A 56,435-nucleotide genomic window follows, 5' to 3' on the forward strand; every position below is an offset into this window, starting at 1 on the left:
CCGCGGAATTACGCCCTCAACGCCCCCCTTATCCACGCATTGCTTTACGGCGACTCTCTCTACAGTCTCGTTGCGCGGCACTGCATTGACCGCGCAATTCGTCTGGAGAAGTTCTTTGAAGATTCTGATCACGCTCGCGACTGTCGTACTCGGCGGCGCGCTCTGTGCCGGCCCTGTCGCGGCACAAGAAGTCTATCTACAAGGCGGCACGCAAGGTGGCGGCGCCGGCCTCGCAGTCGGCGTCACCCACTGGCTCGGCCTGCATGCCGACGTCAACGGCTTCGCCTTCAGTCACTCGTTCAACGCAGGCGGCAACGAGTTCGACGGGCATCTGCGCATCCTGCATGGCGGCGGCTATCTGGATCTGTTCCCGTTTGCGAGCAGTTCGTTCCGCCTGACCGGTGGCTTGCTTCTGGATGCCGACCGGCTCCAGGGCAACGCAGTGCCGACCAACGGCACGTTCTCGTTCAACGGCAAGACCTACCCGGCGCTGCCCGGCGCCTACGCGAACACGACAGTGAAGTACCCGGTCGCGATGCCATACCTGGGCATCGGCTTCGGTCACAAGCCGACCGCCAAGGGCTTCGGGCTCGTGGCGGATGTGGGCGTCGCTTACGGACGGCCGCGCGTCGACTTCAGCGTCTCGCCCGACCTGCAGGCGCTCGCGGACGGCGACATCCAGCGGGAAGAGCAAAAGATTCGCGATTCGGTGCAGCGCTACCGCTTCTATCCGATCGTCCAGATCGGCGCGAGCTACCGCTTCTGAGATCGTTGTTTTCTGGCCGCCAGCAGACCCCGCGGCCCCCTTCCTGCCGACACATTCCAGGCGACCCTTGGTTCAAGGGCCGCCTGGCTGCGCTGCTATAATCCGCGCCTGCGAAACCAACGAACACGGCGCCACCGATATGGCGCGACAGTGTGGAATCGCGCAGAGATGGGTGACGAAGTACCGGCGCGCCTCGATGCGATCGGCGAGCGGGCTGATGGAAATCGGGCAACCGCTGCAAAAGCGGGCGATTTGCCATGTGGCATGAACCGCAGCAACGCGACGCATCCCGCAACTGCGATTCGGCGTACGCCTTGCGCGCTTTCCAGCCAGGCGACCTGCTGCGATCCGCTGCGTCAACTACGGTGGCGGCATCGCGCTTCGGTGCATCGCTAAACACGCCGCCTTTCGTCGTTGCTCCGTCCGCCGGTCTTTCGCTATCGCGCCCCACGGGCTCCCGCGGCCGAACGCGACGCCAGAACCCTGCCTCATACGCTCACCTCAGTCCCAGACACGCAGTCTCACACGATGATCCACGACCAGAACGACGCCGAACTGCCCGGCAACACGCCTGACGCAAACCTGTCCGCTGAAGCTCCGCAGCCTGATCCGTCCGCGGACGATGCAACCGACGATGTGCTTCACCGCCGTCGCATCCGCAGCTTCGTGACGCGGGCTGGCCGTGTTTCGACGGGCCAGCGCCGCGCACTCGACGAACTGGGCCCGCGCTTTGTCGTGCCGTATGCGGCCGAGCATCCGGACTGGGACGTCGTCTTCGGACGCAAGGCGCCGCGCGTGCTGGAGATCGGTTTTGGGATGGGCAACAGCACAGCCGAAATCGCAGCGCATCGTCCCGGCGACGACTTCCTCGGCGTCGAGGTGCACGAGCCTGGCGTAGGCGCGCTGCTGAAGCTCATAGGCGAACACGAGCTGACGAACATCCGCATCGTGCAGCACGACGCGGTCGAAGTGCTGGAACACATGATCGCGCCCGGCAGCCTCGACGGCGTGCACATCTTTTTCCCCGATCCATGGCACAAGGCGCGCCATCACAAGCGCCGGCTGATTCAGCCGCCTTTCGTCGCGCTGCTCGCCTCACGCATGAAGCCGGGCGCCTACCTGCATTGCGCAACGGACTGGCAGAACTACGCCGAACAAATGCTGGAGGTGCTGAGCGCCGAGCCCACGCTCGAAAACACCGCGCCGGACTACGCGCCGCGCCCCGACTATCGGCCGGTGACGAAGTTCGAACGCCGCGGACTGCGGCTGGGTCATGGTGTGTGGGATCTGATTTTCAGGCGTCGCGCGGACTGACGGAACACACTGGCCGCGCACCCGTGGGGGCCACGCGACGTCCGCGTCATTCGCCCAGATCGAGGCCGCCGCTATAGCCGATCAGCAGGATCACGAGCCCGAAGCCGATGCGATACCACGCGAAAGCCGTGAAGTCATGCGCGGCGACATAGCGCAACAACCACCGCACGCAGGCAAACGCGCTGACGAACGCAGCGGCGAAGCCGAGGGCAAACAGGCCGAGCGAATCCGCTGACAGCGCGTGCCAGCCTTTGTACAGCTCGTAGACCGTGGCGCCGAAGATGACCGGAATGGCGAGGAAAAACGAAAACTCCGTGGCAACGCGCCGGTCAAGTCCAAACAGCATGCCGCCGATAATCGTGGCGCCCGAACGGGACATGCCCGGAATCAGTGCAGCGCATTGCGCGCAGCCTACCTTGAGTGCGTCTGTGGCCGTGAGTTCGTCCATAGACTGCACACGCGCCTCCGATTGAGCGATGACGCCGGCCGCAGCGCTGCCACCTGGCGCCGCGCCTGCAGCGGCCGCTACGGCCCGGCGTTCCCGCTGACGCGATTCCGCCCAGAGAATAATCACGCCGCCCGAAACGAGCGCAAAGGCCACCGATACGGGAGAAAAAAGCACGGCCTTGATGGCGTTCCCGAACAGCAGCCCCAGCACGATGGCCGGCAACGTGGCGATGACGACGTTCGCCGTGAAGCGCCGCGCATCCGGCTTCGACGCCAGTCCGGCGACCACATCCGCGATCTTGCGGCGGAACTCCCAGCACACCGCGAGGATGGCGCCCAGCTGGATCACCACGTCGAAGGTCTTGCCGTCGTCGTTATTGAAACCGAGCAGGCTACCCACGACGATGAGGTGCCCCGTGCTCGAAACGGGCAAGAACTCGGTCAAGCCTTCCACCAAACCCAAAATCAGTGCCTTGCAGGTCAGAATCCAATCCATCGGGCTCTCTCTCCAGAGTATTCGTGCCGGAGCCACGACGGTTGCGTGCGGCCCGCTTTCGGCCGCACGCGCGTCATTTCTCGACGATCTGCACGCGTATGCCGTTTGTAAGGATAGTGATTGTACCGGGTTCGTAGCTCACCCCGGCAAACTGAAGCTGCTCCGGCTTGAAGGTGTAGACCGGATAGTTGGTCAGTAGCTGGGTAGCCAGCACGCCAGCGGCCGCGTTGATCTGCTGCGTGTAAGCCGCGGCGTCGCCGTTCACCGCGACGTTGTCGACGCTCGGCTCATGCAGCACCACCGAACGGCTGGCCTCATCCCACGCGAGCTGGCTGGACAGCGTGAAGACGCCGTCAACCGGCTGCCGCAGAAACGGGCTCGCCAGATGCGCGTCGAGCCGCACGGAAACGCGGTTGGCGTCGGGCAGCAGCCCCACCACCGGATGACTGAGCGCCACGTCGAAGACCTGCGACACCGAATGCTCGTACGGGAACTTGCGCTGCACCGCATCCTGCACCTGCTGCTGGGAGAACGTGTAGTGGTCGGGGATAAATGGAAAGATGCCCGTTGCACACGCCGTCACCGACAAGGTGGCGCCGGCGGCCACGCACATCCCGAGCAGAAAGGTGCGGCGGGAAATCGGTGGCCGACCAAGCGGTGGCCGGCAAACCGGTGCAGCGGTTCGATTCATATGAAATCTCCTGTTTCCTGATGCTGGCGGCAGGCCATGCCCGCGCGCCGCGAGTTTGACGTTAGGGTCGAGTCTGCGCCTCGAGGTTAGCAAGCCACGTCAGGGCCGAGCCGCGCGATTCGCCGCACATTTCCACCTGAGGATTGAGGCCGGAGCAGCAGGCAGGCCGGTCCGGCGAGCCGAAGATCCGGCAGCGCATATCGTCCGAAAGCTGAATACACCGAACGCCCGCGGGCTTGCCGTGCGGCATGCCCGGAATGGGGGTCGTAATGGACGGCGCGATACAGCACGCGCCGCAGCCCGGGCGACACGCATGGCCGGGCACATTGAAGGGGGAATCGGTACTCACCAACGGCTTTCCGGTTTGGAGAAAGTTGCAATACATCAAAATCCAGCCCGCTTTGCGGAAGTACATTGTGCCATCGACCACCCGTGCGACCGTTTGCACAGTGCGGTGGATCGCCACTCCCGTAGATCGACCAGACCCGAAGCCCGATGCGCAACCGCTCCGCCAACCACGACGATTCCATGCCGCTGCTGCCAGTTCATCCTGGCCCGCTGCACGCGTTCGTGCCCCGGAATGAGATGCAGGAGCGCCAAAGCGCTCTATCGTGCAAGGCATCAGCCGGAAAGCTCCCATGACCGCAGCCGACACCCTCTTTCACCCCGAACTGCTTGCGAAGTACAGCGCGAACGGTCCGCGGTATACGTCCTATCCGACGGCGCTCCAGTTCCGCGACGACTTCGACATCGCCGACTACACCCGCGCGGCGGCTGATCCCGGCGCCAGCGACACGGATCTCTCGCTCTACTTCCACATTCCGTTCTGCGACACGGTGTGCTTCTACTGCGGCTGCAACAAGGTCATCACGAAGAACCGCGCGAGAGCCAGGCCGTATCTGGAGCGCGTCAAGCGCGAGATGGCGCTGCAGGCCGCGCTCTTCGATACCTCGCGTCCGGTGTCGCAACTGCATTGGGGCGGCGGCACGCCCACCTTCCTTTCGCATGACGAAATGGCCGAACTGATGGCCGCGACGCGCGAGCACTTCACGTTGCGCCCCGACGCCGAGGGCGAGTACTCGATCGAGATCGACCCGCGCGAAGCCAACGCGAAAACCATCGTGCAGCTACGCACGCTCGGCTTCAACCGGATCAGCCTTGGCGTACAGGACTTCGATCCGCTGGTGCAGCAAGCGGTCAACCGCATCCAGCCGCTCGAACTCACGACGAACGTCATCCGTGCGGCACGGGCCACGGGTTTCCACTCGATCAGCGTCGACTTGATCTACGGGTTGCCTCACCAGACGGTCGACAGCTTTAGCCGCACACTGGACACAATGCTCTCCCTCGCGCCGGATCGCCTCTCGGTGTTCGGTTACGCGCACATGCCTCATCTTTTCAAGATGCAGCGCCAGATCGACGCGTCTGCACTGCCGTCGCCCCAGGAACGGCTTGCGCTGCTGCGACTCGTGGTCGAACGGCTGACCGCGGCGGGCTACGTCTACATTGGCATGGACCATTTCGCGCTGCCCACCGACGAGCTCGCACTCGCCCAGGCGCAGCGCACGTTGCATCGCAATTTCCAGGGCTATAGCACGCGAGCGGACTGTGATCTGATCGCCTTCGGCGCCTCGGCAATCGGCAAAGTGGGCGATGTGTACGCGCAGAACGCAAAGGACTTGCCGGCCTACTCGGCGGCCATCGATGCAGGGCACCTCGCGATCACACGCGGCATCCGCCTCACTACGGACGACCGGCTGCGCCGCGACATCATCACGCAGCTCATGTGCAACCTCGAATTGCGCTTCGACGAGTTCGAGGCGGCGTACGGCATTCGCTTCGGCAACGCATTTGCGCAGGAACTCGAGCGCCTGCGCGAATTCGAGCGCGATGGCCTCGTTTCAATTGGCGGCAACCGCCTGGACGTGCTGCCCGCCGGCCGTATGCTGGTGCGCAACGTCGCCATGGTGTTCGACCGCTATCTCGGCACGCAGCGTATGGAGCGGTTCTCGCGGACAGTCTGAGCCTGTGGGCATCATCTTGCCCGGCAAACAGATTTGCGACATAATCCACGTTTCGCCACGCGCGGTTGCCGTGCGTGCGCCTCCACACAAGCCCAGGTGGTGAAACAGGTAGACGCAGGGGACTCAAAATCCCCCGCCGCAAGGCGTGCCGGTTCGAGTCCGGCCCTGGGCACCAAAAAATGTTGTTCGGCTCTCCGGCCCAGTCGGGCAAAAGCGCGTTTAATGGCGGCTCCGCGCCGCAGCACATAGATCAAGCGCTGACGGAAAGCTCAAACCCCTGCCACTACTTGCAGCCCAATGCTTTTTGTCATCGGGGATCGTGAGGGCTGATCCCAAATGCATCTTTCGAGACAATACCCCTGGCTGTACACCGTACGCAGGCGAAATCCGGATTCGCGTCCGATACGCAGTTTCCTTCTCACGCGATAGACATACGTATCCAATCCTCGCGAGAAAAAGTTCATATCGCTTCCCCAGAGCAATCTGATCAGCGTATGACGCGGCATGATTCGATCGATATTGCGAAATAGCAGCGAGGCGAGTTCGAATTCCTTCGGTGAGGTATCAATGAGCTCGCCATGGACTGCGATGGTGCCGTTACGCAAATCGAACGAATAACATCCAAATTCGATGCGTGAACTGTGCGACTGTGCCGCGTGTGAATCGACCCTGCGCATCAACGCCTCCACACGCGCCACCAGTTCCTCTCGCCTAAGCGGTTTGATCATGTATTCGTCGGCGCCCGCCTCGAACGCGGCAACCACTTCCTCCTCCGCTGTACGATTGGTCGCGAACAGCACGGGCATCCACACCCCCATGCGCGCGCGAACCCAGCCCAACACCTCGATGCCAGCGAACGGCCCGCTCGACCAGTCCAATATCAGCAGATCCGCGGTCGAATTTTCCAGGTATCGGATGAGTTGCCTGCCGTCGTTAAAGTGATGGACATCGTAGCCGCGCGATATCAGTGCGTCCTGGATGAGCGCGGCATCCAGAAAATTTCTCTCAAGAACAAGAATTTTCATTCCGCGAATATCTCCAAGAATTGGCCGAATGGCCATTAACAATTCAGTATGAGAATGAAATTCTCGTCACCGCTTAATCTGACTTTAATGGCCGCATCATCAATGGTGAAAATCTTTGAACTTTTCTGTACAGGAAGATGGCCTCGCCTGACCCGAGGCAATCGCACGTGTATCGAGAAATTACTCGAAATGGGCACAAAAAAGGCCCACCTCGAAGGTGAGCCATGGACGGTACTTCCGCGGTAATCGCCCTCGAACCAGGAATACGCTGGCCGGTATGGCATTTCGTTTTACCTGGAGCTAACTCGCAAGCGTTACTCGCGCTATTTCATCGCTCGTCCGCCGCAAAAACGATGCGGCGGTTCGCAAATCGCCCGCCGGGCGTCAGATTGCTCGCGACGGGTTGCGCGCGGCCGTAGCCCGTCGCTGTCAGTTGATCAGCAGGCGCACCGGCACTCACGAGAAAATCACGCACGGCCTGGGCTCTCTTCTGTGAAAGCTGGAGGTTCGCGTCGGCATTTCCGGCGTTGTCCGAAAACGCCGATATGGTTAATCGAACGGGATGGCCGCCATCCGCGCAAGCCTTCATGAACTGCGCGGCCTCGGTCAGCGATTCCTTTGCCGACGCTGGCACATGCCCGCTCGAACTCGCGAATCCGATCACCTGCAGGTTGAGAACGCCGGCCATGTCTGGCGCGGCGCAGCGGCGGTCGGTCTCGACGATGTGGGCCATGGCGCGCAGGTAAGCATCGGTGGCCGAGGTGGTGGCCTCGTCCGCGTTGAAGACCGCAATGTTGTAGATGGGACCAAGTTGTCGCTGCAAACGCGAGCGCCAGTCCGATGCGTTCGCAGCGAGAGCGCCGGCGAGCTCGATCCGTGTTCCCTCGATCCGCAATGCGGCCCCCGGAACAGTCATGGGCGCCAGCAGATCGTCGAGGTGGCCAAGCCAGCCCGCGGACGCCACATGCGCGTCGAGCCTCACGTCGACATGGACGCGCCCCGCGGCGGCGTTGCGGCCCAGCGCGTCGAGAAGCTTCTCCTTCTCCGTTTCGTCCTTCAGAACGGCCTCAAGCATCGGAACGCCAGCGCGACTCGCGCCGAATGCGAGTTGCGCCTTGGGCACAGTATCGTGCTCGAGCGGGTGCGGCTCACCGGAACGCAGCGCAGACACAAGGGGGATGCTCCCCGCTACCGCGGAAGCGCCAACGGGCGCACTTGCCGTTGCAGGCACGACCGACACGGATGCGGCCGCAGTGGATGCAGCCGCCGAGCCGCCCGCGACGGCCTGGCTGGCGACCGCCGGGCCAGCGACCGCTACCGGCCTGCTGGCGGCGACCGTACTCGCTGCCGTAACCGCGCCCACAGAAGTCGTTCCGCCCAACCCGGTCGCGGCAACAGATTGGGAACTGGCCGCAGCAGCGGCCGGCTTCGCCTCGTCCGCCCCGCCTGCGGGGTGCAGACGGCTCCACGTGAAAACCCCACCCAGTACGATGGCAAGCATGGCGAAAAGAAGCCATGCCCATCTGCCCGCCTTCCCGGCTTCGATCGGCGCAATGTCAGATGAAGAGCGCGCTGCGGTAGCCCTTGGCGAAACGGCTACCGGCTGCCTCGGCGCAGCAACTTCCGGCGCTGCGGTCACGGCACGGGTTGCGGCACCCAGCCGGGAAGCAATCGAACGCTGGAACTCGCTGGCATCGGCAAAGCCCATGGCCTGCGCGACGGTATCGGAGATACGACCTGAGACGGCCGACAACTGTGCGCGAAGCATCGCGGGCAACGCTGACTCGTGGGCCTGTTCGAGCAGCAGATGGTGCTTGAGCACGCCGAACAACACGGCGGCCACCATGCCGGTCAACACGTGCGTGGCCTGGGAGGGAAGCCCGGTCTGCGCCGCCACCTGATCGCCCAGCACGGCAACGCGCCGGCCGGTAGCGTGGGTGAGCAGCGCGTCGCCGGCTGTCTCAAGGTCTTTGATGCCAGCGGTCGCGGCCGTGAGCTGCACCAGCTCTTCGGCGATATGTGGATTCGCTTCCTTCGATCGGGCTGCCTCGAAAATCGCGGCGTTACCTTCGGCCGAGATCGCCGCCGCCATCAACGAGGCCACGAGGGCAGGCGCGGCACAGCCCACCATGTGTTCGAGAATCTCAGGCGACAGACCGATCTGCGTGGATAGCTGCTTCCTGACCGGCTCGGAAAACGTGTGATTGGTCGACTGTACTAGATCGATCTGCTTCAATGCGAACCCCTGCTCAGGAACAAGCGGACGGCCCGATCTGCCGTTTTCCCGACGGCAGACAGGCTGACAAACCGCTTGCACCTTAGCAGTGGAACGATGGCCAGACTGTCAAGGTTTGTTACGGTACGCCGGTGCGATAGACCCAACGCAAGGACGATGGATGCGCACACGGCGGAGTGCCGGACGGCTCCTGCAAGGAAGCCGTGACGAGAACGCGTCTACGGCCGGATCGGAAGATAGAGGGAAAGGGAAAGCACCGCGCGGAGGTGCTCAGGGACTCAGGCGGACTTGCGGCGCGGACGCGCTCCGAGCGTGCTGCGCGTGCGATACGTCACACCGTGCTGCTCGAGGTAGTCGCGGATCAACTGGCGCACGACCTGCGACGGCGTAAGGTCCTGCGCCGCGCACAGCTTTTCGAACGCCTCCTTTTTCACGGGATCGATCAGAACAGTCAGTCGGGCGCTTTTTGTTTCCATGGCAGACGGAGGAAGAATTTGACGTATGTTAATCAAATTATAATACACGCCGCTCGCCGGGCAACGTCGGCTGCGAAGGCAAGAGACAGCGAGACAGAGCAGCACGCCCCGTTCATCGTCCGTCCGCGCGTCAACACGTTTGTCGATACACGTCGGCCGCGGCGCGCTGCGGGCCAAGTACTTCGCAAACAGCCTGGACTGCCGCCGCCTCGTCTGGGCCTGTCGCAACAATGCGGACTTCTGTGCCGGGCCTCACCCGCAGCGACATGACTGACATCGCGTCTTTGCCGTTGACGAAACGGCCATTCGCAAAGCAGACAATCTCGCTCACGAAGCCAGAGGCAATGCAGGCCACCGTCGTCGGCTCATATCCTGGCCGCCCCCAACGACGATCCACCTCAACCCACCCTTCCATCACCACCATTCCTCATAGATAAGTCAGCGCAAACCGATTCCTTGCGCCCGTGCGAGGCACTTGCGAAGTCGCCGCGGCAACAGGCCGCCACACCTCAGCCTCAAACCGCTCCATTGCCACTGGCACCGGCAAAAAAGGCGAGCAGTTGCGCATCCCAGCTGTCGTCGGTCAGCGTCACGTGCGCCGCCCTGGTCTGTTGCAGCTCGCGATCCAACTGCACGACATGCAGCGATCTCGGCTCCACGGGCTCCAGGAAGAACTTGCCGCTTGCGTCCAGAAACAGGACGGGCTTCGCCCGATAGCGCGCCGCACGAACAGACGTTGCATCGAAAACGTGCCGCGCCGATTCTTTGGGATAAACGAACGCGACATTGACGCCTTGCGCCTCAAGTCCGCCGCACGCGCCGGCAAAGCGGTAGAGCATCTGGAAGCCCCGTTCGGCGGCACGGCCCATGCCCACGACGATGAGCCCATGCTCGCCCGTCAGATCACGGACGAACCTCGGTGTGTAGTCGAGCGAGATAAGCGGCGCGGACGCCTCGATTGCCTTGCCGCCGATAAGCGCCTGCGGATTGGCGGCATCCGGCTCGTCCGGCATGCAGTGAGGTTCAGGAAAGCCAGGACCGGCTTGTGACTGCGACATAACTGCTCCTCACCGTAACGCGACACATCGAATGTGCATGAAATTAGCATAGCGCGAGGCCGTGCACCATGAATCGCGCAACGGACATAACGTCGCAGGTCAACCTGGCCGTTCGGCCTCACGGCCGGCCTTGTGGAATCTCACCGGCAAAGCTGCTAGCATGCTAACAGCATTACCATGTTGTGATAACCACATGATTCTCCGTATTTCAGGCCAAAACGCGCAGCCTTGCGCGGCCGTCACCCGGCGCTCATAAGCTTTCTCAACGAGAACGACTCACGATGGCCCCGTCCTCCCTTCTTCATGGCGTGCTCCTCGTCATTGCAGGGTGGCTTGCGGTTGCAACGCTCGGTATCGCGAGCCTGCGCCGCACGGGCATCGTTGCTCATATGCTGTTTCCCGCCGGTGCCGCCATCGGTCTGTTGCTCGCGGCAATCGGCGCGGCCGGCGTGTTCCAGGCTCCCGCCGAAGCGATCCTGCCGGTCGGCTTGCCGGGCCTGCCGTTCCACGTGCGCCTCGACGCCCTCTCCTCGTATTTCCTCATGGTGCTGGGCGCGATAAGCGCCGGCATCAGCGCCTTTTCGAGTGGGTATTTCCGCAAGGGCGAAGGCACGCCGCCGGGGCTTCTCTGCTTCGAATATCACGTGTGCCTCGCGAGCATGGCGTTCGTCCTGATCGCCAACGACGCCTATTGCTTCATGGTGGCGTGGGAAGCCATGACGCTCTCGGCCACGTTCCTCGTCATGAGCAATCACCGGTTGCCGGAGATCCGTCGCGCGGGCTATCTGTACTTTCTGATTTCGCACGTCGGCGCGCTCGGGCTGCTGCTGTGCTTCGGCCTGCTGCAGGCCGGCACCGGCGACTACACCTTCGCCAACATGCGGCTGCAGAACCTGAATCCGTTCTGGGCCTCGCTCGCTTTCGTACTCGCGCTGTTCGGATTCGGCACGAAAGCCGGCATCTTCCCGCTGCACGTGTGGCTGCCCGAGGCGCACCCCGCCGCGCCGTCGCCGGTGTCGGCGCTCATGAGCGGCTTCGTGCTGAAGGCGGGTCTTTACGGCGTGCTGCGCGTCGTCTTCGACTTGCTGCATCTGCAGATTGCGTGGTGGGGCGTCGTCATGCTAGGGCTCGGGCTCTTCTCGGCGCTCTCCGGCGTGGTCTTCAGCGCGGTCCAGACCGACATGAAACGGCTGCTCGCCTGGTCGTCCATCGACAACATCGGGCTGATGTTCGCCAGCCTCGGCCTCACGGTGCTATTCAAGGCGTACGGCATGCCGGCGCTCGCGGCGCTCTCGCTCACCGCGCTGCTCTATCAGATTGCGAGCCACGCTGCGTTCAAGAGCCTGCTGTTCCTCTCGACCGGCTCGGTGCTCCATGCCACGGGCGAGCGCAACCTCGGCCGGCTGGGCGGACTGATCCGCTACATGCCATGGACCGCGCTCGCCGCGCTAGTGGGCGCCCTCTCCAGCGCGGGTTTGCCGCCCCTCTCCGGATTCGTCTCCGAATGGCTGCTGCTGCAAAGTTTTCTGTTCACGCCCGGCCTGCCCGACCCGTTCCTCAACATGATCGTGCCGATCGTTGCGGCGCTGATCGCGCTCGTGGCGGCGCTGGGCGGCTACACGATGGTGAAGTTCTTCGGCATCGTCTTTCTCGGACAGCCCCGCGAGGCCAAGCTCGCCCGTGCGCATGACGCGAGCCCCTGGGAACGCATCGGCTTCGCCTGGCTCGCGGCGCTTTGCGTGCTGCTCGGCCTCTTGCCGGTACAGTACGCGGGCTTGATCGACCGCGTCACGAATGCGCTTGTCGGCGCTGGCATCGGCCAGGCGCTGGCCCGGCACGGCTGGCTGCTGCTCGTGCCGACCGAAGCCAGCCGCGCCAGCTACATGCCCGCAGTGTTCGTGCTCTTCTTCCTCGGCTGCTGCGGCCTTGCCTGGCTGCTCGTACGCCGCTTCTATCACGGCAGGCTGCGCCGCTCGATTCCGTGGGCCTGCGGCTTCCCGTTCGCAAATGCGCGCATGCAGGACACAGCGGAAGGATTCGGCCAGCCGATCCGCGAAATCTTCGCGCCGCTCATGCAGATCGAGCGGCAGTTGCCTTCGCCGTTCGACACGCAGCCCACCTATCACGTCACCGTTTCGGACCGCGTCTGGACGCTGCTGTATCTGCCCATCGAACGGCTCGTGAGGCAGGTCGCCGCGCTCGCGGGCCGGCTCCAGACCGGGCGCATCGCGATCTATCTGCTGTACAGCTTCGTCGTGCTCGTTGTCCTGCTCATGCTGGTGAGACGATGATCACGTTCTCCGGCCTGCTCTCCCAGGCGCTCGAAATCGTCGTTGCGCTCGCGGTCGCGCCGCTGCTCACGGGCTGGGTGAACATCTGCCGCGCATGGATGCAGAATCGCCGCGCGCCCTCCATCTGGCAGCCCTACCGGATGCTGCACAAGCTGTTCAACAAGGAGTCGGTGATTGCGCACGGCGCGAGCCCGGTGTTCCGCGGCGCGCCCTATGTGATCTGGGGCGCCATGACGCTCGCCTGCGCCATCGTGCCCACGCTCTCCACCGACCTGCCGCTTTCCTCCGCCGCCGACGCCATCGCGCTCGTCGGCCTCTTCGCGCTCGCACGCGTCGCCGTCTCGCTCGCCGCCATGGACATCGGCACCGCGTTCGGCACACTGGGCGCACGGCGCGAGATGCTGGTGGGCTTTCTCGCCGAGCCGGCCTTGCTGATGGTGCTGTTTTCGGCCTCGCTTATCACGCAGTCCACGCTGCTCACGCACATCGTCGCCACGCTCAGCCATCGCGAGCTCGCGCTCTATCCGAGCCTCGCGTTCGCGGGCATCGCGTTCACGATGGTCTCGCTTGCCGAAAACGCGCGGCTGCCCGTGGACAACCCCACCACGCACCTCGAACTCACGATGATCCACGAGGCGCTGATCCTCGAATACTCGGGCCGCCATCTTGCGCTCATGGAATGGGCGGCAAGCCTCAAGCTATTCGCGTATTCGTGTATCGGCATCGCGCTGTTCGTGCCCTGGGGCATGGCCGAGGCCGGCAATCCGCTGGCGTTGCTCGTGGCCATTCCGGCGCTCGCCGTGAAGCTGCTGGCGGGCGGCGCCATACTTGCGCTGATCGAAACCAGCAACGCGAAGATGCGTATCTTCCGCGTGCCCGAGTTTCTCGCCACCGCGTTCCTGCTCGCCGTGATCGGCATGCTGGTTCACTTCCTGCTGGGGGCGTAAATGCACAGCGCTCACAGCCTCGCTACGCAGATCATCAACTTCCTCGCGGCCATCCTGCTGCTGCTCTCGTTCGCGATGCTGAGCCAGCGGCGCATCCTTTCGCTGATTCATCTCTACACGCTGCAAGGTCTTGCGCTCGTCTGCGCGAATGTCGTGCTCGGCTACGTGGCCGAAGACGCCCACCTGTACGTCTCCGCCATGCTCACGCTCGTGCTCAAGGTCGGCGTGATTCCGTGGATTCTCTACAAGCTCGTGCAGCGCCTCAACGTGAAGACGGACGTCGAGCCACTGCTCAACATTCCGGCCACGCTGCTCATCGGCATCGTGCTCGTGATCGTCGCGTTCAACGTGGCCACGCCGATCAGCCAGCTCGCCTCGTCCGAGGCGCGCGGCACGCTCGGCATTGCGCTCGCCTGCGTGCTGCTCTCGTTCATGATGATGATCACGCGCTCGAAGGCGATTCCGCAGGTGATCGGTTTTCTCTCGATGGAGAACGGACTCTTCTTCGCGGCAGCGGCTGCCACCAACGGCATGCCGATGATCGTGGAACTCGGCATCGGGCTCGACGTGCTCGTGGGCATCCTGATTCTGGGCGTCTTCATGTTCCAGATCCGCGAGCAGTTCGACAGCCTCGACATCCATCACCTCGAAAAGCTCAAAGATGATTGACGCGTGGATCCTGATGGCCGTCTGCGGCACGCCGCTCGTTGCCGGCGCGTGCCTCGCCGTGCTCGGGCAGCGGCCGTTCGCACCGGACCTCAACGTCGCGTTCAGCTTCCTCACCTTCGTGGCCGCGATGCTGCTGGCCGCCCTCACGGTCGCGCACGGGCCGTCGTTCGCGCTCGGCAAGCTGTTTTTCGTCGACCCGCTCAACGTGTTCCTCGTCGCGCTCACGGCCTTCGTCGGCTGGACGACGTCGATCTTTTCGCGCCCGTACATGCGCATCGAACGCGACCGCGGCCGCATGACCGCCTCGCGCATGCGGCTCTACCACAGCATGTATCAGCTCTTCATGTTCGCCATGCTGCTCGCGCTCACCACGAACAACATGGGAATACTCTGGGTCGCGATGGAAGCCGCCACGCTCGCCACCGTGCTGCTCGTGAGCGTGTACCGCACGGCCGCGAGCCTCGAGGCCGCGTGGAAGTACTTCATCCTGTGCGGCGTGGGCATCGCGCAGGCGCTGTTCGGCACCATCCTGCTCTATCTCGCCGCGAGCCGACAGTTGGGCGGCAGCGACGCATTGCTCTGGAGCAGCCTGAACACCGTCAAGGGAAGCCTCGACCCCACCATCGTCTCGCTCGCATTCGTGTTCCTGCTGATCGGCTACGGCACCAAGGTGGGCCTCGTGCCCATGCACAACTGGCTGCCCGACGCCCACGCCGAAGGCCCCACGCCGATTTCGGCCGTGCTCTCGGGCCTGCTGCTGAACGTCGCGCTCTACGCGGTCCTGCGCTGCAAGGTGCTCGCGGACGGCGCGCTCGGCAATGGTCTGCCGGGCCGCATGCTGATCGGGTTCGGGCTGGTTTCGGTGCTCGTCGCCACGTTCGCGCTGTTCCGGCAAAGGGACGTGAAGCGTCTCTTCTCGTACTCGTCGATCGAACACATGGGCCTCATGACGTTCGCGTTCGGCCTGGGCGGCCCGGCGGCCACGTTCGCGGGCCTGCTGCACATGACGGTGCACTCGCTCATCAAATCCGCAGTGTTCTTCACGGTGGGACACGCCGTGCAAAAGACGGGCACGCAGATCATGGACGACATCCGCGGTCTGCTGCGCGTGAGCCCGGTGGTGGGATGGGGGTTGATGCTCGGCGCGCTCGCCATTCTCGGCATGCCGCCGTTCGGCGTGTTCGCCAGCGAATTCCTGATTCTCACAACGACCATGGCCCGCCTGCCCTGGGCCGCGCCGTTCCTGCTACTCGCGCTCGCGGTGGCCTTCGCGGCGATCTTCGCGCGCGTGCAGTCGATGGTGTTCGGCGAGACCACCACGGCGAAGGTGCTCGAGCACCGGCCGGCGCTCTTGCCCGTGTTCGTCCATCTGGGCCTCGGGCTCATGCTCGGCCTCTATGTGCCGCCGTATCTCGCCGAGTGGTACCGGCAGGCGGCCGCCATGATTGCGGGGTGAGCATGCGTATCGATGCTATCGGTCTTGCCAACCTCGTTCGTCTGCACGCGCTCTCTGCGCGGTCCGCGGCGTTCATTGCGCACGCCGATGCGAGCGAATGGCAGCGCACCGCACAAACGGTACGCCAGGGCAGCGGCCGGCTAGTCTCGCTCTGGGGCGCCGAAGAGGCGCCGGGCCAGTTCTCGATTAACGCCGTCTACGCACTCGAAGACGGTCTGTTGTGGGTACGCCTTGCGCTGGACGGCGCTACGCCCGACAGCGCCTCCTATCCCGACCTGTCCGGCATCTTCGCGTGCGCCACGCGCATGCAGCGCGCCGTGCACGACCTGGTCGGCCTAAGCGCGGCCGGCGCCGCGGACACGCGCCCCTGGCTCAATCATGGCAACTGGCCGGCGGACTACCATCCGCTGCGGCAAAGCCAATGGTCGGGGCGCGAGTCGTTCGAGTCGAACGAGGCGGATTACGCCTTCGTGCCCGTGGCAGGCGATGGCGTCCATGAGATCGCTGTTGGGCCCATTCACGCCGGCACCATCGAGCCGGGGCACTTCCGCTTCTCGGTGGTCGGCGAGAAGGTGCTGCGACTCGAAGAGCGGCTCGGCTACACGCATCGCGGCATCGAGCGCCTGTTCGGGGCCACGCCCCTGCTCGAAGGACACCGGCTTGCCGCGCGCATTGCAGGCGATTCGACGGTGGCGTTCTCGTGGGCGTACTGCATGGCGCTGGAACGCGCGCTCGACGTGCCGGTCCCTCCGCGCGCCCAATGGCTGCGGGCGCTGCTGCTGGAACGCGAGCGCGTGGCGAACCATCTGGGCGACCTGGGCGCGCTCGGCAACGACGCCGGCTTCGCATTCGGCCTCGCGCAGTTCTCGCGCCTCAAGGAAGACTGGCTGCGCCTGAATGCGCGCGCGTTCGGCCACCGCTATCTCATGGATCAGATCTTGCCCGGTGGCGTGGCGCGCGACCTCGAACCCGCGCTCGCCGACGCCATCGTCGTGCAGTGCGCGCAGATCGAAGGCGAGGTTCGCGTGATGCAGCGCATCTACGACGAGCAGTCCGGTTTGCAGGACCGCTTCTCGACCACGGGCCGGCTAACGCCCGCGGTCGCGGCGCACTTTAGCGTCTGCGGTCTCGCCGCGCGTGCGAGCGGGCAGGCAATGGACGTGCGCGTCGACCATCCGCATGCGCCCTACGACGCGCTCGCCCCCAGAATCGTCACCGACGACCGCGGCGACGTCGCCGCCCGCGTCGCGGTGCGCTTCAACGAAGTGAGCGAGTCGCTGCGGCTGATCCGCGTGTTGCTCGAAGGACTGGAGGAGCTCGCGGGCGAGGCTGCCGCGACAGGCCAAATCGCCGCGCCCGTGGACGTGACCCGCGCGCCTTCGCGCGGACTCGGCTGGGTGGAAGGCTGGCGCGGCGACGTGCTCGTGGCACTCGAAACAGGCCCGGACGGCACGATTGCGCGCTGCCATTGCCACGATCCGTCGTGGCAGAACTGGCCCGCGCTTGAGCACGCGATCATCGGCAACATCGTTCCCGACTTTCCGTTGATCAACAAATCGTTCAACCTCAACTACGCGGGGCACGACCTGTAATGTGGCAACTGCTCAAACAGATCGCGCGAACGGGCACGCCGACGGAGCCCGCGCCGGCGCCCGAGGACGCGTGGCGCCAACCCGGCTCAAGCTCGGGTCCGGGCACGCAGGGCGCGGAAGACGCCGCACAGGCCGAGCTCCAGCAAGCCATTCTCGACGTACTGGGCCGGGCGCTGTGCATCCGCCAGATTGATGGTGGTTCGTGCAACGGCTGCGAACTGGAGATCCACGCGCTCAACAACCCGTACTACAACATCGAAGGCCTCGGCATCCGATTCGTGGCAAGCCCGCGCCATGCGGACATGCTGCTCGTCACCGGGCCGCTCACGCTGAACATGAGGGAAGCCGTCCGCGAGGCCTATGAAGCCACGCCGGCCCCCAAGCTCGTCGTAGCCGCGGGCGACTGTGCCTGCACCGGCGGCCTCTTCAAAGGCAGCTACGCCGTGAGCGGCCCGCTGTCGACCCTGCTTCCCGTCGATGTCAGCATCCCCGGCTGCCCGCCCACGCCCGCCGATCTGCTCAAAGGCATTCTGGCCGCGTTGCGCGCGAGCACCGCGGCGCAAGACACGAAGTCCACTTCCTCCACCACGCTTTCCGAATGAAGCAGCCCGTCAAGTTTGTCCTGCGTTACACGTTCGTGCCGTTCCTCGCCCTCGTGGCGGTCGTGATATGGGTCTGGCCGCGTTCCTCGGCTGAAATCGATGCACGGCAGTACGCGTCGCTCTCGCTCGCCTGGCCCGCCTTTCCGCCTGAACTCCGGCACGACGTGGCCGACGCCATGAAGTCGGGCCAGTTGAGCAAATGGGATTACTCGTCGCTCGTGCGCAAGTCGCTCGACGACGGCATCGCGCTCGACTGGCCGCAGCAGAACGGCGACGTGCAGCAGGAACGCGCGAAGCTTGACGCGCTTGTCAACGCCGAACGCCCTTGACGGGCGACACCGTCTTCTCGTCCTTGTCTCCTTTGTCCCACTCGCTGAATTCCTGCGCGAGCAGATCGACGCAGGCGCGCACCTTCGCGAGCCCGGCGCGCCGCTCGGGATAAACCGCCCAGATATTCGCGGGCTGAATCGCCTCGGGCAGCACCTGCACCAGCGCGCCGCTTGCGATGAGCGGCGCCACGTCCCAGATGGAGCGCAGCACGATGCCGTAGCCGGCCAGCGCCCACTGCACCGCAATCTCGCCGTGATTCGTGGAAAGCGGCCCGTCCACTTTCACCGTGGTCGGCGCGCCGTTCACCGTCAAGCGCCACACGCCGAGCGGATGGTCGCGCTCCTTGATCGGCAGGCAGGCGTGCGTTCTCAGGTCCGCGACTTCGGCAGGCGCGCCGCGGCGCGCAAGATAGGCCGGCGACGCGCACAGCACGCGATGATTCGACGCGAGGCGCGTCGCGATGAGATGCGGCGCGATCTCATCGCCCACGCGAATGTCGATGTCGAACCCTTCTGCGGCCACGTCCACGAGCCGGTCGAACAGTTCGAGCCGCACGTTGAGTTGCGGATACTGCGCCGAGAGCCGCGCCACAGCGGGCGCCACGACATGCCGCCCGAACCCGAAGCTGCTCGACACCCGCAGCGTGCCGCGCGGCACGCGCCGCGCGGTGGAGACCTCGTCCACCAGATGATCGACGTCGTCGAGAATCTTCTGGGCCCATGCCAGCACGCGTTCGCCGGCTTCGGTCAGCGCCACGCGTCGCGTAGAGCGATGCAGAAGGCGCGTACCGAGTTCGGCTTCGAGCACCGCCACGCGCTTGCTGACGAACGCGGGCGACATGGCCAGCTCCGCCGCCGCCGCGCTGAAGCCGGCGTGGCGCGCCACCGCGCGGAACACGCGCAGATCGTTGAGATTCGGCGTTTTATTCACGTTTCGTGGAAAGTGGGTTAACCGGCTGGAGGCTGCACGGCACCGCCTGCCTGCCTAGAATGTGCAGGTGCCCGCCGATGCCGCATCGCCGGGCGACTCGTCCCGATCAGGCGGCACCACCCGAGAGCGTACGACATGACAGACAAAATCCATCGCATTGCAGTCATTCCCGGCGACGGCATCGGCCGCGAAGTCATGCCCGAAGCGCTGCGCGTACTCGACGCCGTGTCGCGGCGCTTCGGCATCCGGTTCGATTTCCGCCACATCGAGTGGGCCAGTTGCGACTACTACGCGAAGACCGGTCAGATGATGCCCGACGACTGGAAGGCGCAGCTCGAAGGCGTGGACGCGGTTCTGTTCGGCGCCGTCGGCTGGCCCGCCACCGTGCCGGATCATATCTCGTTGTGGGGCTCGCTCCTCAAGTTCCGCCGCGAGTTCGACCAGTATGTGAACCTGCGTCCCGCGCGCACATTCGAAGGCGTGCGCTCGCCGCTCGCGGCACACAACGCGAAGAACATCGACTTCTATATCGTGCGCGAGAACACCGAGGGCGAGTACTCGGCCGTAGGCGGCACGATGTTCGAGGGCACCGAGCGCGAGTTCGTCGTGCAGCAGTCCATCTTCACGCGCGTGGGCTCCGAGCGCGTGCTGAAGTTCGCCTTCGACCTCGCGCAGCGGCGCGAGCGGCACCACGTGACGGTAGCCACGAAGAGCAACGGCATTGCGATCAGCATGCCGTGGTGGGACGAACGCGCAGCCGAGATGGCGGCCCGCTATCCCGACATCACGTGGGACAAGCAGCACATCGACATTCTCTGCGCGCGCTTCGTGCTGCAGCCGCAACGCTTCGACGTGGTGGTGGCAACCAACCTGTTCGGTGACATCCTCTCCGACCTGGGCCCCGCCTGCACGGGCACCATCGGCATTGCGCCGTCCGCGAACCTGAACCCCGAGCGGCGCTTTCCTTCGCTGTTCGAACCGGTGCACGGCTCCGCGCCCGACATCGCGGGCCAATACATTGCGAACCCGATCGCGATGATCTGGTCCGCGGCGATGATGCTCGACTTCCTCGGCAACGCGAGCGGCGCCGAGCACGAGGCGCACGACGCCATCGTCGCGGCGATCTCGGAGGTGCTCAAGCACGGTCCGCATACGCGCGACATGGGCGGCGAGGCATCCACGAGCGCGCTCGGCGAAGCGGTCGCCGAGCGGCTGTAATCAGACCGCGGCCGCTTCGGGCACGCCCTGAAGCCGCGCTGCGGGCGAAACGACGATGATGGCGGCCTGCACGGCGAATGCCGCGGCGGCGGCCACGAGGCAGGCGTCCATCCCGAAGTGCGCGCTGATCGCGGCGCCCAGCAGCGCCCCGAGCGGACGCGCCCCCTGCGTCGCCGTCGCGTTGATGGCCGACACGCGCGCCATCATGCCGCCCGGCGTAATGGCCTGACGTAGCGTGGTGGAGCCGACCACCCACAGGATCGGCCCCACGCCCAGCAGGAAGAAGCTCAGCGTGGCGAGCAGAAACGACGGCACGGCGAGCGTGGCCACCATGACGAGCGAAGCGGCCAGCCCACAGAGTGGCCCGATCACGAGCATGCGGCCGAACGCGAGTGCTCGCGCCACAGCAGGCGCCGCAAGCGCGCCGCACACCATGCCCACGCCATAGGCCCCGAGCGTCACGCCAACCGCCGAGGCGCCCAGCCCGAGCCGGTGCACCGCATAAGGCACGTAGACGGCCTGCAGCGTGAAGAAGCCCACGTTGAAGAACACGGCGGTAGCAAGCATGGGCCGCAACAAGGCATCGCGCGCGACGAAGCGGGCGCCCTCGCGCAACTCGTGCAGGAAATGCCGATGCGCCGACGCGGCGCGCGGCGGCTCGCGCAACCGCGCAAGCAACGCCACCGCGAGCGCCGATAGGCCGGCCGCTACGCCATACGCCCAGCCTGCGCCGATCCATCCCACGAGCAGGCCACCCAACGCCGGTCCCGCCGAGTACGCGACGCTGCGTGCCAGCTCCACGCGTCCGTTGGCCGCCGCCAGCTGTTCGCGCGCCACGAGCCACGGCACGAGCGCAGGCGCCGCCACGCCGTACGCCACCGTGCCCGTGGCGCCGAGAAAGCCGAGCAGCATCAGTAGCGGCAGCGAGAGTGCATGCGTGTAGACGAGCGCCAGCACCGCCACGAGTGCCGCGACACGCACGGCTTCGGCCACGGTCATCAGCGTACGGCGCGAATGACGGTCGGCCCAGACGCCGAGCGGAATGGAAAGCAGCAGGAACGGCAGCGTCTGCGCGGTCTGCAGCAAGCCGGTGTCGCTTGCGGAGGCATCGAGCGCGAACACGGCGACGAGCGGTGCCGCGGCAAGGCTGATCTGCTCCGCCGATTGCGCGAAGAGATTGGACCACGCAAGGCGATTGAAGGCCGCGCCGAACGCGGGACGGGCGGCACTGACCGAAGCGGTACGCCGCGATGAAGCGCTGAAGAGACGGAATGGCATGGATGGCCTCCGGTTGACGATGGGTCCATCGTCGCCGGTGAGGCCGTGGGACGCGCTCCGGTTCTTGCGGTCTCATTGGCGGCGCGCCGGGTGCGCGCTGCATCGAACACAGCCGGTCGATCTCGCCGTTCTCCACCCAACGCGAGGCGATTTCGGCCATGAGCGACACGGTCATCCAGCAGTCGGCGCGAATCACGGCCGCGGCTTTCGAGCACCACGCCGTGGGCGTTCGCACATACCCGACGCACAAGCCGGGCGCCACGGATTTCGAGAGCCGTGCGAGATGGGGGACAACTGCTCGGGCAGACGCGCGGCGCGCGGCTCGGGCGGTGGCGCTTCGTGGAGCGCCGGACGAGTGTGCAGTAGCGCGTAGCGGGAGCGCGCGAGGTGCCGGAACGCAGGTAGAGCGTGCTGCTTCAGGCCCGATGGGGAGGGCCGGTTAAAATGCGCCGGGCTGCCGGTTGAACAACGGCCTCGCCACCTGGCGACTTTGTGGCTTCGCGCACTTCATGGACCTCGAAAGCATTCTCTTCACTCAAGGCTTCGGCTCGCGGCGTCAATGCCGCGCGCTCGTTGCAGACGGGCGCGTGACTATCGGCGGCGTCGCATGCACCGATCCCGATGCACAGCTCGATACCACCGCGCTGGTATTCAACGTCGACGGCGCGGCCTGGCCATGGCGCGAGCACGTGTACATCGCGCTCAACAAGCCCGCCGGATACGAGTGTTCACGCGACCCGCAGCATCATCTCAGCGTGTTTCATCTGCTGCCGCCGCAGTTCGCGACGCGGGGCGTACAGTCCGTGGGCCGACTCGATCAGGACACCACCGGCCTGCTGCTGCTCTCCGACGACGGCCAGTTCGTTCACGCCTTCACCTCCCCGAAGCGCAAGGTGCCGAAGGTCTACGTGGCGACGACGCGCCACGCCATCGACGACGCGCAGCTTCAGGCATTGCGCGACGGCGTGCTGCTGCACGGCGAGGCGAAGCCGATAGCGGCCGTGGCTGCCGAGGCACGCAGCCGCCACGAACTCGTGCTCACGGTACTCGAAGGCAAGTACCACCAGGTCAAGCGCATGGTGGCCGCGGCGGGCAATCGCGTGGAGGCGCTGCATCGCGAGCGGATCGGCGGATGGGCGCTGCCTGCGGGGCTTGCGGCCGGCGCCTGGCAATGGCTCGACGACGCCGATCTCGCGGCGCTGCGCAAGGGGTAAACCCCGCGACCGTTCAGCACGATGCGCGGCTCTGTTCGACGGCGCACACAACGTCCCTTGGAACGGGCTCCATGTGTTGCGTTGCCGCATGCCCCGCGCCACATCGCGCCCTATACTGGGTTACAGAACGACGACAAACCGCCAAGGGAGACGTGCCATGGTCATCTACGACACGTTCAAGATTTCATACATGATGATTGCGTTTGTCTGCATGGCAGCGATTCTGATCGGGACGCTGCTGGCAGCCATGCATGCGCGTCATCAGTATCGGCCCAACCTGATTGGCGCATTGATCGGCGCCTTGCTGTGCTTCGTTCTGCTTGAAACACTGCCTTCGTTCACCTGAACGTCCGCGTGCCTGCACCGCGCGCTGCGTGCCGCACAAAGTTGCCACGCGTGCATTGGCCACGCCCGATTCACTGACGCCCAACTCACTTGCGCGCGGTAGCGACTGCGTGCAGGAAGTCGTCCACGTGCGGATAGCGTAGCCGGACGCCCAGCTCGCGCTTGAGGCGCCGGTTCGAAAGCCGGCGCGACTCGCGCATGAAGGAAAGCAGCGTGGAGTCGAGCGTCTTCTCGGCCTCGGTGCGGGACACGCGCGGCGGACGCGCGAGACCGAAGGCGTCGGCCACTCGATCGAAATACTCGCCCATCTTCAGTTCGCTGTCGTCGCTCGCATGCACGGCGCGGCCCGGTCGGCCGTGCGTCGCCATGCGCACGAGAATGGCGGCGAGGTCGTCGGCGTGAATGTGATTGGTGTAGACGTCGTCGGCATCGATCAAGGCGGGCGTGCCCTTTCCCAGCCGCGCGAGCGGCAGGCGGGTCGCCGCGTAGATGCCGGGAATGCGTGCGATGGTGGCCTGCACCGCGCCGCGTGCGGTCGCCGCACGCAGTTGCTGTTCCGCCGAAACGCGCCGCATGGCGCGCGCGTTCGCAGGGTGCACGGCGCGCGTCTCGTCGATGCGCGCGCCGCCGCAGTCGCCGTACACGCCTGTGGTACTTGCATACACGAGGCGAACCGGCGCGCGAGAGCCCGGACGGGCGGCGGCGCGGCCCACCCCCTCGGGTACAATAGGCGCCTTGCCGCGCGGCACGCCGATTGCGAAGCGGGTGGCGGGAGCCGCAAGCGTTGCGAAGCGGTCCACAAGGCCGCCAGTGCACCCACGCCCCCGAAACTGCGCACGCTGCCGATGCCGTGCCGGCTGTCGACGCGGCGCGGCAAGCGCGGCTAACAGGGCACGTGTGCGGGTATCGGCGTCCCCTGTCTTCGGGGGTGGCGCGAGGTGCAGCACGACAGGTGCGAGTCCGGCAAGGCGTGCGAGGCTCGTTCGCACGTCGAGGTCGCCGACCAGCGGAATCGTGCCGGCCGCGCGCAGTTCGCCGGCGCGTGCGGCGTGGCTCGTCAGCGCAAAGACGCGCGAGCGGGGCAAGAGGCGCGCGACGCAGCGCAAGCCGACGTCGCCACAGCCGACAATCAGCACGCGCGGCCGGCGCAAGGTTCGTGTCGCGATCATGGTGGACGCAATTCTAGCCGTCATGCGCGGCGCTCACAGGTTTCCGACTCTTCGTTCTCTTCGTATATGGCATTCAATGTAACGCTCAAACAAAGCGGCCGTCAGTTCCAGGTGGAACCCGACGAGCCCGTGCTCACCGCAGCCCTGCGTCAGGGCATCGGGCTGCCCTATGGCTGCAAGAACGGCGCATGCGGTTCGTGCAAGGGCACGGTGGTATCGGGGCAGATCGAACAGGGCGCGCATTCGTCGTCGGCGCTCTCCAACGACGAGCGCACGCGCGGCATGGCGCTCTTCTGCTGCGCGACCGCGCAGACCGACCTCGAAATCGACGTGCGCGAAGTCGCCGGCGTGGGCGACATTCAGGTGCGCAAACTGCCGTGCCGTGTGATGTCGATCGAACGCAAGGCCGACGACGTCGTCGTGCTGAAGCTGCAGTTGCCCGCGAACGAGCGCCTGCAGTACCTCGCGGGCCAGTACCTGGAGTTCGTGCTGAAGGACGGCTCGCGCCGCAGCTACTCGATGGCCACGGCGCCGCACGAGGAAGGCCCGATCGAGCTGCACATCCGCCACATGCCCGGCGGCAAGTTCACCGACCACGTGTTCGGCACCATGAAAGAGCGCGACATCCTGCGCTTCGAGGCCCCGCTTGGCACGTTCTTCCTGCGCGAAGAATCGGACAAGCCCATCGTGCTGCTCGCCTCGGGCACCGGCTTTGCGCCCATCAAGGCCATCGTCGAGCACGCGGCGTTCAAGAACATCGGACGCCCGATGACGCTCTACTGGGGCGCGCGCCAGCGCAAAGACCTGTACCTGATGGAACTCGCCGAACAATGGGCGAAGAACATTCCCAACTTCCGTTTCGTGCCGGTGCTCTCGGAGCCCGACGCCGCGGACGGTTGGACCGGGCGCACGGGCTTCGTTCATCGCGCCGTCATCGAAGACCTGCCAGACTTGTCGGGCTACCAGGTGTACGCGTGCGGCGCACCGGTGATGGTGGAATCGGCGCAGCGCGACTTCACGCAGCACCACGGGCTGCCGGCCGATGAGTTCTACGCGGATTCGTTCACGAGCGCGGCCGACCTGGCCAACCCCGTTTAAGCGCATTTTCCCGCGCCTCGAACACGGCGGGCCAAACCGCAAAAAAGTGCCCGCCGTGCGCAATTCACGGTTTACACCGGCGTTCGCGTTGTCGTATTCTTTCGCGCATGAACCGCATCCTGTCCGAACTCCGACGTCGCCGCGCTCTGCACCCATAGTGGGGGCCTGGCTACGTCACGGACTCGCGCGCTACACGCTGCACCACGCGCAAGCTGTTCGAATCATGAAAGCCACGGACCTCCGTGGCTTTTTGTTTTTTCCGCTCCCTTTTTCAACCTTCTAGCCCGTCTTGCCGGAGCCTGTCGCCATGAAATTCACCGAGTACCCGATCGAGTCGCTGATGTACATCACCAACCGGCCCGAAATCGTTTTCACGCATGGCAAGGGGTCGTGGATCTACGACAACGAAGGCAAGCGATACCTCGACTTCATTCAGGGCTGGGCCGTGAACAGCCTCGGCCACTGCAACGACGGCATGATCGAAGCGCTCGAAAAGCAGGCGCGCCTGTTGATCAATCCGTCGCCGGCCTTCTATAACGAGCCGATGGCGAAGCTCGCCGCGCTGCTCACCGAACACAGCTGCTTCGACAAGGTCTTCTTCGCCAACAGCGGCGCGGAAGCCAACGAAGGCGCCATCAAGCTCGCGCGCAAGTGGGGCAAGAAATTCCGCGACGGCGCCTACGAGATCATCACGTTCAATCACAGCTTCCACGGCCGCACGCTCGCCACCATGTCGGCGAGCGGCAAGGCGGGTTGGGACACGATCTACGCACCGCAGGTGCCGGGCTTCCCGAAAGCCGAGCTGAACGACATCGAGTCCGTCGAGAAGCTGATCGGCAGCAAGACCGTGGCCGTGATGCTCGAACCCATTCAGGGCGAAGGCGGCGTGATTCCGGCTACGCGCGAATTCATGCAGCAACTGCGCGAGCTCACGAAGAAGCACGGCATCCTGCTGATCGTCGATGAAGTGCAAAGCGGCTGCGGCCGCGCCGGCACGCTGTTCGCCTACGAACTTTCCGGCGTCGAACCGGACATCATGACGCTCGGCAAGGGCATTGGCGGTGGCGTTCCGCTCGCGGCGCTGCTCTCGAAGAAAGAGATTGCCGTGTTCGAAGCCGGCGACCAGGGCGGCACGTACAACGGTAATCCGCTGATGACGGCAGTGGGCCATTCGGTGATCTCGCAACTCGTGGCGCCGGGCTTCCTCGAAGGCGTGCGCGCCCGCGGCGAGTACCTGCGCGCGAAGCTGCTCGAACTGTCGGCCGAACGCGGATTCGAAGGCGAGCGCGGCGAAGGCTTGCTGCGTGCGCTGCTGCTGGGCAAGGACATCGGCAACCAGATCGTCGAGAAGGCACGCGTCATGCAGCCCGACGGCCTGCTGCTCAACGCGGCGCGCCCGAATCTGCTGCGCTTCATGCCGGCGCTCAACGTGACGATCGAAGAGATCGACCAGATGATGGCGATGCTGCGCTCGGTACTCGATTCGCTGTAAAGGCCGCCATGATCGACACGACGCTCATCATCCGCCGCTTCGAAGTCGCGGACACAGAAGCCGTGATCGCGCTGTGGCAGCAGGCGTTTCCCGAGTATGGCGACACGAGCCGGCCGCAACGCGACCCGCGCCTGTCCATCGCGAACAAGCTCGCGACGCAGCCCGAACTGTTCTTCGTCGCAACGCTCGACGCGCGGCTCGCGGGCACGGTGATGGCCGGCTACGACGGACACCGCGGTTGGCTCTACTCGCTCGCGGTTCCGAAGGACCTGCGCCGGCACGGTATCGGTACGCGGCTCGTGGCGCATGCCGAACAGGCACTGGCGGCGCTGGGCTGTCCGAAGGTGAATCTGCAGGTGCTGGAAAGCAAGCCCGACGTACTGCGCTTCTACGAAGCACTGGGCTACGGCAGCGATGCGGTGATCAGCCTTGGCAAACGGCTGGGCGCGTCGGCGCAGCAGGCTGACGTGGTAACCCAGACGGCGGACTAGTCTTTCTGCGGGCGGCGGAGGCTTTAGTCGCGTCGCTTCGATCCGGGCGCTCTCGCTATCGCTCGGGCCAATAGAAAAGGCCGCATGCGTTTGCAAACGCATGCGGCCTTTGTCTTCTGACCGACGGTTATTGCAGCCGATGGCACCGCTCACGGCAACGCCATCAGGTCCGTCAGCGCACGTTACTCCATTACTCGCCCAGATACGCCGCGCGCACCTTGGGATCGTTGAGCATCTGCTTCGCGTCGCCCGACATCGTCACCGTGCCGGAGTCCATCACGTAGCCGCGGTTCGCGGCCTGCAGCGCGAGGCGGGCGTTCTGTTCGACGAGCAGCACCGTGATGCCCTCCTTCGAAATTTCCCGCACCACTTCGAAGATCTTCTCCACCATGATCGGCGAGAGACCCATAGACGGTTCGTCGAGCAACAACAGCTTCGGCTTGCTGATGATCGCGCGCGCCATTGCAAGCATCTGCTGCTCGCCGCCCGAGAGCGTGCCCGCAAGCTGCGTCGACCGCTCCTTCAGGCGCGGGAAGAAGCCGAACATGCGCTCGACGTCCTTCTTGATGCCGTCCGTGTCGCTGCGCAGGTACGCGCCCATCTGCATGTTCTCGATGATCGTCATGCGCGCGAAGATGCCGCGGCCTTCCGGCACCATCGCGAGGCCGCGCTTGAGCAGCTCGTGCGCCGGCATACCCTTGATCGACTGACCCAGGTACTCGATGTCGCCGGCCGAGTAAGGCTTGAGGCCCGTGATCGCCTTCATGGTCGTCGTCTTGCCCGCGCCGTTCGCGCCGATCAGCGTGACGAGCTCGCCCTGCCCCACTTCCAGGTCCACACCCTTCACGGCCTGAATGCCGCCGTAGTTAACCTGCAATCCCTTGATTTTCAGCATTGGCGTAGCCATCAGTGAACCCCCGCGCCCAGATATGCCTCGATCACCTTCGGGTCCTTCTGCACGTCTTGCGGCAGACCCTCGGCGATCACCTTGCCGTAGTCGAGCACTGTCATCCGGTTACACAGGCCCATCACCAGCTTCACGTCGTGTTCGATCAGCAGAATCGTCCTGCCGTCCGAACGGATCTTGTCCAGCAGCCGCGTGAGTTCCACCTTCTCCGTTGCGTTCATGCCTGCGGCCGGTTCGTCGAGTGCAAGCAGCTTCGGATCGGTGGCGAGCGCACGCGCGATTTCGAGGCGCCGCTGGTGGCCGTACGAGAGATTGCGCGACGTGTAGTCCGCGTACTGCGCGATACCCACGTACTCGAGCAGCTCGATAGCGCGCTCCTTGATCTCGCGCTCTTCCCTGCGCTCGGCCGGCGTCTGCAGCACGGCGCCGATCAGCCCGTGCTTCGTGCGCACATGGCGGCCCACCATCACGTTCTCGAGCGCCGTCATACCGCCGAACAGGCGAATGTTCTGGAACGTCCGGGCGATACCGGCCTGGGCCACCTGGTGAACCGCGGTCGGCGTGTAGGTCTGGCCGTCCAGCTTGAACTCGCCCGAATCGGGCGTGTACAGCCCCGTAATCACGTTGAAGAAGGTGGTCTTGCCTGCCCCGTTCGGGCCGATCAGTCCGTAGATCTGGCCTTCCTCGATCTGCAGGCCGACGTCGGAAAGCGCCTGCAGACCGCCGAAGCGCTTGTTGACGCCCTTCACCGAGAGTCGAATGCTCTTGTTGCTCATGTTGTCGTGCTCCTGTGTCGACCCGCGTTCACGTTCCAGCGCTTACGCGGGTCCCATGCCTTTATGCCCGCACCGGCTTCTTGCCGTTGCGCTTCGCCAGTCTTGCGATCTTGTCTTCGTGCTTCGGCGCGGGCCACAGGCCTTCCGAGCGGTACAGCATGATCAGCACCATGGCGAGGCCGTACAGCAGCTGACGGATCACTTCGGTATCGACGATTTCGTGGCCGAACACGGCGTTCTGCAGCGGACCCATGGTCGAGCGCAGGAATTCGGGGAACACGGCGAGCAGCACGGCGCCGAGAATCACGCCCGGAATGTGGCCCATACCGCCCAGCACCACGCAGGCCAGCACCACGACCGATTCCCAGAACGTGAACGACTCGGGCGACACGAAGCCCTGGAACGCGCCGAACATCGCGCCGGAAAGGCCGCCGAACGACGCGCCCATTGCGAACGCCAGCAGCTTCACGTTACGCGTGTTGATACCCATCGCCTTGGCGGCAATTTCGTCTTCGCGGATCGCGGCCCATGCACGGCCAATACGCGAGTGCTGCAACCGGGTACACACCCAGATCACGAGCAACGCGCACAGCACGAACAGGTAGTAGTACATGTACACGGACGGGAACGAGAAGCCGAAAAACGTATGGGTCTGCTGGAGACTGAAGCCGCCGACCTTCACCGGATCGATACCCGTGATGCCCTGTGGACCGTTGGTGATGTTCACCGGACGGTCGAGGTTGTTCATGAAGATCCGCACGATTTCACCAAAACCGAGCGTCACGATGGCGAGATAGTCGCCTCGCAGACGCAGCGTCGGCGCACCGAGCAGAATGCCGAAGATCGCGGCGAGCGCCATGGCAATCGGCACGATGAGCCAGATCGGTGTGTGCAGGCCGGCAGGCGCCAGACGGGCGATCCATTCGAACTGCGTCGTCAGGTGCGGCGACGACAGCAGTGCCGCGGTGTACGCGCCGACGGCATAGAAAGCGATGTAGCCCAGGTCCAGCAGGCCCGCAAAGCCCACCACCACGTTCAGGCCCAGCGCGAGCATGACGTACAGCATCGCGAAGTCGAGCACACGCACCCAGTAGTTGCCGCCGGCTGCACCGATGATCATCGGTGCTGCAATCACGAGTACCGCGGTGACGACGCCGACCAGCAGGGTCTTCGTCGCGTTCTTCTCGGGGATGAGCGTCGTGGACGGCTCGATCGGTTGAATTGAAGTCATTTGTTTCTCTCCTCAGAACCCGGATCAGGCACGATCCGCAACACGCTCGCCGAGGAGACCCGACGGACGGAACACGAGCACCACGATCAGCACGATGAATGCAAACACGTCCTGATAGTTACTGCCGAACACGCCACCGGTCAGATTGCCGATGTAGCCCGCACCCAACTGCTCGATGAGACCGAGCACCACGCCGCCGACCATGGCGCCCGTCAGGTTGCCGATACCGCCCAGCACCGCTGCGGTAAAGGCCTTCATGCCGGGGATGAAGCCCATATAGAAGTGCGCGTTGCCGTACTCGGACGCGATCATCACGCCGGCCAGAGCGGCGAGCGCCGAGCCGATCATGAAGGTGGCCGAAATCACGAAGTTCGGGTTCACGCCCATCAGGCTCGCGACGCCGGGGTTCTCGGCGATGGCGCGCATCGCGCGGCCCAACTTGGTCTTGTGCACGAGCAGCAGCAGACCGCCCATCACGAGGAAGGCGACCACGATGATCACGATTTCAGTCATCGAGATCACGGCGCCCGGCGTGGTGTCCGTGGCCTTGATCACGTTGATGGGATCGGTGGGAAGCAACTGCGGGAAAGCGAGGGGATTGCGCGACCAGATCATCATCGCGAGGGTCTGCAGGAGAATCGAGACGCCGATGGCGGTGATCAGCGGGGCTAGCCGTGGCGCCCGGCGCAACGGCCGGTAGGCCACGCGCTCGATGGTGTAGCCCACCACCGCGCAAACGACCGCGGCAATAGCGAGCGCAATGATGAGTGTGGGCACGTTGCCGAGACCCGGGAAATGATTCTGCAGCACGCCGATCGCAGACAGCGCGACCATTGCCCCCACCATCAGCACATCGCCGTGAGCGAAGTTGATGATGCCCAGAATCCCGTAAACCATCGTGTAGCCCAGTGCGATGATGGCGTAGACGCTACCAAGCACCAGTCCGTTCAGGATCTGCTGGATGAAAATATCCATTTAATACTCCTTAGCCCGTGCGACCGGATTCGCGATCTTCATGCGCCGGTGGGCGATGGGTCACGGAACCGCAACTGCACTCTCGGGTACTGATAAAAAAACCGGTCGAGGCCAACCCGCCACCGGCACACGCGTTGCCGGCAACAGCGATCCGCGACCGGCGGATGCAAAAACGGCACCGTCCGATGGTTCGGTGCCGTCGGTTCAACAAATCCTTTACAGCTTCGCGACGCCGAGGACGGCCTGACCGCTGCCCTTGAAGTCGTCAAGCGCGAAGACGCTGCTGTCTGTCCGCACCCTGTCATGCGCCAGACGCGCGGTCGAAGGTACGGCAACACGCGCGGCCATCTGCTCTACGGCTGCACTCGTCTCGCGCAACATTGCCGTGTCGCGCGGAACGCTCGTGGTATTCCTGAGGATGGCCCGCTCTGCGGACGCCGCATCGTTCGCTGCCAGACGCACCGTCTGCAATTGCGGCAAGCCCGCGCGCGAGGACGAAGTCACAGCAACATGTATGCCACTCGACAAACGAAGTGCGGCGAAGCGTGTATTCCGAATGAGCCGATCCCCGTGGCCACCGATCCTGATATCGCGCGCGCCAACGCCGCGAACGGCCATTTGCGCACTGCTTTCGTTATCCGGGCCTTCATGGACGCCATCGCGAAACGGCGCCGCTGCGCGACTGGGTACGACGGTCGTTCCGACGATCGTTCCAGCGGTCATTCCGTCTACCGGCGCCGCGGTTGCGCTCATTGCGCCCTTGCCCGCCACGTCATCACTATTGTTGCTGCCCGTCGCAAACGTCACGACTGCGGCCGCAATGGACACGGCGTAAGCAAACTCGACTCGCATCAAACAGGTCTCCTGCGCCTTGCAAAATCCGTTGTCCACAGACCGCCAGGCCTTCAGAACGCGCGCATTGTAACTCCAATTATGCGGTGGGCAATATTCTGATCCCGCAGGGTTTTCCTGCATTGCAACCGCTTTTTGAGACTTATACCGCTCAATTGTCGCAACCTGGTTGCAACCTCTCTTTACGCACCAGTTGCGCCGAATTTGCCGACTTTTGACATCAATCGTTGCAGGGCGACGGCCGTACAGCCTTGCGCAACGGGCGTCTGCCCGAAAGAGGAGCATTTGGGAGCCACATCGCCGCATGTGCACCGTCATGAGGCGAGCGGCTTGAGACATGTGGAATGTCGGTGATTTATAAGGGACGCATCATATTATGGGCACGCGACCCATGCGCGGCAGAGTCAGAAGCAAGGCTTGGTGACACCCGGCGCACTCGCTTTTCCCGGTGATCTGTCACCTATTAAATGCCTGCCGCGTCGCTCGGCGCCGCAAACAAAAAAGCGCGCCGAAGAGGCGCGCTTTTTTTGGGAGCAATCCATGGCGGACCGCCCTTATATAGGCAGAAGAAACTTCGCCTCAGGCCGGCTGACCGAGCCCTCGCGGCAAGGGAAACGCAATGCTTTCCTCGATCCCGTCGAGCGCGCGAACGTTATGCACGCCCAGCTGGTTCAGACGCCGGATCACCGCCTGGGCCAGCGCCTCGGGCGCTGACGCTCCGGCCGTGAGGCCAATGTGACGCTTGCCGGCAAGCCAGGCTGGATCGATCTGATCCGGCGAATCCACCATGTACGCCGGCACGCCGCGCTTCTCAGCCACCTCGCGCAGCCGGTTCGAGTTCGAGCTGTTGGGACTGCCCACCACGATCACGACGTCGCACTGGGGCGCCATGAACTTCACCGCGTCCTGGCGATTCTGCGTGGCATAGCAGATGTCCTGCTTTTTCGGCTCGCGAATGCCGGGGTACTTCGCCTTGAGCGCCGAGATGATCTCGGCAGCGTCGTCCACGGAAAGCGTGGTTTGCGTCACAAACGCGATCCGGCTGGCGTCGGACAACGGAAGTGCCTTGACGTCCTCGATGTCCTCCACCAGATACATGCCTTCGCCCACCTGCCCCATCGTGCCTTCGACCTCAGGGTGCCCCTTGTGGCCGATCATCACCACGTCGAGGCCTTCCTGGCGCATCTTCGCCACTTCGATGTGCACCTTCGTCACGAGCGGACACGTGGCGTCGTAGACGCGCAAGCCGCGCGCTTCGGCTTCGGCACGCACGGCCTTCGACACCCCGTGGGCACTGAAGATCACCGTGTTGCCGGGCGGCACCTCGTCGAGCTGCTCAACGAAGATCGCGCCCTTCTTGCGCAGATCTTCGACGACGTAGGCGTTATGAACGATCTCGTGGCGCACGTAGATCGGCGCGCCGTGGATCTGGATTGCACGCTCGACAATCTCGATCGCGCGATCGACGCCCGCGCAGAACCCTCTTGGCTGGGCCAGCAAGATTTCGGCGTCGGTCAGGGTCGTGTCCGTGGTGCTCATGTATTTACAGGATTCCGATGATTTTGACTTCAAACGCCACCGCCGCACCGGCGAGCGGGTGATTGAAGTCGAACAGCGCGGAGGTTTCGCCAATCTCCTTCAGCACGCCCGCGTAGCGCCCGCCGTCGGGCGCGTTGAATTCGACGAGATCGCCGGGAGAAAAATCCTCGCCGATCATGCCGTTTTCGCGCAGCGTGGCAAGCGACACGCGTTGCACCAGCTCGGGATTGCGCTGGCCGAACGCCTGGCCGGCTGGCAGCTGAAAGGTCGAGTGGTGGCCCACCTTCAGTCCCAGCAAAATTTCTTCCAGCGGCGGCGCAATTTGTCCGGCACCGATGAGCAGCGTGGCGGGACGGTCCACAAATGTATTGACGATGTCAGCGCCATCGGCAAGCGAAAGCCGGTAGTGGAGCGTGACATGGGAACCGGGTTTCACTTCGGAAATGTCGATGATGCTCATGCTGTCTCGTTCGGTCTGAGCGCGCAGCGCGCGCCCAGGGCGTGCGTGCGCGGGAGGGGAAAGCGCGTGCCGCGCCGCCTGCAAAAGTTCCATTGTAAGCCACATATCCGGCCCGAGTCGTGCGCGGCCGGGCGCCCGGCATCGGTCGCCCGCAACGTGTCGCAGGCGCCGGCCGCCTTTGTCCGATCAGGGAGTCGAGGTATGCAAGAAGCCGTCTGTTGGTTGCCGGAATCCAGTCCCCTCGCGGTGCGCGACGAACCGACGCAGGGCCCGCGAGCGGCACCTCCCGCCCCACGCGGCCGCTCGCGCGACATGCCGCGGGAGCGCCTGCGCGAAGCGGGACCGGCCGCATTGTCCGACGTTGAGCTCGTCGCTCTCGTACTTGGCACCGGACTGCCGGGCCACAACGTATTTGTCGTCGCGGAGTCGCTGCTGAGCCGCTTCGGTTCGCTGCGCGCCATGCTCGACGCACAGCCGGAAGAATTTCTCGGCCTGCGCGGCATCGGCCCGGCCAAGGCGTCGCAGTTGCAGGCAATCACCGAACTGGCGCGCCGGGCGCTCGCCGAAAAACTGCAGGAACGTCCGCTGATCGATTCGCCCGGCGCCGTCGAAGACTACCTGCGCCTCATGATCGGTGCGCGGCCGTTCGAGATGTTCGTGTGTCTCTTCCTCGACGTGCGGCACCGCCTGATCCGCTTCGAGGAATGCACGCGCGGCACGCTTACGCGCATGGCCGTTTATCCCCGCGAAATTGCGCGGCGCGCGCTGGTCCTCAATGCCGCGAACCTCATCGTGGCGCATAATCACCCATCCGGAGCGGTCCACCCGAGTGCCAGCGACCGGCGGCTCACGCGCGTGCTGCGCGACACGCTTACGCTGATCGATGTGCAACTGATCGACCATCTCGTGATCGGCCGCAGCGAAACGTTCTCATTTGCGCGTGCCGGCTGGGACTGAACGCCAACGTGAGGCATGCGGCAAACGGGCGTAGGAGGCGGACCGGCGGCTTTTCGCGGCCTCATCTGGCGAGCTGCAAATCGCATTTGATTTTCCGCAGTTTTTTCTGCTAGAATCGCGGTTTGCCTCATTCCAACCCTGTTCCGAAGCCCGTCAACGGGTTTCCAGGAAAGCAAGCGGCCTCTTTCGCTCCATACGCGAAAACCGGTATCGCTGCTCCGGGAAACTTCAGCGGCGTTCGAACTCAGAATTTAAGCGTATTAGGAGTGCTCTCATGGCACGCGTATGCCAAGTAACTGGGAAAGCGCCGATGAGCGGCAACAACGTTTCCCACGCAAACAACAAGACGAAGCGTCGCTTCCTCCCGAACCTGCAAAGCCGCCGTTTCTGGGTTGAAAGCGAAAACCGTTGGGTGCGCCTGCGCGTTTCGAACGCCGGCCTGCGCCTGATCGACAAGAACGGCATCGACTCCGTGCTCGCTGACCTGCGTGCACGTGGCGAAGTCTAAGGAGTAAATCATGGCAAAGGGCGCGCGCGACAAGATCAAGCTGGAGTCCACGGCTGGCACCGGTCACTTCTACACGACCACGAAGAACAAGCGAAACATGCCGGAAAAGATGGAGATCAAGAAGTTCGATCCCGTCGTCCGCAAGCACGTGACGTACAAGGAAACCAAGATCAAGTAAGGTCTGGTTTCGAGCCTGAAGACGAGAAAAAGCCCCGCTACCCTGCGGGGCTTTTTCTTTATGGGCGCCGCCTGGACATCCCGATTTGCGCAACGTTTCCCGACCCGCTGCGCCCTGGCCAGCCGGCAAGTTTTCCCACTTTCCGTCAACAGGGTATGCTTGCTGACTTACCGGTGCATGATGACGGCGCGCAAGCGGCCCGTGCGCCGCGGCAACAGCACAACAGATGGAGAAGCGGGTATGAACTTCGATGTGGCGATTGTCGGCAGCGGCCTCGCCGGCCTGACCGTCGCGCTCAATCTTGCCGACACGCGGCGTGTCGCGGTCATCGCGAAGCGCTCGATGACCGAAGGCGCGAGCGACTGGGCACAAGGCGGCATCGCCGCGGTGCTGGATTCGGCGGACAGCGTCGAGAACCACGTAGATGACACGCTGGTGGCCGGCGCCGGGCTGTGCGACGAAGCTGCAACGCGCTACATCGTCGAACATGGCCGCTCGGCGATCGAATGGCTGATCGCGCAAGGCGTGCCTTTCACGAGGGACGACGCCGCCGAGCTGGGCTTCCACCTCACGCGTGAAGGCGGCCACAGCCACCGGCGCATCATTCACGCTGCGGATGCCACCGGCCACGCGGTCGTCGCTACCCTCAGCGAACTCGTGCGGCGGCACCCCAACATCACCTTGCTGGAAGATCACCATGCGATCGACGTCATCACGTCCGACCGCCTCGGCCTGCCGGGTCGGCGGTGCCACGGGCTGTACGCGCTGGATGTGAACACGGGCCGCACCGTCACCATCGAGGCGCCGCACACGGTGCTCGCGACCGGCGGTGCCGGCAAGGTCTATCTGTACACCACGAATCCCGATACCGCGACGGGCGACGGCATTGCCATGGCGTGGCGAGCCGGGTGCCGCGTGGCCAACATGGAATTCATCCAGTTCCATCCCACGTGCCTGTTCCATCCCTACGCGAAGTCGTTCCTGATCTCCGAAGCGGTGCGCGGCGAAGGCGGATTGCTGAAGTTGCCGGACGGCACACGCTTCATGCCGGCACACGACGAGCGGGCCGAACTGGCGCCGCGCGACATCGTGGCCCGCGCCATCGACTTCGAGATCAAGAAGCGCGGCATCGACTGCGTTTATCTCGACATCAGCCATCAGCCCGCCGAGTTCCTGCGCGAGCACTTTCCCACCATCCTCGCGCGCTGCCTCGAATTCGGCATCGACATCACGAAACAACCCATTCCGGTCGTGCCGGCGGCCCACTACACGTGCGGTGGCGTCGTGACCGACCTGGCGGGACGCACCGATCTGGCGGGGCTCTACGCGGTAGGCGAAACCTCGTGCACGGGGCTGCACGGCGCAAACCGGCTGGCTAGCAATTCACTGCTGGAGTGTCTCGTGATCGGCCGCGCCGCCGCTGCCGCAATCTGCGAAGAAGGCTTCGGTGCCATGGCGCACGCGCCGCTGCCCGACTGGGACGAGAGCCGCGTATCGGACCCGGACGAGGAAGTCGTGGTCGCCCACAATTGGGACGAACTGCGCCGGTTGATGTGGAACTACGTGGGCATCGTGCGCACGGACAAGCGCCTCACGCGCGCGAAGCACCGCATCGAACTGCTGCGCGACGAGATTCACGAGTACTACGCGAACTTCAAGGTGAGCCGCGATCTGCTGGAACTACGCAATCTGGTAGACGTGGCGTCGCTGATCGTCGACAGCGCTCGCTCGCGCCGCGAAAGCCGGGGCTTGCACTACAGCCGCGACTGGCCCGCCGCGTTGCCGAAAGCGCTTCCGACAGTGCTGTCGCCGGAGCGCGTGCGCAATCGCACTGCCTAGCCTCCAGCCTTCGGGCGTTCCTGCTAGCCAACGAGAGACGGCGCGGCACACTTCGGCCGCGCCATGTCGGCTCAGACGATACGCATGGAGTAGTCGGTCGCGCGCACGTCTTTCGTGAGCGCGCCGATGGACACCCGGTCCACACCCGTTTCGGCAATCGTGCGGACCGTGTCGAAATTGACCCCGCCTGACACCTCGAGCACCGCCCGTCCGGCCGTGATGCGCACCGCTTCGCGCATTGCCTCGAACGAAAAGTTGTCCAGCAGAATCGACGTAGCACCGTGCGCGAGCGCCGTTTCCAGCTGCTCCAGCGTTTCCACCTCGATCTGGATCGACACGCCGGACTGCAACGCAAGGGCGGCGTCCATGGCCGCGCCCACACCGCCCGCCGCTGCGATGTGGTTTTCCTTGATCAGAATGCCGTCGTAGAGCGCGAGCCGCTGGTTCGCGCCGCCGCCCACCCGCACCGCGTATTTTTGTGCGAGCCGCAAACCGGGCAACGTCTTGCGCGTGTCGAGAATGCTGGTGCGCGTGTGAGCGATCGCGTCGACGTAGCGCCGTGTTGCGGTCGCCACACCCGAGAGCAACTGCAGAAAATTGAGCGCGTTGCGCTCGGCCGTGAGTAGTCCGCGCGCCGGACCGCGCATCGTGCACACCACCGAATCGGCCGCCATCCGGTCGCCTTCACGGTAGTGCCAGCGCACTTCGATGCGGGCATCGACGCTCGCCATTACCTTGTCGAACCACAGCACGCCACACAGGACAGCCTCTTCGCGCACGATGATGCGCGCGTCGCGCATGCCGTCTGCGGGTACGAGGCGCCCCGTCACGTCGCCCGTGCCGACGTCTTCCGCCAGCGCATCCGCCACATTGCGCGTCAGCGCGGCGTCGAAGGCGTCGCCGTATTGCGCGCGAACGGCCGGATAGAGCGGCGAAACAGCGTCCACGCCAATCAATTCGAGCGCACCCATCAAGCCGCTCCCACGTTGGAGAAGAGCGATGCGTCGCGCGCGAGGTCGCCGCTCGCCTGCACGCGCGTCTTGTGACGTGCGGCGAAATCCAGCATGCGGTCGATCGGCAACTTCGCCCGCACGGCGATGGACGGGTCCACGAAAATCTCGTTGTGGCCGCGCTCCAGCACATCGGCCAGATTCGCAAGGCCATTCATCGCCATCCAGGGGCAGTGCGCGCAGCTCTTGCAGGTGGCGCTATTGCCGGCCGTGGGTGCCTCGATGAATGTCTTGCCCGGCGCAGCAAGACGCATCTTGTGCAGGATGCCGAGGTCCGTCGCCACGATGAAGTGCGTCGCGTCGAGCTTGCGCGCCGCGTCGATCAGTTGCGTGGTCGAACCCACCACGTCGGCCAGCGCGACGACGCTTGCCGGCGACTCGGGATGCACGAGCACCTTCGCGTCCGGGTATTGCTCGCGCAGCAGATCGAGTTCGATCCCCTTGAATTCGTCGTGAACGAGGCACGAGCCCTGCCACAGCAGCATGTCGGCACCCGTCTTCTTCTGGATGTAGCTGCCCAGATGGCGGTCCGGCGCCCAGATCAGCTTTTCGCCGCGTGCGTGCAGGTCCGCAACGATCTCCAGCCCGATCGACGACGTCACCATCCAGTCGGCCCGCGCCTTCACGGCAGCGCTCGTGTTTGCGTACACGACCACGGTGCGGTCCGGGTGCGCGTCGCAAAACGCCGAGAATTCGTCCACCGGACAACCGAGATCGAGCGAACACGTCGCATCGAGATCAGGCATCAGCACGCGTTTGCCCGGGCTCAGAATCTTCGCCGTTTCGCCCATGAATCGCACACCTGCCACAACGAGCGTATCGGCGTCGTGATCGCGCCCGAAGCGCGCCATCTCGAGCGAATCCGCCACGCAACCGCCGGTCTCGTCGGCAAGCTCCTGCAGCTCCGCGTCCACGTAGTAGTGCGCGACGAGCACCGCCTTTTCCCGCGCGAGCAGCGTGCGGATGCGAGCCTTCAGCCCGGCCTTTTCCGCGGCCGACGGCGCGTCCGGCACCCTCGCCCAGGCTTGCCCGACGCTGCACACCGCGCCCTGCGGGCGGTCGTACTCGACGCTCCTGATTGGCTGACTCATGATCTCCTCTGCCCTGCCGATGCCGCCTGCCCTGTCAGGCTTTACAAAAACCCATATGAGGCCGGCAGCCCAAAAAGCAAAACCCCGCCAACGCGGGGTTTTGTGACGTCTTCAAATTTTAATGGATTTTGGATTTTCTGCTCAGGCGTACCGGCGCAGGCGCATGGCGAATTCCTGGAGCGCCTTGATGCCGCTTTGCTCGGCACGGTGGCACCAGTCCTGGAGCTGCGCAAGCAGTTGTTCGCGCGACGCGTTGGAGCGTTCCCAGATCGCCGCCAGTTCGTTGCGCAGTTCGATGAACGTGCGCAGCTTCTGGCTGTTCGCGAAGATCTGCGGCAGCTGGCGGCGCTGCGGCTCGTCAAGACCCGCCTCGTCCTTGTGGAACCATTTGCGTGCACTGCGCATGAGCTGATACTTCTCGCGCGCGCCCATTTCCTTGAGGTGCGCGAGTTCCTGGCGATACGCACGCTTGACGGTCTTCGCGTAGCGCGCCATCACTTCGTACCGGTTGGAAAGCACGGCCTGCAGCGTGTCCTGGTCGAGCACCATCTTGCCCTTCGCGAGGCGCGGTGTAGGCGCCACCTTCTTGACCTTCGCGAGACCGACGGCCGACATCAGCCGGATATACATCCAGCCGATATCGAACTCGAACCACTTGCTCGACAGCTTCGCGGAAGTCGCGAACGTGTGGTGGTTGTTGTGCAGCTCTTCGCCGCCGATGAGGATGCCAAGCGGAAAGATGTTGGTGCTGGCGTCGGCCGAATTGAAGTTGCGGTAGCCCCAGAAGTGCGCGAGCCCGTTGACGACGCCGGCTGCCCAGAAGGGGATCCACACCATCTGCACGGCCCACACGCTGAGTCCAACTACACCGAAGAGCGCGACGTCGATCACCATCATCAGGCTCACGCCGAGAATCGGGTAGCGCGTGTACACGTTGCGCTCGATCCAATCGTTCGGCGTGCCATGGCTGAAGCGGCGCATCGTCTCTTCGTTCTTCGCCTCGGCGCGATAGAGTTCGGCGCCTTCGAGCAGCACCTTCCAGATGCCGCGCGTCTGCGGGCTATGCGGGTCTTCTTCGGTTTCGCACTTTGCATGGTGCTTGCGATGGATCGCCGCCCATTGGCCAGTGAGCATGCCCGTGGTCATCCACAACCAGAGGCGGAAGAAATGCGCTGCGGCGGGATGCAGATCGAGCGCGCGATGCGCCTGGCAGCGATGGAGGTAAACCGTCACGCCGACGATCGTGACGTGCGTCACCGCGAGCGTGAAAAGCAGGATTTGCCACCACGAAAAGCGCAGCAGTCCGTGGGCCAGAAAATCGAGCAAGGAATTCAACAAGGCACTCTACCTGTGAAACGGAAAACGGAGGAAACGGCCCGGCCGGAGACAGCGCAGCTGTCAAGGAAGTGAAAGCATCAACCGGGTAGCCGCATTCTACTCGAAGCGCTCCAAGTGTTTGTAACAAAGGAGGTTTTTTTGTACGCAGACAACGCCAGCAACCTTACTGCGGGGACAGAACGCAAGCTGCGACGCCACTACATCGCCTTCTTCGCCGTCAGCGCCACTCTCCTCGCGAGCTGGACGCGAGTACGCGGCTGCAAAGCGGTTGCAAAGCCCATGCCGCACCGAGCCGACTCGCCAGCGGGCGCGTTCAGGGTGCCGCAGCAGCGGACCCATCGACGACCGTACGGTCCGTAACGGCCGCGACTTGCGACACTATGTCGCTGCCCCCGCTGCCGACGATGCGCACCTCGCGCTGCGCGTAGGGGATCGAAATGCCGTTCTGCTCGAAGAGCCGCCAGATGTTGAGGTTCACGGCAGAGCGCACGGCAGCCGTGCCGTCGGCGGCATTGTCGATCCAGAAACCCACCTCCAGGTTGATGCCGTCCGCGCCGAAGCCCACGAGATAGGCGGCGGGCGCCGGATCGTCGAGCACGCGCGGCACGTCGCGCGTCGCCTCCACAAGCAGCGCCATCGCCAGCTCGATGTTCGCCGTGTACGCAACCTGCACGGGCAGCGCGGCCCGGCCGCGCGTGAGGAACGACGACTGGTTCTGCACGACGTCGGTAATCAGCTTTTCGTTCGGCACGAGCGTTTCCGTGCCGTCGAGGCCGCGCACAACGGTGTAGCGCGTGCGGATCTGCGTGACGCGCCCCTGCAGGCCGCCCACCGTGATCGCGTCGCCAATGCGCAGCGACCGGTCGATCAGGATGATGAAGCCCGACACATAGTTGCTCGCGATCTTCTGCAAGCCGAAGCCGAGCCCCACACCGAGCGCGCCGCCGAATACGCCCAGCACCGTGACGTCGATGCCCACGAGCGACAGGCTCATGAGCACCGCCGCCAGCATGAGGAGCGCGCGCCCCACGCGCGCGAGCACGACCTTGAGGTTCGCGTCGAGCGTCGTGGACCGCATCAGCCGGTCTTCGAGCGCCGCGCCGGCCCAGACGGCCACGATCATCGTCACTGCGACCCACAGCAAGCCGCTGCAGAGCGAGAGCAGCGTCAGGTGCACGTTGCCGACGCGAAAGCGCACGGCGTTCATCCACGTCATCACGTCGTCCTGCACGCCGATCACGGTAAGCACCATGCCCACCCACACGACGAGCGACACAACCTTCTCGACGATGCCGAGCCACACGTGCGTCTCGCCGTCGCGACCGAACACGCGCCGCGCCACGAAGAACGCAATGTAGATGAGCCCGATGCCGAACAGCGGCACGAGTGCGAGGTCGAGCAACGAGGTATGGATGAACTGGCTCGCGACCGCCGAGGTAACCCACACCACCGCCGCACCCACGAGCGGAAAGAACGCCCGGTTGAGGCTTTCGGCGCCGAACCGCAGCGACTCGTAGCGCGTCTGGCGCCGCAGGTCGAGCGCGTGCCGCACTACCCGCGCAACGAACCAGGCAACGACGAGCGCCGCGAGCAGCAGCCCGGCCTGCCAGAGGATGACCGGCTGCCCGTAGTCGCGCACCACGTCGCCGAGCATGTGGGAAAACAAACGGTTCTGCATGGTCTGTCTGCTCGCTGCGCCGCCCCGGGATTACCGCGGAGCGGCAATCGCCGTTTACTGTTTTACGGCCGCTGCGTCTGCCGCCGCGCCTGCTACCGCCCCCGCTGCCGCCCCGCGGCGCTCCAGCACCGCCGCGAAAAACCCGTCGGTGCCGTGCCGGTGAGGCCAAAGCGAGAGGTAGTCGCCTGTGTCGAGATCGATGCGCTGCTCCGCCAGTACGTCCTTCGCGCTCACCAGCGCAAAGTCGGGATGGTCGGCGAGGAACTGCGTGACGATGGCCTCGTTCTCCGCTTCGAGCAGGCTGCACGTTGCGTAGACGAGCCGGCCGCCCTTCTTCACGAGCCGCGCGGCGCTCGCGAGAATGGACGCCTGCTTGGGCGTGAGTTCCGCCACCGACTCCGGCGTCTGCCGCCACTTCAGATCGGGATTGCGGCGCAGCGTGCCGAGCCCGCTGCACGGCGCGTCCACCAGCACGCGGTCGATCTTGCCCGCGAGGCGCTTGATCTTCGCGTCGTGTTCGCTGTCGATCAGCACCGGATTCACGTTCGACAAGCCACTGCGCGCCAGCCGCGGCTTGAGCTTGGCGAGCCGGCGTTCCGACACGTCGAAGGCGTAAAGACGGCCCGAGGAGCGCATCGCCGCGCCGAGCGCAAGCGTCTTGCCGCCGGCACCCGCGCAAAAGTCGACGATCATCTCGCCGCGGCGCGGCGCGACGAGCGAGCACAGCAGTTGGCTGCCTTCGTCCTGCACTTCGATCCAGCCCTTCTGGAAGGCGTCGAGTTTCGTGAGCGCCGGCTTGCCGGTCACGCGCACGCCGGACGGTGCGAACGGCGTCTCGCCGGCCTCGATGCCGGCCGAGGCAAGTGCGGCGATCACCTGGTCGCGCGTCGCCTTCATCACGTTGGCGCGCAGGTCGAGCGGCGCCGGGTAGTTGAGCGCCGCGGCGAGCTGACCGAGTTCGGCGGCATCGAAGCGGCTTTCCAGCGACTTCACGATCCACTCGGGCAGGTTCATCTGCACACGCAGCGGCAAACTGGCCGGATCGACCTTCGCCACACGCTCGAGCCATTGGGCCTCGTCGTCCGAGACGAACGGGCGCACCGCCGAGCGCCCCACGGTCTGCATCAGGCCCAGCAGCGCGAGCCGCCGCGCCGGGTTGCCCGTGCCGCTTTCAGCCAGATTCGCGAACTCCATGCGACGCCGCAGAACCGCGAACACCGCCTCGGCGATGATGCCGCGCTCGGCATGCCCGAGCTTCGGATGCGCACGGAAAAAACGGCTCGTGACTGCATCGGCGGGACCGGCGAATTTGAGCACTTCGGCCAGCAGCGTTTCGATCTGTCCGATCAGGAAACCATGGAGCCTCATGCGCCCTCCCCGGTGGTGGATTGTGTATCGGTCGAAGCAGCGGCTGCTTCGTCGGCAAAGAACCATTGCGGCTCGGGCGGCGTGACGGTGACGCGCAGGCCGTCGAGCGCAAGGCGCCCTTCGACGAACCAGCGCACGGCGCGCGGATAAACGACGTGCTCGGCTTCAAGCACGCGTGCAGCAAGGGCGACGGGGTCGTCGCCGGTGCGCACCGGCACCACGGCCTGGGCAACGATCGGCCCGTGATCGAGTTGCGACGTGACGAAATGCACCGACGCGCCGTGCACGCGCACGCCGGCGTCGAGCGCCTGCTGGTGGGTCTTGAGCCCCGGAAAGCTGGGCAACAGCGAAGGATGGACGTTGAGCATGCGGCCCGCGTAGCGATCGACGAAACCGGCGGTAAGCACGCGCATGAAGCCGGCCAGCACGACGAGGTCGGGCGCGAAGCCGTCGATTTCGCGCGCAAGCGCGGCATCGAACGATTCGCGGTCCGGGAACTGGCGGTGGTCCACCACCGCGGTGGCGATGCCGTGCGCCGCCGCGAATGCGAGGCCGGCGGCCTCCGGGCGGTTGGCAATCACGGCGACGACACGCGCCGGCCACGCTTCACGCGAGGAAGCCCGCACGATGGCCTCCATGTTGCTGCCCCGCCCTGAAATCAGGATCACGAGATTTTTCATCCGGGGATTTTATCATCCGGGCCAGCCAAAAACCGTGCCACGGCGGCGGGGGCGCGCCTGAGCGTTTATAATCTCCTGTTTCGTCGTGCGGCCCTGAGGCCGTCGTGCTCATCCCCCGTCCGTTCGCACGCTAACTGCCTGCCCGCTATCGTGAGAGTCTTCCGCGGTCTGCCCAATGCCGAGAGCCGCGCGCCCTGCGCACTCACCATCGGCAATTTCGACGGTGTCCACCGCGGACATCAGGAACTGCTCGCGCGTGCGCGCGCCGCAGCCGACGCGCGCGGCCTGCCGGTCTGCGTCATGACCTTCGAGCCGCATCCCCGCGAATTCTTCAATCCCGCCAGCGCTCCGCCGCGCATCGCCATGCTGCGCGACAAGCTGGAGGCGCTGCGCACGAACGGCGTGGACCGCGTTGTCGTCGAGCACTTCAACCACACCTTCGCGAGCCAGTCGCCGGACGCCTTCGTGGAACGCATCATCGTGAGCGGCCTGCACGCGCGCTGGGTGATGATCGGCGATGACTTCCGCTACGGCGCAAAGCGCGCGGGCGACTTCGTGTCGCTCAAGGCGGCCGGTAACCGCTACGGCTTCGAAGTGGAGCAGATGCCCACCATCGCGGATCCGTCGGGTGCCCGCATTTCGAGCTCCGGCGTGCGCGCCGCGCTCGTGGCGGGCGACCTCGATGCGGCCCGCGCGGCGCTCGGCCGGCCGTACGTCATCAGCGGGCACGTGGTGCACGGCCTCAAGCTGGGGCGCGACCTCGGTTTCCCGACGCTGAACCTGCCCATCGCCCACAAGCGGCCCGCGCTGGCCGGCATCTTCGTCGTGCGCGTGCACGGCGTCGAAGACGAGCCGCTGCCGGGCGTGGCGAGCCTCGGCCTGCGGCCCACCGTGGACGACTCGGGGCGCGTGCTGCTCGAAGTGCATCTGCTCGACTGGCATGGCGACGCGTATGGCAAGCTCGTGCGCGTCGAATTCCTGAAGAAGCTGCGCGACGAGGAAAAGTACGTCGACCTCGAAACGCTGACCGCGGCCATTGCGCGCGACGTCGTCCATGCGCGCGAATGGTTCGCCGCGGCGGGCGCCGACGCCCCCGGTAGCCGCGCCACCGGCTTCGCCACGTCGGCTACCGACCGAATTAGATGATCGCGGCGCCTACGCCGGGCTCGCACACGTAACCCGGCTCACGCCGACCTGTGCCGCCCACCGCATTGGGCCCCATGCCCGCAGCGAGCCAGCCGCTGGCGTATGACGGACCTCTGTCCGGCCGCCCGCGCCTCCTTAAGCACCGAACACCACGCGTCACCGCGTCACCCGAATTCACCGTGATCTGACCATGAGCGACAAGAAATCCAGTTCCAAAGCCGAGGCGAAATACCCGGTCAACCTGCTCGACACGCCGTTTCCCATGCGTGGCGACCTGCCCAGGCGCGAGCCGCAGTGGGTCAAGGAATGGCAGGAGCGGAAGATCTACGAAAAGATCCGCGCCGCCAGCAAAGGCCGCAAGAAGTTCATCCTGCACGACGGCCCGCCCTACGCGAACGGCGACATTCACCTCGGCCACGCGGTGAACAAGATCCTCAAGGACATGATCGTCAAGGCGCGCAACCTGGCGGGCTATGACGCGGTCTACGTGCCGGGCTGGGACTGCCACGGCATGCCCATCGAAATCCAGATCGAAAAGCAGTTCGGCAAGTCGCTGCCCGCCACCGAAGTAATGCAGAAGGCGCGCGAATACGCGGCCGGCCAGATCGAAACGCAGAAGAAGGGCTTCCGGCGTCTCGGCGTGCTGGGCGACTGGGACAACCCGTACAAGACCATGAACTTCGTGAACGAGGCGAACGAGATCCGCGCCCTCGCGAAGATCATGGAAAAGGGCTACGTGTTCCGGGGCTTGAAGCCCGTGAACTGGTGCTTCGACTGCGGCTCGGCACTTGCGGAAGCGGAAGTCGAGTACAAGGACAAGACCGATCCGACCATCGACGTCGTCTTCCCGTTCGCCGAGCCGGAAAAGACGGCGCACGCGTTCGGGCTCACGGCGCTGCCGCGCGCCGAAGGCGGCATCGTCATCTGGACCACGACGCCGTGGACCATTCCCGCCAACCAGGCGCTGAACCTGCATCCCGAGATCGTCTACGCGCTCGTCGATACGCCGCGCGGGCTGCTGATTTTTGCCGAGGAACGCGTCGAGGCGTGCCTCAAGGACTTCGGCCTGGAAGGCCGCACCCTGGCAACTGCGCCGGGCGCGAAGCTCGCGGGCCTGCGTTTCCATCATCCGCTCGCGTCGGCGCATCCAGGCTACCGGCGTACGTCGCCGGTCTATCTCGGCGACTACGTCACGACCGACACCGGCACCGGCATCGTCCACTCGTCGCCCGCCTACGGCGTGGAAGACTTCGTGTCGTGCAAGACGCACGGCATGGCCGACTCCGACATCATCAACCCCGTGATGGGCGATGGCCGCTACATCGAGTCGCTGCCGCTCTTCGGCGGTCTGTCCATCTGGAGCGCGAATCCCAAGGTGGTCGAAGCGCTGCAGGCCGCAGGCACGCTTTTGCGCAGCGAAAAGTACACGCACAGCTACATGCACTGCTGGCGCCACAAGACGCCCATCATCTATCGCGCCACCTCGCAGTGGTTCGCCGGCATGGACGTCACGCCGAAGGGCGGCGGCAAGACGCTGCGCGAAACGGCGCTGGAAGGCATCGAGGCCACGGCGTTCTATCCCTCCTGGGGCAAGCAGCGCCTCTACGCGATGATCGCGAATCGACCGGACTGGACGCTCTCGCGCCAGCGCCAATGGGGCGTGCCGATGGCGTTCTTCGTGCACAAGGAAACCGGCGAGCTGCATCCGCGCACGCTGGAGCTGCTCGAAGAAGTGGCAAAGCGCGTCGAAGTGGCGGGCATCGAGGCGTGGCAGTCGCTCGATCCGCGCGAGCTGATTGGCGACGACGCGAACCTCTACGAAAAGAACCGCGACACGCTCGACGTGTGGTTCGACTCCGGCACGACGCACTGGCACGTGCTGCGCGGCTCGCACGCAAACGAGCTGCAGTTCCCCGCCGATCTCTACCTGGAAGGCTCCGACCAGCACCGCGGCTGGTTCCACTCGTCGCTGCTCACGGCGTCGATGCTTGACGGCCGGCCGCCCTATGACGCCCTGCTCACCCACGGCTTCACCGTGGACGGCGAAGGCCGCAAGATGAGCAAGTCGCTCGGCAACGGCGTGGACCCGCATGAAGTGGCCAACCGCCTGGGCGCCGAAATCATCCGCCTGTGGATCGCGTCGACGGACTACTCGGGCGAACTGGCGATCTCCGAAGAAATCCTGAAGCGCGTGACGGAAAGCTACCGGCGCATTCGCAACACGCTGCGCTTCCTGCTTGCCAACCTCTCGGACTTCGACTTCGGCAAGCACGCCCAGCCGGTTTCGGAATGGCTCGAAATCGACCGTTACGCCGTTGCGCTCACGGCCGGTTTGCAGGGCGACGTGCTCGCGCACTACGACCGCTACGAGTTCCACCCGGTGGTGGCGAAGCTGCTCACGTTCTGCTCCGAAGACATGGGCGGCTTCTACCTCGACGTGCTGAAGGACCGCCTCTACACGAGCGCGCCGGATTCGACCGCGCGCCGCGCCGCGCAGACCGCGCTCTATCACGTCACGCACAGCCTGCTGCGCGTGATGGCGCCGTTCCTCTCGTTCACGGCCGAAGAAGCGTGGAAGGTGTTCCAGCCGAATAGCGAAACCATCTTCACCGAAACGTTCCACGCGTTCCCGGACGTGCCCGACGCCGCCGTGCTGATCGAAAAATGGACGCTGCTGCGCGCGGTGCGCGGCGACGTCACCAAGGCGCTCGAAGAAGCGCGCGTGGCGAACCTGATCGGCTCGTCGCTGCAGGCCGAAGTCGAGATTCGCGCGAGCGGCGCGCGCTACGACGCGCTCGCGAGCCTCGGCGACGACCTCAAGTTCGTGCTCATCACCTCGGCGGCAACGGTCGCGAAGGTGGAAAGCGAAGCGGACGAAGGCGTCGAGGTGATCACCTCGAAGTACCTGAAGTGCGAGCGCTGCTGGCACTACCGCGCCGACGTGGGCGTGGACGCGGCGCACCCGACGCTGTGCGGCCGCTGCGTGACAAACCTGTTCGGCGGCGGCGAAACGAGGAGCGCGGCATAATGGCCAGAACCCTTTCGAAGCGAGCCGGCGGTTCGCTGGCGCCGTGGCTGGGCGTGGCGCTGATCGTGATTCTCTGCGACCAGCTCACGAAGATCGCCATCGCGAAGGTGTTCGCCTACGGCGAAGGACGCGTGATAACGCCGTTCTTCAACCTCGTGCTGGTGTACAACCGCGGCGCGGCGTTCAGCTTCCTCGCGGCGGCCGGCGGCTGGCAGCGCTGGGCGTTCACCGCGCTCGGCATCGTGGCGGCGCTCGTGATCTGCTATCTGCTCAAGCGCCACGCGGCACAGCGGCTCTTCTGCACCGCGCTCTCGCTGATTCTGGGCGGGGCGCTCGGCAACGTGATCGATCGGCTCGCGTACGGCCACGTGATCGACTTCCTCGATTTCCACGTGCGCGCATGGCACTGGCCGGCGTTCAACCTCGCCGACAGCGCGATCACGATTGGCGCCGCACTGCTCGTGTTCGACGAATTGCGGCGCGTACGCGGCTCGCGCTAGGCGCACGCCGCTGAGCGTCTGAGAAACGTGGGGCGTTCGCGCCCCAGTGCAACGGCCGCCGGCGCACTCGCCGGCGTGGCGTGAGTGTCGGAGACCTGCCTTGGCAACCGCTGAACTCGCTGGAAAACATCTCGTGCTCGGCATGACAGGCGGCATCGCCTGCTACAAGATCGCGGAGCTCACGCGCCTTCTGGTCAAAGCGGGCGCCACCGTGCAGGTCGTGATGACCGAAGCGGCCACGCAATTCATCACGCCCGTCACCATGCAGGCGCTCTCGGGCCGTCCGGTCTACACGAGCCAGTGGGACGCACGCGTGCCGAACAACATGGCGCACATCGACCTGTCGCGTGAAGCGGACGCCATCGTGATCGCCCCTGCCTCCACCGACTTTCTCGCGAAGCTCGCACACGGCATGGCCGACGACTTGCTCACTACGCTCTGTGTGGCGCGCGAGTGTCCGCTGCTGGTCGTGCCCGCGATGAACCGGCAGATGTGGGCCAATCCGGCGACGCAACGCAACGTGGCGCAACTGCGTGCGGATGGCGTCGAAACGCTCGGGCCGGATTCGGGCCCGCAGGCGTGCGGCGAAGTGGGCGACGGTCGCATGCTCGAACCTGAAGCCGTCTATGACGCCATCGCCTCGTTCTTCGCGCCGAAGGTGCTGGCCGGACGTCGCGTGTTGCTCACCGCGGGCCCCACGTTCGAGCCTATCGATCCCGTGCGCGGCATCACCAACCGTTCGAGCGGCAAGATGGGCTTCGCGCTCGCGCGCGCCGCGCAACAGGCCGGCGCGGACGTGCATCTCGTCGCGGGTCCGGTCGCCCTCGATACGCCTTGGGGCGTCTTCCGCGAAGACGTGCAGACCGCGCAGCAAATGCACGACGCCGTGATGCGCGCGGTGCCCGACTACGACATCTTCATCGCCGTGGCCGCGGTGGCGGACTGGCGTGTCGATCACGCGAGCGATCACAAGATCAAGAAGACGGCCGACCACCGCCTGCCGTCGTTCACGTTCGTCGAGAACCCCGACATTCTCGCGGCCGTGGCGAGGCTGCCGCATCCGCCGTTCTGCGTCGGCTTCGCGGCGGAAAGCGGCGACCTCGACGTGCATGGCGAAGAAAAGCGCGCGCGCAAGAACGTGCCGCTTCTGATCGGGAACCTCGGGCCGCTCACGTTCGGCCGCGACGACAACGAAGTCGTGTTGTTCGAAGCCAGCGGGCAAAAGAAGCTGCCACGCGCGGACAAGCAGGCACTCGCGAGCACGCTGATCGCCGAGATTGCGAAACGGCTGCCCGACACGAGCCTCATTTCGTAGCGCGCGAGTTGAAGGTCGCGAGTCGGGGCCAAGAGTCAAGGCCGGGAGTCGTCGCCGCAAGCTGGGCCGCGAACGTGCAGCGTTGCCCAACCGCTCACGCTCACCCGCACGCTTGCCGGCCACCCGTCTGTTAGCTCATTCGCGAATTCATCCGCCCAGTCAGCCAGGAGCGCAACGCCATGACGCTACTTTCCGTGCTCGATCAAACGCCCGTGATCGCCGGGCATTCGACGGCGGACGCTATCGCGGCCACCCTGGAACTCGCCCAGCTCGCCGATGACCTCGGCTATACGCGCTACTGGTGCGCGGAGCATCACGGGCTGCTCGGCGTCGCGAATCCTTGTCCCGAAGTGATGCTCGCGCGGATCGGCAGCGTGACGAAGCGCATCCGCATTGGCTCGGGCGGCATCATGCTGCCTTACTACAGCCCGTTCAAAGTCGCCGAACAGTTCCTCATGCTTGAAGCACTGTTCCCGAATCGCGTCGATCTCGGCGTGGGGCGCGCACCGGGCGGCGACATGCGTACCGCGCAGGCTGTGGCGGCGGGCGACTACAACCGCGGCGAACTCTTCGCGCAACAGGTGACGGACCTCGTGAGGCTGATGGACGGCACGCTGCCTGCCGACCACCTGGCTCACGGCGTTGTGCTCCAACCGCAGATCGACACGCGTCCGCAGCTCTGGATGTTGGGTTCCAGCGAGTTCGGCGGCGCGCTCGCGGCGCAGCTCGGCATCCGCTTCGCGTTCGCGCACTTCATCAACGCGCACTTCGGTCATCTGGTCGCCAACGCCTACCGCGAGCGTTTTACGGCAGGCCACGAAGCGCAGCCCTGGCTGGCCGCCGCCGTGTTCGTGATCTGCGCGGACACGGAACAGCAAGCCGCCGACCTCGAAAAAGCCGTCGATCTGCGCCGCGTGCAAATGGCTTATGGTCTGAACGCGCCCATTCCGAGCACCGAGCAAGGTCTCGCGCAGGAGTACGGCGAGCGCGAGCAGCTTGTGATCGACCGCGAGAAGCCGCGCAGCATCATCGGCACGCCGGAAAAGGTCACGGAAAGACTGTATGCGCTGCAGGAACAGTTCCAGGCCAACGAACTGATCGTGCTGACGGTCGCCGGTAGCTACGCCGCGCGGCTGCGTTCGTATGAACTGCTGGCGCAGGCGTTCCAGTTGCCGCGCTGACTCACGTGTTGCACCCGACGAAGCCTTTGATATCCACCACGAACCAGAAACGTCAATGAAACTCGACCTGAAGATTCTCGATGCGCGCATGCGCGACCAGCTTCCCCAGTACGCGACGCCCGGCAGCGCGGGGCTCGACCTGCGCGCCTGCCTCGACAAGCCGCTCTCGCTCGAACCCGGTCAGACCGCGCTCGTGCCGACGGGCCTCGCCATTCATCTGGCGGATCCAGGCTACGCGGCGCTCATCCTGCCGCGCTCCGGGCTCGGCCACAAACACGGCATCGTGCTGGGCAACCTGGTGGGGCTGATCGATTCGGACTACCAGGGCGAACTGATGATCTCGACGTGGAACCGAGGCCACACCACGTTCACGCTCAATCCGATGGAACGGCTCGCGCAGCTCGTGATCGTGCCGGTCGTGCAGGCGCAGTTCAACATCGTCGATGAATTCGAGACGAGCGAGCGCGGCGCGGGTGGATTCGGCAGCACCGGCAAGCATTGAGGAAGTGCACGGTGGGCCGACCTTGCGCCCGTGGCTACTGCTGCGGCGCGCCCCGCCGATACCACAGTGCGTAAGCCGCAATCAGCACGACCAGGAACGCGAAGCCGTACACGAGCGTCATCCTGAATTCGCGCGTGAACGCCGTAGCGATGAGCACTGCAGCCATCAACACGGCACCGGCCACGCTGCCGACCGGATGCAGGCGCATCCGAAACGCGGGTGCGGGCCCCGCGTAGCGGCGCCGGAAAAAGAGGTGCGTGACGAAAATCATCAGCCACGTGAACATCGCGCCGAACATGGCGATCGACATCATCAGCGGAAACGCGGTCTGCGGGTACAGCGCATTCACCACGGCGGCAACCGCAATGCCGATGGTCGAGAGCCAGAGTGCTGCGGTGGGCACGCCGTGCCCGTTGAGTCGCCCGAAGCGGCCCGGCGCGTAGCCTGCGCGCGAAAGGCTGAACATCATCCGCGTCGTGATGTAGAGCTGGCTGTTCATCGCCGAAAGCGCGGCCACGAGTATCACGAAGTTGATGGCGCCTGCAGCGTACGGCACGCCCGTCGCGGCCATCACCTTGACGAAGGGACTTTGGTCCGCGCCGGCTTGCGTCCAGGGAACGATGGCCAGCATCAGCGCGAGTGTCACCAGATAAAACAGTGCGAGGCGCACGAGCGTGGCGCGAAAGGCCCGTGTGACGGCACGCTGCGGGTCGCGCGCCTCGGCGGCCGCAACGGCGATGGTCTCGACGCCGAGGTAGCTGAAGAGCGACACGACGGTGCCCACCCAAACGCCCCACCACCCTTTCGGCAGCCAACCGCCATGCGACGTGTAATTGGCCAGGCCCACGCCCGAACCCATGGGTGCCCGCCAGACGAACCAGCTACCCAGCACGATGAACGCCGCAATCGCAGCAATCTTCAAGCTGGAAAACGCGTATTCGATGGCGCCATACGCGCGCACGCTCATGGCGTTCACGCCGATCAGGAGCGCCGAGAAAGCGACGATCCACCACGCGCCGGGCACCGCCGGAAACCAGTACTTCATGTAGACCGCGATGGCCGAAACTTCGGTGCCCACGGCGAGCACGTAGGCGGACCAGTACGCATAGCGCACCACAAAACCGGCGAGCGGACCGATGTAATGCCCGGCGTAGGCGCCGAACGAGCCCGAGGTGGGATGCGCAACTGTCATCTCGGCAAGCGCGCCCATCAGCAGCAGCGCGATCAATGCGCCAATTGCATACGACACGAGCACGGCCGGTCCTGCAAATCCAATGGCAAATGCACTACCGAGGAAGAGACCGGTTCCGATGGCGCCGCCAATGGCGATCATCGTCATCTGGCCCGCGCCCAACCCCCGTTGCAGGCCTTTTTCGCGCTCGACAATCGAGTCGAACGTATCGCGTTCACGTGTAGACAACTCTAAAACCCTTGCAATGTGTACCTGGCGGGCCGCATAGCCGATCTCCCCCGGCGAGGAGATTCGCGCAGGCAGGCGCACAAACAGAAACGGCGCGGGCCCAAGAGCCCGCGCCGTTTCGCGATAGACAGTTCCGGAAACGAACCGCTTATTCTACTTCGACAGCCTCCGGATTCGGATTGCGCGGTGCCGGATGTTCGTCGAACGTCAAGGTCACCTTGTCGTTCTCGTCCACGTCGACCGTCACACGGCCGCCGTTCAGCAGCTTGCCGAACAGCAGTTCGTCGGCCAGTGCGCGGCGGATCGTGTCCTGGATCAGCCGCTGCATGGGACGCGCGCCCATCAGCGGATCGAAGCCGTGCTTCGCCAGGTGCTTGCGCAGTGCGTCGCTGAAGAGCGCATCGACCTTCTTCTCGTGCAGTTGGTCTTCGAGCTGCATGAGGAACTTGTCGACCACGCGCAGGATGATCTCTTCGTCGAGCGAGCGGAAGCTGATGATCGCGTCGAGCCGGTTGCGGAACTCGGGCGTGAACATGCGCTTGATGTCCTGCATCTCGTCGCCCGTTTCGCGACGATTCGTGAAGCCGATGGACGACTTCTGCATGGCTTCGGCACCCGCATTCGTCGTCATGATGATGATGACGTTGCGGAAGTCAGCCTTGCGACCGTTGTTGTCGGTCAACGTGCCGTGGTCCATGACCTGGAGCAGCACGTTGAAGATGTCCGGATGCGCCTTCTCGATTTCGTCGAGCAGCAGCACGCAATGCGGCTTCTTGGTGACGGCCTCGGTCAGCAGACCGCCCTGATCGAAACCGACGTATCCCGGCGGCGCACCGATCAGGCGACTCACCGCATGGCGCTCCATGTACTCCGACATGTCGAAGCGGATCAGCTCGATGCCGAGCGTGAACGCAAGTTGACGCGCCACTTCGGTCTTGCCGACACCGGTCGGGCCCGAGAACAGGAACGCGCCGATCGGCTTGTCGGTCTTGCCGAGGCCCGCGCGCGCCATCTTGATGGCGGCGGAAAGCGCGTCAATGGCTGGGTCCTGCCCGAACACCACGGCCTTCAGGTCACGGTCGAGCGTCTGCAGTTTGCTGCGGTCGTCCTGCGACACGCTCTGCGCCGGCACGCGCGCGATCTTGGAGATGATTTCCTCGATCTCGGTCTTGCCAATCGTCTTCTTCTGTTTCGACTTCGGCAGAATGCGCTGCGCCGCGCCCGCTTCGTCGATCACGTCAATGGCCTTGTCCGGCAGATGGCGGTCGGTGATGAAGCGCGCCGACAGTTCAGCCGCCGCCGAGAGCGCACCCGACGAATACTTCACGCCGTGATGCTCTTCGAAGCGCGACTTGAGGCCTCGCAGAATCGCCACCGTCTGCTCGACGGTAGGCTCCGTCACGTCGATCTTCTGGAAGCGCCGCGAGAGCGCCGCATCCTTTTCGAAGATGCCGCGATATTCGGTGAAGGTCGTCGCGCCAATGCACTTGAGCGTGCCCGACGAGAGTGCCGGCTTGAGCAGATTCGACGCGTCCAGCGTACCGCCCGATGCGGCACCCGCGCCGATCAGCGTGTGAATTTCGTCGATGAACAAGATGGCGTGCGGACGCTCTTTCAATTCCTTGAGCACCGTCTTGAGACGTTGCTCGAAGTCGCCGCGGTACTTGGTGCCGGCAAGCAGCGCGCCCATGTCGAGCGAATACACCTGCGCGTCCGCGAGAATGTCGGGCACTTCGCCGCGCGTGATGCGCCATGCGAGCCCTTCGGCAATCGCCGTCTTGCCCACGCCGGCTTCGCCGACGAGAAGCGGGTTGTTCTTGCGCCGGCGGCACAGCACCTGCACCACGCGCTCGACTTCCGCCTCGCGCCCGATCAGCGGGTCGATGCGGCCGTCTTTGGCCATCTGGTTCAGGTTCTGCGTGAATTGCGCGAGCGGCGTTTCCTTCTGCGCAGCCGCCTCTTCGGACTCGGCATTGGCGTCGCTTGCCTTCGCCGCGTCGCTGCTGTTCGTCTTCGCGATACCGTGCGAAATGAAATTCACGACATCGAGGCGCGTGACGCCCTGCTGCTGCAGGTAGTAGACGGCGTGCGAATCTTTCTCGCCGAAGATCGCGACGAGCACGTTCGCACCCGTCACTTCCTTCTTGCCGTTGGACGTGGACTGCACGTGCATGATCGCGCGCTGAATCACACGCTGGAAACCCAGCGTGGGTTGCGTATCGACGTCGTCCGTGCCTGGCACGGTAGGCGTGTTGTCGTGAATGAAGTTGCGCAGGTTCTGGCGCAGGTCTTCGATATTGG

General features: G+C 64.9%; 52 protein-coding genes and 1 tRNA gene (1 of these 53 running past the window's edge). 27 read left to right on the top strand and 26 right to left on the bottom strand.

Annotation, left to right across the window (positions count from 1 at the left end):
• Positions 1–115 precede the first annotated feature (115 nt).
• Both PXJ20_RS08425 and trmB read left to right on the top strand, forming a co-directional pair.
• Positions 116–766, top strand: coding sequence for a hypothetical protein (locus PXJ20_RS08425; protein ID WP_017774454.1), 651 nt, complete (start codon positions 116–118; stop codon positions 764–766).
• Between the two features lie 528 nt (positions 767–1,294).
• Positions 1,295–2,080 (top strand): tRNA (guanosine(46)-N7)-methyltransferase TrmB, encoded by a 786-nt coding sequence (trmB, locus tag PXJ20_RS08430; protein ID WP_421029753.1) that lies wholly within the window; start codon positions 1,295–1,297, stop codon positions 2,078–2,080.
• Positions 2,081–2,126: 46 nt separating this feature from the next.
• On the opposite strand, the gene PXJ20_RS08435 is transcribed toward trmB, so the two are convergent.
• The 3 genes from PXJ20_RS08435 to PXJ20_RS08445 form a co-directional block, all read right to left on the bottom strand.
• On the bottom strand, positions 2,127–3,023 hold the full coding sequence (locus PXJ20_RS08435; RefSeq protein WP_421029754.1) for an undecaprenyl-diphosphate phosphatase: 897 nt from the start codon (positions 3,021–3,023) through the stop codon (positions 2,127–2,129).
• A gap of 73 nt (positions 3,024–3,096) precedes the next feature.
• Positions 3,097–3,714: a DUF1439 domain-containing protein gene (locus tag PXJ20_RS08440; RefSeq protein ID WP_421029755.1), complete on the bottom strand. Its 618-nt coding sequence runs from the start codon at positions 3,712–3,714 to the stop codon at positions 3,097–3,099.
• Between the two features lie 61 nt (positions 3,715–3,775).
• On the bottom strand, positions 3,776–4,099 hold the full coding sequence (locus PXJ20_RS08445; RefSeq protein WP_421030944.1) for a YkgJ family cysteine cluster protein: 324 nt from the start codon (positions 4,097–4,099) through the stop codon (positions 3,776–3,778).
• Between the two features lie 253 nt (positions 4,100–4,352).
• Here PXJ20_RS08445 and hemN point away from each other — a divergent pair, with 253 nt between their 5' ends.
• On the top strand, positions 4,353–5,738 hold the full coding sequence (gene hemN, locus PXJ20_RS08450) for an oxygen-independent coproporphyrinogen III oxidase (protein ID WP_126877936.1): 1,386 nt from the start codon (positions 4,353–4,355) through the stop codon (positions 5,736–5,738).
• A 90-nt stretch (positions 5,739–5,828) separates the two neighbouring features.
• Positions 5,829–5,913: transfer RNA gene (locus PXJ20_RS08455), tRNA-Leu, on the top strand.
• Positions 5,914–6,007: 94 nt separating this feature from the next.
• Here the strand turns inward: PXJ20_RS08455 and PXJ20_RS08460 are convergent.
• The 5 genes from PXJ20_RS08460 to PXJ20_RS08480 all read right to left on the bottom strand — a co-directional run bounded on the left by PXJ20_RS08460 (position 6,008) and on the right by PXJ20_RS08480 (position 10,488).
• The gene (locus PXJ20_RS08460; RefSeq protein ID WP_160167475.1) at positions 6,008–6,763 is read right to left on the bottom strand and encodes a response regulator transcription factor; all 756 of its coding nucleotides are present in this window, start codon (positions 6,761–6,763) and stop codon (positions 6,008–6,010) included.
• 328 nt (positions 6,764–7,091) lie between these two features.
• The gene (locus tag PXJ20_RS08465) at positions 7,092–8,999 is read right to left on the bottom strand and encodes an OmpA family protein (RefSeq protein WP_421029756.1); all 1,908 of its coding nucleotides are present in this window, start codon (positions 8,997–8,999) and stop codon (positions 7,092–7,094) included.
• Between the two features lie 278 nt (positions 9,000–9,277).
• Positions 9,278–9,475 carry a ribbon-helix-helix protein, CopG family gene (locus tag PXJ20_RS08470; protein WP_017774447.1) on the bottom strand — a complete coding sequence of 66 codons (198 nt, stop codon included), beginning with the start codon at positions 9,473–9,475 and terminating at the stop codon, positions 9,278–9,280.
• Positions 9,476–9,605: 130 nt separating this feature from the next.
• A complete protein-coding gene (locus PXJ20_RS08475; RefSeq protein WP_017774446.1) occupies positions 9,606–9,899 on the bottom strand; it encodes an HPr family phosphocarrier protein in 294 nt (97 codons plus the stop codon).
• Positions 9,900–9,990: 91 nt separating this feature from the next.
• Positions 9,991–10,488: a hypothetical protein gene (locus PXJ20_RS08480; protein ID WP_421029757.1), complete on the bottom strand. Its 498-nt coding sequence runs from the start codon at positions 10,486–10,488 to the stop codon at positions 9,991–9,993.
• 326 nt (positions 10,489–10,814) lie between these two features.
• Between PXJ20_RS08480 and hyfB the strand changes: the two genes are divergently transcribed.
• From hyfB to PXJ20_RS08515, 7 genes are read left to right on the top strand one after another with little or no spacing between them, the layout of a single operon-like run.
• Positions 10,815–12,824 carry a hydrogenase 4 subunit B gene (gene hyfB / locus PXJ20_RS08485; protein ID WP_421029758.1) on the top strand — a complete coding sequence of 670 codons (2,010 nt, stop codon included), beginning with the start codon at positions 10,815–10,817 and terminating at the stop codon, positions 12,822–12,824.
• Positions 12,821–13,771 carry a respiratory chain complex I subunit 1 family protein gene (locus PXJ20_RS08490; RefSeq protein WP_017774443.1) on the top strand — a complete coding sequence of 317 codons (951 nt, stop codon included), beginning with the start codon at positions 12,821–12,823 and terminating at the stop codon, positions 13,769–13,771. Before hyfB ends, PXJ20_RS08490 begins: the two co-directional genes overlap by 4 nt.
• Complete coding sequence (locus PXJ20_RS08495; protein ID WP_017774442.1) at positions 13,772–14,440, top strand: formate hydrogenlyase; 669 nt, start codon at positions 13,772–13,774, stop codon at positions 14,438–14,440.
• A complete protein-coding gene (locus tag PXJ20_RS08500; RefSeq protein ID WP_421029759.1) occupies positions 14,433–15,896 on the top strand; it encodes a hydrogenase 4 subunit F in 1,464 nt (487 codons plus the stop codon). The genes PXJ20_RS08495 and PXJ20_RS08500 overlap by 8 nt, the downstream gene beginning before the upstream one ends.
• A gap of 2 nt (positions 15,897–15,898) precedes the next feature.
• Entirely contained in the window at positions 15,899–17,488 is a 1,590-nt protein-coding gene (locus tag PXJ20_RS08505) for an NADH-quinone oxidoreductase subunit C (protein ID WP_421029760.1), read from the top strand.
• Positions 17,488–18,090, top strand: a complete 603-nt coding sequence (locus PXJ20_RS08510) for an NADH-quinone oxidoreductase subunit B family protein (protein ID WP_421029761.1) — start codon at positions 17,488–17,490, stop codon at positions 18,088–18,090. Before PXJ20_RS08505 ends, PXJ20_RS08510 begins: the two co-directional genes overlap by 1 nt.
• Complete coding sequence (locus PXJ20_RS08515) at positions 18,087–18,419, top strand: hypothetical protein (RefSeq protein WP_421029762.1); 333 nt, start codon at positions 18,087–18,089, stop codon at positions 18,417–18,419. Before PXJ20_RS08510 ends, PXJ20_RS08515 begins: the two co-directional genes overlap by 4 nt.
• Here the strand turns inward: PXJ20_RS08515 and PXJ20_RS08520 are convergent.
• Complete coding sequence (locus tag PXJ20_RS08520) at positions 18,400–19,350, bottom strand: LysR substrate-binding domain-containing protein (protein ID WP_421029763.1); 951 nt, start codon at positions 19,348–19,350, stop codon at positions 18,400–18,402. The genes PXJ20_RS08515 and PXJ20_RS08520 overlap by 20 nt on opposite strands.
• 135 nt (positions 19,351–19,485) lie before the next feature.
• Between PXJ20_RS08520 and PXJ20_RS08525 the strand changes: the two genes are divergently transcribed.
• The gene (locus PXJ20_RS08525; RefSeq protein WP_421029764.1) at positions 19,486–20,568 is read left to right on the top strand and encodes a tartrate dehydrogenase; all 1,083 of its coding nucleotides are present in this window, start codon (positions 19,486–19,488) and stop codon (positions 20,566–20,568) included.
• Here PXJ20_RS08525 and PXJ20_RS08530 read toward each other — a convergent pair whose 3' ends face one another.
• Positions 20,569–21,846 (bottom strand): MFS transporter, encoded by a 1,278-nt coding sequence (locus PXJ20_RS08530; RefSeq protein WP_421029765.1) that lies wholly within the window; start codon positions 21,844–21,846, stop codon positions 20,569–20,571. It lies immediately after the preceding gene.
• A gap of 509 nt (positions 21,847–22,355) precedes the next feature.
• On the opposite strand from PXJ20_RS08530, the gene PXJ20_RS08535 reads away from it, so the two are divergent.
• Positions 22,356–23,060 carry a pseudouridine synthase gene (locus PXJ20_RS08535; RefSeq protein ID WP_421029766.1) on the top strand — a complete coding sequence of 235 codons (705 nt, stop codon included), beginning with the start codon at positions 22,356–22,358 and terminating at the stop codon, positions 23,058–23,060.
• Positions 23,061–23,217: 157 nt separating this feature from the next.
• Positions 23,218–23,406, top strand: a complete 189-nt coding sequence (locus tag PXJ20_RS08540; protein ID WP_017776779.1) for a hypothetical protein — start codon at positions 23,218–23,220, stop codon at positions 23,404–23,406.
• 85 nt (positions 23,407–23,491) lie between these two features.
• Here PXJ20_RS08540 and PXJ20_RS08545 read toward each other — a convergent pair whose 3' ends face one another.
• Positions 23,492–24,574, bottom strand: a complete 1,083-nt coding sequence (locus PXJ20_RS08545; protein ID WP_421030945.1) for an NAD-dependent epimerase/dehydratase family protein — start codon at positions 24,572–24,574, stop codon at positions 23,492–23,494.
• A gap of 66 nt (positions 24,575–24,640) precedes the next feature.
• Here PXJ20_RS08545 and PXJ20_RS08550 point away from each other — a divergent pair, with 66 nt between their 5' ends.
• The 3 genes from PXJ20_RS08550 (at position 24,641) to PXJ20_RS08560 (ending at position 27,655) form a co-directional block, all read left to right on the top strand.
• Positions 24,641–25,672: a CDP-6-deoxy-delta-3,4-glucoseen reductase gene (locus tag PXJ20_RS08550; RefSeq protein WP_421029767.1), complete on the top strand. Its 1,032-nt coding sequence runs from the start codon at positions 24,641–24,643 to the stop codon at positions 25,670–25,672.
• A 307-nt stretch (positions 25,673–25,979) separates the two neighbouring features.
• Complete coding sequence (locus PXJ20_RS08555) at positions 25,980–27,164, top strand: acetylornithine transaminase (protein WP_017776782.1); 1,185 nt, start codon at positions 25,980–25,982, stop codon at positions 27,162–27,164.
• A gap of 8 nt (positions 27,165–27,172) precedes the next feature.
• Positions 27,173–27,655, top strand: coding sequence for a GNAT family acetyltransferase (locus tag PXJ20_RS08560; RefSeq protein ID WP_421029768.1), 483 nt, complete (start codon positions 27,173–27,175; stop codon positions 27,653–27,655).
• A 190-nt stretch (positions 27,656–27,845) separates the two neighbouring features.
• Here the strand turns inward: PXJ20_RS08560 and PXJ20_RS08565 are convergent, their stop codons facing one another.
• From PXJ20_RS08565 to PXJ20_RS08595, 7 genes are all read right to left on the bottom strand, one after another.
• On the bottom strand, positions 27,846–28,562 hold the full coding sequence (locus PXJ20_RS08565; protein ID WP_026121845.1) for an ABC transporter ATP-binding protein: 717 nt from the start codon (positions 28,560–28,562) through the stop codon (positions 27,846–27,848).
• The gene (locus PXJ20_RS08570; RefSeq protein ID WP_017776785.1) at positions 28,562–29,338 is read right to left on the bottom strand and encodes an ABC transporter ATP-binding protein; all 777 of its coding nucleotides are present in this window, start codon (positions 29,336–29,338) and stop codon (positions 28,562–28,564) included. Before PXJ20_RS08570 ends, PXJ20_RS08565 begins: the two co-directional genes overlap by 1 nt.
• Positions 29,339–29,399: 61 nt before the next feature.
• Positions 29,400–30,569 (bottom strand): ABC transporter permease subunit, encoded by a 1,170-nt coding sequence (locus PXJ20_RS08575; protein ID WP_017776786.1) that lies wholly within the window; start codon positions 30,567–30,569, stop codon positions 29,400–29,402.
• A 24-nt stretch (positions 30,570–30,593) separates the two neighbouring features.
• Positions 30,594–31,544 carry a branched-chain amino acid ABC transporter permease gene (locus tag PXJ20_RS08580; protein WP_017776787.1) on the bottom strand — a complete coding sequence of 317 codons (951 nt, stop codon included), beginning with the start codon at positions 31,542–31,544 and terminating at the stop codon, positions 30,594–30,596.
• Between the two features lie 216 nt (positions 31,545–31,760).
• Positions 31,761–32,396 carry a hypothetical protein gene (locus PXJ20_RS08585; RefSeq protein WP_421029769.1) on the bottom strand — a complete coding sequence of 212 codons (636 nt, stop codon included), beginning with the start codon at positions 32,394–32,396 and terminating at the stop codon, positions 31,761–31,763.
• A gap of 579 nt (positions 32,397–32,975) precedes the next feature.
• Positions 32,976–33,935 carry a 4-hydroxy-3-methylbut-2-enyl diphosphate reductase gene (gene ispH / locus PXJ20_RS08590; protein ID WP_421029770.1) on the bottom strand — a complete coding sequence of 320 codons (960 nt, stop codon included), beginning with the start codon at positions 33,933–33,935 and terminating at the stop codon, positions 32,976–32,978.
• 4 nt (positions 33,936–33,939) lie between these two features.
• Positions 33,940–34,395: an FKBP-type peptidyl-prolyl cis-trans isomerase gene (locus tag PXJ20_RS08595; RefSeq protein ID WP_126877919.1), complete on the bottom strand. Its 456-nt coding sequence runs from the start codon at positions 34,393–34,395 to the stop codon at positions 33,940–33,942.
• A gap of 201 nt (positions 34,396–34,596) precedes the next feature.
• Here PXJ20_RS08595 and radC point away from each other — a divergent pair, with 201 nt between their 5' ends.
• From radC to nadB, 4 genes are all read left to right on the top strand, one after another.
• Entirely contained in the window at positions 34,597–35,352 is a 756-nt protein-coding gene (gene radC / locus PXJ20_RS08600) for a RadC family protein (RefSeq protein WP_017776791.1), read from the top strand.
• A gap of 274 nt (positions 35,353–35,626) precedes the next feature.
• A complete protein-coding gene (gene rpmB / locus PXJ20_RS08605) occupies positions 35,627–35,860 on the top strand; it encodes a 50S ribosomal protein L28 (protein WP_026121846.1) in 234 nt (77 codons plus the stop codon).
• A 10-nt stretch (positions 35,861–35,870) separates the two neighbouring features.
• Complete coding sequence (gene rpmG, locus PXJ20_RS08610) at positions 35,871–36,038, top strand: 50S ribosomal protein L33 (protein WP_017776793.1); 168 nt, start codon at positions 35,871–35,873, stop codon at positions 36,036–36,038.
• Between the two features lie 240 nt (positions 36,039–36,278).
• Positions 36,279–37,877, top strand: coding sequence for an L-aspartate oxidase (nadB, locus tag PXJ20_RS08615; RefSeq protein ID WP_017776794.1), 1,599 nt, complete (start codon positions 36,279–36,281; stop codon positions 37,875–37,877).
• Positions 37,878–37,948: 71 nt separating this feature from the next.
• On the opposite strand, the gene nadC is transcribed toward nadB, so the two are convergent.
• The 6 genes from nadC to purN all read right to left on the bottom strand — a co-directional run bounded on the left by nadC (position 37,949) and on the right by purN (position 45,042).
• Positions 37,949–38,848, bottom strand: a complete 900-nt coding sequence (gene nadC, locus PXJ20_RS08620) for a carboxylating nicotinate-nucleotide diphosphorylase (protein ID WP_421029771.1) — start codon at positions 38,846–38,848, stop codon at positions 37,949–37,951.
• Positions 38,848–39,978 (bottom strand): quinolinate synthase NadA, encoded by a 1,131-nt coding sequence (nadA, locus tag PXJ20_RS08625; RefSeq protein WP_126877918.1) that lies wholly within the window; start codon positions 39,976–39,978, stop codon positions 38,848–38,850. The genes nadC and nadA overlap by 1 nt, the downstream gene beginning before the upstream one ends.
• A gap of 141 nt (positions 39,979–40,119) precedes the next feature.
• On the bottom strand, positions 40,120–41,316 hold the full coding sequence (locus PXJ20_RS08630; protein ID WP_026121848.1) for a DesA family fatty acid desaturase: 1,197 nt from the start codon (positions 41,314–41,316) through the stop codon (positions 40,120–40,122).
• 313 nt (positions 41,317–41,629) lie between these two features.
• On the bottom strand, positions 41,630–42,994 hold the full coding sequence (locus tag PXJ20_RS08635; RefSeq protein WP_421029772.1) for a mechanosensitive ion channel family protein: 1,365 nt from the start codon (positions 42,992–42,994) through the stop codon (positions 41,630–41,632).
• 54 nt (positions 42,995–43,048) lie between these two features.
• Positions 43,049–44,362, bottom strand: a complete 1,314-nt coding sequence (locus PXJ20_RS08640; RefSeq protein WP_421029773.1) for an RsmB/NOP family class I SAM-dependent RNA methyltransferase — start codon at positions 44,360–44,362, stop codon at positions 43,049–43,051.
• Entirely contained in the window at positions 44,359–45,042 is a 684-nt protein-coding gene (purN, locus tag PXJ20_RS08645; RefSeq protein WP_017776800.1) for a phosphoribosylglycinamide formyltransferase, read from the bottom strand. Before purN ends, PXJ20_RS08640 begins: the two co-directional genes overlap by 4 nt.
• A gap of 150 nt (positions 45,043–45,192) precedes the next feature.
• On the opposite strand from purN, the gene PXJ20_RS08650 reads away from it, so the two are divergent.
• The 6 genes from PXJ20_RS08650 to dut all read left to right on the top strand — a co-directional run bounded on the left by PXJ20_RS08650 (position 45,193) and on the right by dut (position 52,714).
• On the top strand, positions 45,193–46,188 hold the full coding sequence (locus tag PXJ20_RS08650; RefSeq protein WP_017776801.1) for a bifunctional riboflavin kinase/FAD synthetase: 996 nt from the start codon (positions 45,193–45,195) through the stop codon (positions 46,186–46,188).
• 190 nt (positions 46,189–46,378) lie between these two features.
• Complete coding sequence (gene ileS / locus PXJ20_RS08655) at positions 46,379–49,216, top strand: isoleucine--tRNA ligase (RefSeq protein ID WP_421029774.1); 2,838 nt, start codon at positions 46,379–46,381, stop codon at positions 49,214–49,216.
• A complete protein-coding gene (gene lspA / locus PXJ20_RS08660) occupies positions 49,216–49,716 on the top strand; it encodes a signal peptidase II (RefSeq protein WP_017776803.1) in 501 nt (166 codons plus the stop codon). The genes ileS and lspA overlap by 1 nt, the downstream gene beginning before the upstream one ends.
• Positions 49,717–49,816: 100 nt before the next feature.
• A complete protein-coding gene (coaBC, locus tag PXJ20_RS08665; protein ID WP_421029775.1) occupies positions 49,817–51,031 on the top strand; it encodes a bifunctional phosphopantothenoylcysteine decarboxylase/phosphopantothenate--cysteine ligase CoaBC in 1,215 nt (404 codons plus the stop codon).
• A gap of 179 nt (positions 51,032–51,210) precedes the next feature.
• Positions 51,211–52,212, top strand: a complete 1,002-nt coding sequence (locus tag PXJ20_RS08670) for an LLM class flavin-dependent oxidoreductase (protein ID WP_199540246.1) — start codon at positions 51,211–51,213, stop codon at positions 52,210–52,212.
• Between the two features lie 55 nt (positions 52,213–52,267).
• Positions 52,268–52,714, top strand: coding sequence for a dUTP diphosphatase (dut, locus tag PXJ20_RS08675; RefSeq protein ID WP_017776806.1), 447 nt, complete (start codon positions 52,268–52,270; stop codon positions 52,712–52,714).
• A gap of 34 nt (positions 52,715–52,748) precedes the next feature.
• Here the strand turns inward: dut and PXJ20_RS08680 are convergent, their stop codons facing one another.
• Both PXJ20_RS08680 and clpA read right to left on the bottom strand, forming a co-directional pair.
• Positions 52,749–54,134 (bottom strand): amino acid permease, encoded by a 1,386-nt coding sequence (locus tag PXJ20_RS08680; RefSeq protein ID WP_421029776.1) that lies wholly within the window; start codon positions 54,132–54,134, stop codon positions 52,749–52,751.
• Between the two features lie 148 nt (positions 54,135–54,282).
• Positions 54,283–56,435 carry the 3' portion of an ATP-dependent Clp protease ATP-binding subunit ClpA gene (clpA, locus tag PXJ20_RS08685; RefSeq protein ID WP_017776807.1) on the bottom strand. 145 nt of this gene lie beyond the right edge of the window, so only the last 2,153 of its 2,298 coding nucleotides appear in the window; its start codon lies beyond the right edge, outside the window; the stop codon is at positions 54,283–54,285.

Source organism: Paraburkholderia sp. A1RI_3L, from assembly GCF_048957895.1.
Classification (GTDB): Bacteria; Pseudomonadota; Gammaproteobacteria; order Burkholderiales; family Burkholderiaceae; genus Paraburkholderia; species Paraburkholderia kururiensis.

What these genes read in the sequence shown, in the direction of transcription:
- trmB (WP_421029753.1), top strand. Translation starts at nt 1,295, where the DNA reads ATGATCCACGACCAGAACGACGCCGAACTGCCCGGCAACACGCCTGAC.
- PXJ20_RS08435 (WP_421029754.1), bottom strand. Translation starts at nt 3,023, where the DNA reads ATGGATTGGATTCTGACCTGCAAGGCACTGATTTTGGGTTTGGTGGAA.
- PXJ20_RS08440 (WP_421029755.1), bottom strand. Translation starts at nt 3,714, where the DNA reads ATGAATCGAACCGCTGCACCGGTTTGCCGGCCACCGCTTGGTCGGCCA.
- PXJ20_RS08445 (WP_421030944.1), bottom strand. Translation starts at nt 4,099, where the DNA reads ATGTATTGCAACTTTCTCCAAACCGGAAAGCCGTTGGTGAGTACCGAT.
- hemN (WP_126877936.1), top strand. Translation starts at nt 4,353, where the DNA reads ATGACCGCAGCCGACACCCTCTTTCACCCCGAACTGCTTGCGAAGTAC.
- PXJ20_RS08460 (WP_160167475.1), bottom strand. Translation starts at nt 6,763, where the DNA reads ATGAAAATTCTTGTTCTTGAGAGAAATTTTCTGGATGCCGCGCTCATC.
- PXJ20_RS08470 (WP_017774447.1), bottom strand. Translation starts at nt 9,475, where the DNA reads ATGGAAACAAAAAGCGCCCGACTGACTGTTCTGATCGATCCCGTGAAA.
- PXJ20_RS08475 (WP_017774446.1), bottom strand. Translation starts at nt 9,899, where the DNA reads ATGGTGGTGATGGAAGGGTGGGTTGAGGTGGATCGTCGTTGGGGGCGG.
- PXJ20_RS08480 (WP_421029757.1), bottom strand. Translation starts at nt 10,488, where the DNA reads ATGCCGGACGAGCCGGATGCCGCCAATCCGCAGGCGCTTATCGGCGGC.
- hyfB (WP_421029758.1), top strand. Translation starts at nt 10,815, where the DNA reads ATGGCCCCGTCCTCCCTTCTTCATGGCGTGCTCCTCGTCATTGCAGGG.
- PXJ20_RS08490 (WP_017774443.1), top strand. Translation starts at nt 12,821, where the DNA reads ATGATCACGTTCTCCGGCCTGCTCTCCCAGGCGCTCGAAATCGTCGTT.
- PXJ20_RS08495 (WP_017774442.1), top strand. Translation starts at nt 13,772, where the DNA reads ATGCACAGCGCTCACAGCCTCGCTACGCAGATCATCAACTTCCTCGCG.
- PXJ20_RS08500 (WP_421029759.1), top strand. Translation starts at nt 14,433, where the DNA reads ATGATTGACGCGTGGATCCTGATGGCCGTCTGCGGCACGCCGCTCGTT.
- PXJ20_RS08505 (WP_421029760.1), top strand. Translation starts at nt 15,899, where the DNA reads ATGCGTATCGATGCTATCGGTCTTGCCAACCTCGTTCGTCTGCACGCG.
- PXJ20_RS08510 (WP_421029761.1), top strand. Translation starts at nt 17,488, where the DNA reads ATGTGGCAACTGCTCAAACAGATCGCGCGAACGGGCACGCCGACGGAG.
- PXJ20_RS08515 (WP_421029762.1), top strand. Translation starts at nt 18,087, where the DNA reads ATGAAGCAGCCCGTCAAGTTTGTCCTGCGTTACACGTTCGTGCCGTTC.
- PXJ20_RS08525 (WP_421029764.1), top strand. Translation starts at nt 19,486, where the DNA reads ATGACAGACAAAATCCATCGCATTGCAGTCATTCCCGGCGACGGCATC.
- PXJ20_RS08530 (WP_421029765.1), bottom strand. Translation starts at nt 21,846, where the DNA reads ATGCCATTCCGTCTCTTCAGCGCTTCATCGCGGCGTACCGCTTCGGTC.
- PXJ20_RS08535 (WP_421029766.1), top strand. Translation starts at nt 22,356, where the DNA reads ATGGACCTCGAAAGCATTCTCTTCACTCAAGGCTTCGGCTCGCGGCGT.
- PXJ20_RS08540 (WP_017776779.1), top strand. Translation starts at nt 23,218, where the DNA reads ATGGTCATCTACGACACGTTCAAGATTTCATACATGATGATTGCGTTT.
- PXJ20_RS08545 (WP_421030945.1), bottom strand. Translation starts at nt 24,574, where the DNA reads ATGATCGCGACACGAACCTTGCGCCGGCCGCGCGTGCTGATTGTCGGC.
- PXJ20_RS08550 (WP_421029767.1), top strand. Translation starts at nt 24,641, where the DNA reads ATGGCATTCAATGTAACGCTCAAACAAAGCGGCCGTCAGTTCCAGGTG.
- PXJ20_RS08555 (WP_017776782.1), top strand. Translation starts at nt 25,980, where the DNA reads ATGAAATTCACCGAGTACCCGATCGAGTCGCTGATGTACATCACCAAC.
- PXJ20_RS08560 (WP_421029768.1), top strand. Translation starts at nt 27,173, where the DNA reads ATGATCGACACGACGCTCATCATCCGCCGCTTCGAAGTCGCGGACACA.
- PXJ20_RS08565 (WP_026121845.1), bottom strand. Translation starts at nt 28,562, where the DNA reads ATGGCTACGCCAATGCTGAAAATCAAGGGATTGCAGGTTAACTACGGC.
- PXJ20_RS08570 (WP_017776785.1), bottom strand. Translation starts at nt 29,338, where the DNA reads ATGAGCAACAAGAGCATTCGACTCTCGGTGAAGGGCGTCAACAAGCGC.
- PXJ20_RS08575 (WP_017776786.1), bottom strand. Translation starts at nt 30,569, where the DNA reads ATGACTTCAATTCAACCGATCGAGCCGTCCACGACGCTCATCCCCGAG.
- PXJ20_RS08580 (WP_017776787.1), bottom strand. Translation starts at nt 31,544, where the DNA reads ATGGATATTTTCATCCAGCAGATCCTGAACGGACTGGTGCTTGGTAGC.
- PXJ20_RS08585 (WP_421029769.1), bottom strand. Translation starts at nt 32,396, where the DNA reads ATGCGAGTCGAGTTTGCTTACGCCGTGTCCATTGCGGCCGCAGTCGTG.
- ispH (WP_421029770.1), bottom strand. Translation starts at nt 33,935, where the DNA reads ATGAGCACCACGGACACGACCCTGACCGACGCCGAAATCTTGCTGGCC.
- PXJ20_RS08595 (WP_126877919.1), bottom strand. Translation starts at nt 34,395, where the DNA reads ATGAGCATCATCGACATTTCCGAAGTGAAACCCGGTTCCCATGTCACG.
- radC (WP_017776791.1), top strand. Translation starts at nt 34,597, where the DNA reads ATGCAAGAAGCCGTCTGTTGGTTGCCGGAATCCAGTCCCCTCGCGGTG.
- rpmB (WP_026121846.1), top strand. Translation starts at nt 35,627, where the DNA reads ATGGCACGCGTATGCCAAGTAACTGGGAAAGCGCCGATGAGCGGCAAC.
- rpmG (WP_017776793.1), top strand. Translation starts at nt 35,871, where the DNA reads ATGGCAAAGGGCGCGCGCGACAAGATCAAGCTGGAGTCCACGGCTGGC.
- nadB (WP_017776794.1), top strand. Translation starts at nt 36,279, where the DNA reads ATGAACTTCGATGTGGCGATTGTCGGCAGCGGCCTCGCCGGCCTGACC.
- nadC (WP_421029771.1), bottom strand. Translation starts at nt 38,848, where the DNA reads ATGGGTGCGCTCGAATTGATTGGCGTGGACGCTGTTTCGCCGCTCTAT.
- nadA (WP_126877918.1), bottom strand. Translation starts at nt 39,978, where the DNA reads ATGAGTCAGCCAATCAGGAGCGTCGAGTACGACCGCCCGCAGGGCGCG.
- PXJ20_RS08635 (WP_421029772.1), bottom strand. Translation starts at nt 42,994, where the DNA reads ATGCAGAACCGTTTGTTTTCCCACATGCTCGGCGACGTGGTGCGCGAC.
- PXJ20_RS08640 (WP_421029773.1), bottom strand. Translation starts at nt 44,362, where the DNA reads ATGAGGCTCCATGGTTTCCTGATCGGACAGATCGAAACGCTGCTGGCC.
- purN (WP_017776800.1), bottom strand. Translation starts at nt 45,042, where the DNA reads ATGAAAAATCTCGTGATCCTGATTTCAGGGCGGGGCAGCAACATGGAG.
- ileS (WP_421029774.1), top strand. Translation starts at nt 46,379, where the DNA reads ATGAGCGACAAGAAATCCAGTTCCAAAGCCGAGGCGAAATACCCGGTC.
- lspA (WP_017776803.1), top strand. Translation starts at nt 49,216, where the DNA reads ATGGCCAGAACCCTTTCGAAGCGAGCCGGCGGTTCGCTGGCGCCGTGG.
- PXJ20_RS08670 (WP_199540246.1), top strand. Translation starts at nt 51,211, where the DNA reads ATGACGCTACTTTCCGTGCTCGATCAAACGCCCGTGATCGCCGGGCAT.
- dut (WP_017776806.1), top strand. Translation starts at nt 52,268, where the DNA reads ATGAAACTCGACCTGAAGATTCTCGATGCGCGCATGCGCGACCAGCTT.